Source organism: Aeromonas finlandensis (assembly GCF_000764645.1).
Classification (GTDB): domain Bacteria; phylum Pseudomonadota; class Gammaproteobacteria; order Enterobacterales; family Aeromonadaceae; genus Aeromonas; species Aeromonas finlandensis.
Map to the genome: position 1 here is coordinate 1 of NZ_JRGK01000043.1, position 47,238 is coordinate 47,238.

Annotated in this window: 41 protein-coding genes; 23 read left to right on the forward strand and 18 right to left on the reverse strand. The window is 61.5% G+C overall.

Features of this window, described 5'->3' with window-relative positions; translation table 11 throughout:
* Nucleotides 1-288: 288 nt before the first annotated feature.
* Both dbpA and LD28_RS0105615 read left to right on the forward strand, forming a co-directional pair.
* Complete coding sequence (gene dbpA / locus LD28_RS0105610; protein ID WP_033136025.1) at nt 289-1,668, forward strand: ATP-dependent RNA helicase DbpA; 1,380 nt, start codon at nt 289-291, stop codon at nt 1,666-1,668.
* A 90-nt stretch (nt 1,669-1,758) separates the two neighbouring features.
* Nucleotides 1,759-2,049 (forward strand): YkgJ family cysteine cluster protein, encoded by a 291-nt coding sequence (locus LD28_RS0105615; protein WP_005341481.1) that lies wholly within the window; start codon nt 1,759-1,761, stop codon nt 2,047-2,049.
* Between the two features lie 166 nt (nt 2,050-2,215).
* On the opposite strand, the gene LD28_RS0105620 is transcribed toward LD28_RS0105615, so the two are convergent.
* Nucleotides 2,216-2,623 (reverse strand): hypothetical protein, encoded by a 408-nt coding sequence (locus tag LD28_RS0105620; RefSeq protein ID WP_033136026.1) that lies wholly within the window; start codon nt 2,621-2,623, stop codon nt 2,216-2,218.
* Between the two features lie 274 nt (nt 2,624-2,897).
* On the opposite strand from LD28_RS0105620, the gene LD28_RS0105625 reads away from it, so the two are divergent.
* On the forward strand, nt 2,898-4,292 hold the full coding sequence (locus LD28_RS0105625; protein ID WP_033136027.1) for a PepSY-associated TM helix domain-containing protein: 1,395 nt from the start codon (nt 2,898-2,900) through the stop codon (nt 4,290-4,292).
* A gap of 83 nt (nt 4,293-4,375) precedes the next feature.
* Here LD28_RS0105625 and LD28_RS0105630 read toward each other — a convergent pair whose 3' ends face one another.
* Nucleotides 4,376-4,591: a DUF6500 family protein gene (locus LD28_RS0105630; RefSeq protein WP_033136028.1), complete on the reverse strand. Its 216-nt coding sequence runs from the start codon at nt 4,589-4,591 to the stop codon at nt 4,376-4,378.
* Nucleotides 4,592-4,697: 106 nt separating this feature from the next.
* Complete coding sequence (locus tag LD28_RS0105635) at nt 4,698-5,603, reverse strand: 1,4-dihydroxy-2-naphthoate polyprenyltransferase (RefSeq protein ID WP_033136061.1); 906 nt, start codon at nt 5,601-5,603, stop codon at nt 4,698-4,700.
* A 208-nt stretch (nt 5,604-5,811) separates the two neighbouring features.
* Between LD28_RS0105635 and LD28_RS0105640 the strand changes: the two genes are divergently transcribed.
* The 7 genes from LD28_RS0105640 (at nt 5,812) to LD28_RS0105670 (ending at nt 14,184) form a co-directional block, all read left to right on the forward strand.
* The gene (locus LD28_RS0105640; protein WP_033136029.1) at nt 5,812-7,134 is read left to right on the forward strand and encodes an isochorismate synthase; all 1,323 of its coding nucleotides are present in this window, start codon (nt 5,812-5,814) and stop codon (nt 7,132-7,134) included.
* Between the two features lie 32 nt (nt 7,135-7,166).
* On the forward strand, nt 7,167-8,927 hold the full coding sequence (gene menD, locus LD28_RS0105645) for a 2-succinyl-5-enolpyruvyl-6-hydroxy-3-cyclohexene-1-carboxylic-acid synthase (protein ID WP_033136030.1): 1,761 nt from the start codon (nt 7,167-7,169) through the stop codon (nt 8,925-8,927).
* The gene (gene menH / locus LD28_RS0105650) at nt 8,887-9,678 is read left to right on the forward strand and encodes a 2-succinyl-6-hydroxy-2,4-cyclohexadiene-1-carboxylate synthase (RefSeq protein WP_050514260.1); all 792 of its coding nucleotides are present in this window, start codon (nt 8,887-8,889) and stop codon (nt 9,676-9,678) included. The genes menD and menH overlap by 41 nt, the downstream gene beginning before the upstream one ends.
* An 87-nt stretch (nt 9,679-9,765) precedes the next feature.
* On the forward strand, nt 9,766-10,626 hold the full coding sequence (gene menB, locus LD28_RS0105655) for a 1,4-dihydroxy-2-naphthoyl-CoA synthase (RefSeq protein WP_033136032.1): 861 nt from the start codon (nt 9,766-9,768) through the stop codon (nt 10,624-10,626).
* Nucleotides 10,626-11,555: an o-succinylbenzoate synthase gene (gene menC / locus LD28_RS0105660; RefSeq protein ID WP_033136033.1), complete on the forward strand. Its 930-nt coding sequence runs from the start codon at nt 10,626-10,628 to the stop codon at nt 11,553-11,555. Before menB ends, menC begins: the two co-directional genes overlap by 1 nt.
* Nucleotides 11,548-12,975: an AMP-binding protein gene (locus tag LD28_RS0105665; protein WP_033136034.1), complete on the forward strand. Its 1,428-nt coding sequence runs from the start codon at nt 11,548-11,550 to the stop codon at nt 12,973-12,975. The genes menC and LD28_RS0105665 overlap by 8 nt, the downstream gene beginning before the upstream one ends.
* A gap of 300 nt (nt 12,976-13,275) precedes the next feature.
* Entirely contained in the window at nt 13,276-14,184 is a 909-nt protein-coding gene (locus tag LD28_RS0105670) for a SanA/YdcF family protein (protein ID WP_033136035.1), read from the forward strand.
* Between the two features lie 99 nt (nt 14,185-14,283).
* On the opposite strand, the gene LD28_RS0105675 is transcribed toward LD28_RS0105670, so the two are convergent.
* From LD28_RS0105675 to LD28_RS0105685, 3 genes are all read right to left on the reverse strand, one after another.
* Entirely contained in the window at nt 14,284-15,300 is a 1,017-nt protein-coding gene (locus LD28_RS0105675) for a chemotaxis protein CheV (protein ID WP_033136036.1), read from the reverse strand.
* Nucleotides 15,301-15,478: 178 nt separating this feature from the next.
* The gene (locus LD28_RS0105680) at nt 15,479-17,527 is read right to left on the reverse strand and encodes a tRNA(Met) cytidine acetyltransferase TmcA (RefSeq protein ID WP_033136037.1); all 2,049 of its coding nucleotides are present in this window, start codon (nt 17,525-17,527) and stop codon (nt 15,479-15,481) included.
* On the reverse strand, nt 17,524-17,835 hold the full coding sequence (locus LD28_RS0105685; protein ID WP_033136038.1) for an HlyU family transcriptional regulator: 312 nt from the start codon (nt 17,833-17,835) through the stop codon (nt 17,524-17,526). The genes LD28_RS0105680 and LD28_RS0105685 overlap by 4 nt, the downstream gene beginning before the upstream one ends.
* Before the next feature lie 136 nt (nt 17,836-17,971).
* On the opposite strand from LD28_RS0105685, the gene LD28_RS0105690 reads away from it, so the two are divergent.
* The 4 genes from LD28_RS0105690 to LD28_RS0105705 all read left to right on the forward strand — a co-directional run bounded on the left by LD28_RS0105690 (nt 17,972) and on the right by LD28_RS0105705 (nt 21,601).
* A complete protein-coding gene (locus LD28_RS0105690; protein ID WP_033136039.1) occupies nt 17,972-18,178 on the forward strand; it encodes a bacterioferritin-associated ferredoxin in 207 nt (68 codons plus the stop codon).
* Nucleotides 18,179-18,266: 88 nt separating this feature from the next.
* The gene (gene bfr / locus LD28_RS0105695; protein WP_033136040.1) at nt 18,267-18,746 is read left to right on the forward strand and encodes a bacterioferritin; all 480 of its coding nucleotides are present in this window, start codon (nt 18,267-18,269) and stop codon (nt 18,744-18,746) included.
* 202 nt (nt 18,747-18,948) lie between these two features.
* Nucleotides 18,949-21,054 carry a DUF885 domain-containing protein gene (locus LD28_RS0105700; protein ID WP_033136041.1) on the forward strand — a complete coding sequence of 702 codons (2,106 nt, stop codon included), beginning with the start codon at nt 18,949-18,951 and terminating at the stop codon, nt 21,052-21,054.
* 88 nt (nt 21,055-21,142) lie between these two features.
* Nucleotides 21,143-21,601: a methylglyoxal synthase gene (locus tag LD28_RS0105705; protein WP_005335971.1), complete on the forward strand. Its 459-nt coding sequence runs from the start codon at nt 21,143-21,145 to the stop codon at nt 21,599-21,601.
* 271 nt (nt 21,602-21,872) lie between these two features.
* Here LD28_RS0105705 and LD28_RS0105710 read toward each other — a convergent pair whose 3' ends face one another.
* Both LD28_RS0105710 and LD28_RS0105715 read right to left on the reverse strand, forming a co-directional pair.
* Nucleotides 21,873-23,024, reverse strand: coding sequence for an iron-containing alcohol dehydrogenase (locus tag LD28_RS0105710; RefSeq protein ID WP_033136042.1), 1,152 nt, complete (start codon nt 23,022-23,024; stop codon nt 21,873-21,875).
* Nucleotides 23,025-23,170: 146 nt separating this feature from the next.
* Nucleotides 23,171-23,623, reverse strand: coding sequence for a hypothetical protein (locus tag LD28_RS0105715; protein ID WP_033136043.1), 453 nt, complete (start codon nt 23,621-23,623; stop codon nt 23,171-23,173).
* Nucleotides 23,624-24,090: 467 nt separating this feature from the next.
* Here LD28_RS0105715 and LD28_RS0105720 point away from each other — a divergent pair, with 467 nt between their 5' ends.
* Nucleotides 24,091-25,563, forward strand: a complete 1,473-nt coding sequence (locus LD28_RS0105720; RefSeq protein WP_033136044.1) for a C69 family dipeptidase — start codon at nt 24,091-24,093, stop codon at nt 25,561-25,563.
* A gap of 87 nt (nt 25,564-25,650) precedes the next feature.
* On the opposite strand, the gene LD28_RS0105725 is transcribed toward LD28_RS0105720, so the two are convergent.
* The 3 genes from LD28_RS0105725 to LD28_RS0105735 are packed head-to-tail and all read right to left on the reverse strand — an operon-like array spanning nt 25,651 to nt 27,252.
* A complete protein-coding gene (locus LD28_RS0105725) occupies nt 25,651-26,397 on the reverse strand; it encodes an SDR family oxidoreductase (protein WP_033136062.1) in 747 nt (248 codons plus the stop codon).
* A gap of 56 nt (nt 26,398-26,453) precedes the next feature.
* Nucleotides 26,454-26,699: a DUF3624 domain-containing protein gene (locus LD28_RS0105730; RefSeq protein ID WP_033136045.1), complete on the reverse strand. Its 246-nt coding sequence runs from the start codon at nt 26,697-26,699 to the stop codon at nt 26,454-26,456.
* A gap of 31 nt (nt 26,700-26,730) precedes the next feature.
* On the reverse strand, nt 26,731-27,252 hold the full coding sequence (locus LD28_RS0105735; RefSeq protein ID WP_033136046.1) for a GNAT family N-acetyltransferase: 522 nt from the start codon (nt 27,250-27,252) through the stop codon (nt 26,731-26,733).
* A gap of 186 nt (nt 27,253-27,438) precedes the next feature.
* On the opposite strand from LD28_RS0105735, the gene LD28_RS0105740 reads away from it, so the two are divergent.
* The gene (locus LD28_RS0105740; RefSeq protein ID WP_033136047.1) at nt 27,439-28,878 is read left to right on the forward strand and encodes a RimK family protein; all 1,440 of its coding nucleotides are present in this window, start codon (nt 27,439-27,441) and stop codon (nt 28,876-28,878) included.
* An 83-nt stretch (nt 28,879-28,961) separates the two neighbouring features.
* Here LD28_RS0105740 and LD28_RS0105745 read toward each other — a convergent pair whose 3' ends face one another.
* Nucleotides 28,962-30,575 carry an alpha-amylase family glycosyl hydrolase gene (locus LD28_RS0105745; protein ID WP_033136048.1) on the reverse strand — a complete coding sequence of 538 codons (1,614 nt, stop codon included), beginning with the start codon at nt 30,573-30,575 and terminating at the stop codon, nt 28,962-28,964.
* A 109-nt stretch (nt 30,576-30,684) separates the two neighbouring features.
* Nucleotides 30,685-32,652, reverse strand: coding sequence for a TonB-dependent copper receptor (locus LD28_RS0105750; protein ID WP_033136049.1), 1,968 nt, complete (start codon nt 32,650-32,652; stop codon nt 30,685-30,687).
* On the opposite strand from LD28_RS0105750, the gene LD28_RS22860 reads away from it, so the two are divergent.
* Nucleotides 32,641-32,904: a hypothetical protein gene (locus LD28_RS22860; RefSeq protein ID WP_156120120.1), complete on the forward strand. Its 264-nt coding sequence runs from the start codon at nt 32,641-32,643 to the stop codon at nt 32,902-32,904. The two genes, LD28_RS0105750 and LD28_RS22860, sit on opposite strands and share 12 nt — an antisense overlap.
* On the opposite strand, the gene LD28_RS0105755 is transcribed toward LD28_RS22860, so the two are convergent.
* Entirely contained in the window at nt 32,897-33,154 is a 258-nt protein-coding gene (locus LD28_RS0105755; protein ID WP_033136050.1) for a DUF2442 domain-containing protein, read from the reverse strand. The two genes, LD28_RS22860 and LD28_RS0105755, sit on opposite strands and share 8 nt — an antisense overlap.
* Nucleotides 33,155-33,412: 258 nt before the next feature.
* Here LD28_RS0105755 and LD28_RS0105760 point away from each other — a divergent pair, with 258 nt between their 5' ends.
* Complete coding sequence (locus LD28_RS0105760) at nt 33,413-35,377, forward strand: LTA synthase family protein (RefSeq protein ID WP_033136051.1); 1,965 nt, start codon at nt 33,413-33,415, stop codon at nt 35,375-35,377.
* A 104-nt stretch (nt 35,378-35,481) separates the two neighbouring features.
* On the opposite strand, the gene LD28_RS0105765 is transcribed toward LD28_RS0105760, so the two are convergent.
* Entirely contained in the window at nt 35,482-35,952 is a 471-nt protein-coding gene (locus LD28_RS0105765) for an Lrp/AsnC family transcriptional regulator (RefSeq protein WP_033136052.1), read from the reverse strand.
* Nucleotides 35,953-36,096: 144 nt separating this feature from the next.
* On the opposite strand from LD28_RS0105765, the gene LD28_RS0105770 reads away from it, so the two are divergent.
* Nucleotides 36,097-36,615: a cyclin-dependent kinase inhibitor 3 family protein gene (locus tag LD28_RS0105770; protein WP_033136053.1), complete on the forward strand. Its 519-nt coding sequence runs from the start codon at nt 36,097-36,099 to the stop codon at nt 36,613-36,615.
* Here LD28_RS0105770 and metA read toward each other — a convergent pair whose 3' ends face one another.
* The gene (gene metA / locus LD28_RS0105775; RefSeq protein ID WP_033136054.1) at nt 36,616-37,563 is read right to left on the reverse strand and encodes a homoserine O-acetyltransferase MetA; all 948 of its coding nucleotides are present in this window, start codon (nt 37,561-37,563) and stop codon (nt 36,616-36,618) included.
* Nucleotides 37,564-37,707: 144 nt separating this feature from the next.
* On the opposite strand from metA, the gene LD28_RS0105780 reads away from it, so the two are divergent.
* The 4 genes from LD28_RS0105780 (at nt 37,708) to yidA (ending at nt 43,010) form a co-directional block, all read left to right on the forward strand.
* Nucleotides 37,708-38,946 carry an HD-GYP domain-containing protein gene (locus LD28_RS0105780; protein ID WP_033136055.1) on the forward strand — a complete coding sequence of 413 codons (1,239 nt, stop codon included), beginning with the start codon at nt 37,708-37,710 and terminating at the stop codon, nt 38,944-38,946.
* A gap of 53 nt (nt 38,947-38,999) precedes the next feature.
* Nucleotides 39,000-40,151, forward strand: coding sequence for a competence/damage-inducible protein A (locus tag LD28_RS0105785; RefSeq protein WP_033136056.1), 1,152 nt, complete (start codon nt 39,000-39,002; stop codon nt 40,149-40,151).
* Between the two features lie 267 nt (nt 40,152-40,418).
* The gene (locus tag LD28_RS0105790; protein WP_033136057.1) at nt 40,419-42,086 is read left to right on the forward strand and encodes a DUF342 domain-containing protein; all 1,668 of its coding nucleotides are present in this window, start codon (nt 40,419-40,421) and stop codon (nt 42,084-42,086) included.
* Nucleotides 42,087-42,200: 114 nt separating this feature from the next.
* Nucleotides 42,201-43,010 carry a sugar-phosphatase gene (gene yidA / locus LD28_RS0105795; protein ID WP_033136058.1) on the forward strand — a complete coding sequence of 270 codons (810 nt, stop codon included), beginning with the start codon at nt 42,201-42,203 and terminating at the stop codon, nt 43,008-43,010.
* A gap of 87 nt (nt 43,011-43,097) precedes the next feature.
* On the opposite strand, the gene LD28_RS0105800 is transcribed toward yidA, so the two are convergent.
* Nucleotides 43,098-46,181, reverse strand: a complete 3,084-nt coding sequence (locus LD28_RS0105800) for a transglycosylase domain-containing protein (RefSeq protein WP_033136059.1) — start codon at nt 46,179-46,181, stop codon at nt 43,098-43,100.
* A gap of 208 nt (nt 46,182-46,389) precedes the next feature.
* Nucleotides 46,390-46,707 carry a PTS system regulator TmaR gene (gene tmaR / locus LD28_RS0105805; protein ID WP_033136060.1) on the reverse strand — a complete coding sequence of 106 codons (318 nt, stop codon included), beginning with the start codon at nt 46,705-46,707 and terminating at the stop codon, nt 46,390-46,392.
* Between the last annotated feature and the right edge of the window lie 531 nt (nt 46,708-47,238).

Genomic DNA, 47,238 nt, shown 5'->3' on the forward strand with positions numbered 1-47,238 from the left:
CATCCCCTGTAGCGCAACGGCTGCTCATGGAATATTTTTCAGCCATTATATTGAAATACCGAAAATGGAAAACGTTTATCCGCGATAAATAATTAGATGAGTGTTTGAAAAATAGTCCTTATCGCATTTTCAGTTATTGCCCACGATCTGTTTGGCAACAAATGAACCTTCCTGGTGGCGCCTTGTGGTCAATAGTTCAAATTTCCGCCACATTCGGTGCCACATTCTGGTATGATGCGCGCCCTTAGCGCTAGCGCATCCCCGTTTTCTCCGAAATAGAGTCCTTTTGTGAACAACAGCGAATTTAGCAGCCTCAATCTCTCCCCCGCCCTGCAAGAGAACCTCACCAGCCTGGGTTACCTGCAGATGACCCCGATCCAGGCCCAGAGCCTGCCCCTGGTGCTCGATGGCAAAGACCTGATCGCCAAGGCAAAAACCGGCAGCGGCAAGACCGCAGCCTTCGGCCTTGGTCTGCTGGCCAAGCTCAACGTCAACCGCCTCGAAGTGCAGGCGCTGGTGCTCTGCCCGACCCGCGAGCTGGCGGATCAGGTGGCCCAGGAGATCCGTCGTCTGGCGCGCGCCCTGCCCAACGTCAAGCTGGTGACCCTGTGTGGTGGCACCCCGACCGCACCGCAGTCCGCCACCCTGGGCTTTGGTGCCCACATCGCCGTCGGCACCCCGGGTCGCATTCTCAAGCATCTGGAGCAAGGCACGCTGGAGCTATCCGGCCTCAAGACGCTGGTGCTGGATGAAGCGGACCGCATGCTGGACATGGGCTTTGGCGAAGATATCAACCGGGTCATCAGCTATGCCCCCCAGCAGCGCCAGACCCTGCTCTTCTCCGCTACCTATCCGGAAGGGATCGCCCAGATGAGCCGCGGCGTGCAGCGCAATCCGGTCGAGGTGAGCGTGGAGTCCCTGCACGAAGGGAGCGCCATCGAACAGAAGCTCTACGAAGTGCCTGCCGGTCAGCGCCTCGACGCCCTCACCTGGTTGCTGAGCCACTACCAGCCGAGCTCCTGCGTGGTGTTCTGCAACACCAAGCGCGCCTGTAACGACGTGGCCGACCATCTGGCCGCCAAGGGCTTCTCGGCGCTGGCACTGAACGGCGATCTGGAGCAGCGCGAGCGGGATCAGGTACTGGTGCGCTTTGCCAACGGCAGCGCCACCATTCTGGTGGCTACCGACGTGGCGGCCCGCGGCCTCGACATCAAGGAGCTGGGCGCCGTCATCAACTACGAGCTGACCTATGATCCGGAAGTGCACGTACACCGCATCGGCCGTACCGGTCGTGCCGGCCAGCAGGGTCTGGCCCTGAGCCTCTATCAGCCGAACGAGGCCCAGCGCGTCAACTTCATCGAAGAGTACCAGCAGGCCCCGATGCCGCTGGGGGATCTCGACAGCATCGGTCGCGACATCAAGCCGATCGCCCCGCAGATGGTGACCCTCTCCATCGATGCGGGTCGCAAGACCAAGGTGCGGGCCGGTGACATTCTGGGCGCCCTGACTGGCGAAGGCGGCATTGCCGGGGCTGATGTGGGCAAGATCCAGATCTCCGAGCAGTACTCCTACGTCGCGGTGAAGCGCAGCGTGGCGAGCGCCGCCCTCAAGCGGCTGCAGGAAGGCAAGATCAAGGGGCGCAGCTACCGCGCCCGTAAACTGGGCTAAGGTTCTTTGCAACCCGTTAGCCAGACCACAGGCGCCTGACAGGCGCCTGTTTCATATCTCTCGATGCCGCCATGCGGCAAGACAGGCACCATGACCCAAGCAATCCAAACCGATGTGAGCTGCCAGAACTGCGAAGCCTGCTGCTGCCGCCTCGAAGTGATGCTCTTTACCGATACCGGCGTACCGGACCGTTATGTACTGGAACGGGATGGCGAGATACCGGTAATGCGCCGACTGGACGATGGCTGGTGTGCGGCCCTCGACCGCAACACCATGATGTGCCGCATCTATGAGGTGCGACCACTGATCTGCCGTGAATTCGAAATGGGTGAACCCGACTGCGTTGACGAACGGGACAAGTGGTTTATCAAGCTGGATTGACCTGGATCCTCGATCACACTCACCACGATGATGTGCCCCATCCATGATGCGAGGTGCGAGCGCTGATCTGCCGTGCATTCGAAATGGGTGAGCCCGACTGCGTTGACGAGCGGGACAAGTGGTTTATCAAGCTGGAGTGAGCCAAGACCAAGCAGGATAAAGGTGGTCAAGCATCCGCGTGTTCGCAGGGAGCGGTGGTAAGCTGCTCCCCCAGCCACTGGATAGCGGCTGCCTCCTGCTCGAAGTAGCGTACCGCCCGAAAGGGCAGATCCTTGAAGATGTTATCCGCCAGATAGCGCTTGAAGCCCCCCACCAGGACCACCGCCAGACACTGACAGCCACTCTCGGCACACCAGCCAAACTGGCGACGAAAACGGGCCAGCACCTCGGGCCCGGCCGCTTCGAACTCGGTCGCGACCTCGACAATCCCCCAGGGGCGATCCATCAGCCCAGCCAGTTCGTGGCGAAAGCGCGCCTCATAGGCCATGGCGCCCGCCAGATTGAAGGGGCCACTCGGGCGGCAGATCAGCATCTGCCCTCTGCGCTCCATGTCGAATTGCCCATGTGGCTGCATGACTGCTCCCATTCCTTTACCACCGCCGCCTGCAAATTGTTACCATAAGGTAATAATTTATAAAGAAAAGTCCAGCAGCAAACTCGCTTTCCCCGAAGCGTTCTCATCCCATCCGGCAAACCATCATCGCCCTGTCAGGGCCTTATCTCACCGCCATCCCGCACTGAATCGGTCTCGAGATGTGTGATTGCAGTTAACGAAACGTTACTGCTATTATCCGCGCCGCCACAAACGTTCCACCAACCGAAAGGTTTGCCCCCAACAAGGATGCGCAATGAAAAACAGGGACTCGAGTCATTACCAACGGATCTGGCGCTGGCACTTCTACGCCGGTCTCTTTGTCGCCCCTTTCCTGATCCTGCTGTCACTGACCGGGATCGTCTATCTGTTCAAACCCCAGCTCGACAACCTGATGTACCCCGAGCTGATGAAGGTCGCCCCTGCCAGCCAGACCCTGAGTGCCGACCAGCAGCTGGCCAAGGCGATGATGACCATGCCCGATGCCAGCCTGCGTAAATACCTGCCGCCTGCCGCTCCCGATCAGAGCGCCCAGTTCATCGTCAATCGGGGCGAACAGGAGTTGACCCTGTTTATGGATCCCGCCAGCGGCGCCCTGCTCGGCACCATGGATAACAAGTGGAATCTGCAGGCGGTGGCCCGCGCCCTGCACGCCGACCTGCTGCTCGGCACCACGGGAGATCGGTTGATCGAACTGGCCGCAGGCTGGGGACTGGTACTGCTGCTAAGCGGCCTCTACCTCTGGTGGCCACGCAAGGGGCCCGGGGTGGGCGGCATCCTCTGGCCCAGAATAAGCCAGCGCGGACGCCTCTGGTGGCGGGATCTGCACGCCGTAGTCGGCTTCTGGGGAGCGGGCTTCCTGCTGCTGTTGCTGTTAAGCGGCATGACCTGGACCGGCTTCTGGGGCGATCAGTTTGCCGCGGTCTGGAACCGCTTCCCCGCCGCCATGTGGAACGAGGTGCCCAAATCGGCGCCGCTGGCCCGCAGCCTGAATCAGGCTCATGAGCAGACCGTTCCCTGGGCGATGGAGAACACCCCCATGCCCAGCTCGCAGCTGGTCGATGAGGGGCACGATCATGGCGCCATGAACCACGGCGAGCATGAGGGAGTGGTGATGGCGAGCCAGCGCATTGCGCTGCAACAGGTGGTCGAGACAGCCAGTGAACGGGGAGTCAAACCGAGTTACAGCATCACTCCGCCGGTCGGTGACACCGGCGTCTACACCATCGCCCTGTTTGCCGACGATCCGCGCAACGACGCCACCCTGCATATCGATCAATACAGCGGCAAGGTGCTGGCCGATGTGCGCTGGCAGGATTACGGCCCGGTCGCCAAGACAGTGGAGAGTGGCGTCATGCTGCACATGGGCAAGCTCTACGGCTGGCCCCACCAGCTCGCCATGCTGCTCATCTGCCTGATGGTGCTGGCCAGCGCCGTGAGCGGCCTGTGGATCTGGTGGTGCCGCCGTCCGCAGGGCCGTCTCGCCGCGCCGCCGCTGCCCGCCAAATTGCCCCCCATGCGCGGTGCCATCGCCCTGCTGATGCTGCTGGGGATCGCCTTCCCGCTGGTGGGCGCCTCCATGGTCGCCATCTGGCTACTGGATACCCTGCTATTCTCCCGCCGTCCTCTCAAGGTGGCGCGCGCCAGCTAGTCGATAGCATCATCCACCAACAGAGAGGGCTCCCGCTTGGGAGCCCTCTCTGTTTCTTCATTGCGTTTCATTGCAACCGACTTTCACTCCTGCTCGACCAGCAGAAGAATTTTCTTGGCCTTCTCAAAGTGATCGAGCTTGTGGGTCTGGATCCACCAGGTCGCTGCCTCCATCAGCAAATCGGGATCGTCATTGCGATTGGCAAAGAAGGCATAAAAGGAGAGTCCGACCGTCTCCCCCTTCTGGGCGATTTTTTGCTGGCATACCTGAATGATTTTCTGTTTGAGTGATGCACGCATGGTGGTGTCCCTGTCTGGCCTAGCCAGTGCCAACACGTCTCGTCGGCACATAAAAAGGGCTCCCACCTCGGGAGCCCGTTTCACATAACAACAAGCTGGCCGCTCATCAGGAGAGCGCCAACCCGATGGAGAGCAGCAGGCTGAACAGAAACGCGCTGATGGCGGTCTTCTTGAGGGCGCCGGTCAGCACCTCGCCATCGTAGCTTTCGCGCAGGGTCTTCGCCGCATCACTGAGGGGCTTCATGGCAGGCAGGAAGATCCACGGCCAAAAACTGGCAGGCTGGGTCAGGATAAAGGCGATGGTCGCCAGCAGCGCTGCCCCCAGCAGCACCCAGTGGTAGGCGATGGCGCGGTTGCGACCAAGGCGTACCGCCAGGGTGATCTTGCCGCTGGCGGCGTCGGTCTCGATGTCGCGCACATTATTGATATTGAGCACGGCGGTCGCCAATAAGCCACAAGCGGTGGCGGGCAGCAGCAGATCCCACTCCAGACTCTTGGTGAAGAGGTAGTAGGAGCCAAGCACCCCCAGCAGACCGAAGAACAGGAACACAGAGATATCGCCAAACCCGCGATAGCCGTAAGGGGTCTTGCCCACGGTATAGGTCACCGCCGCGACGATGGCCGCGCCACCCAGCACCACAAATGCCAAAATCTGCAGCCACTGGCCACCGAAGGCACAGCCCAGCAACAGCAGGCCACTGGCCACTGCCGCCAGCGCGGTCAGCGCCATCGCCACGCACATCTGCTTTTTGGTGATAAGGCCGGAGACCACCGCCCGCTGCGGGCCGATCCGCTCGCCGTTGTCGGCGCCGGAGACCGCATCGCCGTAATCGTTGGCCAGATTGGAGAGGATCTGCAGCAGGATGGCGGTCAGCAGAGAGAGCGCCATGATGGTGCCATCAAAGGCGCCACGACTGGCAGCCAGCCCCGAGCCCAGCAGGATGGAAGAGCAGGCTAACGGCAGTGTTCGCAAACGCGCCGCCAGCAACCAAACAGAGAAGGTATTTGTCATATTGTGATGGCCAAACAATCGGATATTGATCGTGTTAAGGGTTATCGAACCGGATTTGGGTATACTTGGCCCCGGAGAGTTAAGCTCCCCAGAGCGGTTTACATGGATGAATGGGCAGATAATATATAGGAAATCCTCGCCCTTTGGCATAAACCTACGGCATCCTGCTACGGGATCGCTCGTTACTACCCGGCTCAGAAAAGAATCCATGTTGGCTCAGACCCATATCAAGCAACAACTGGACGCCCTGCGTCACAGCAACGTCAGCGGCTTCGTGCGATTGCGCGTAGGGATCGAGGTACGCTCCTTTCTGGGCTGGCTCGCGGCGCAAACCCTCTATCCCCGCATCTACTGGCAGGCCCGTGGACAGGATCGTCCCGAGTATGTCGCGCTGGGCGCCATCCATGAACTGACCGAGCCGCACGCCATCAAGCGGGTGTGCGCCAACACGGCCAGCCAGCATCACGACGACAGCCCCCGCTACTATGGTGGACTGGCGTTCGATCCGGCCCAATCCGGCTGGCAAGGGTTTGGCCCCTGCCGTTTCGTGCTGCCCCGCATCGAGCTGGTGCGCCGTGGCGAGTGCGTCAGCCTCTGCCTCAACCTCTGGCTGGATGACCACAATCTCGAGGCCGAGCTGCAGGCGGCCGAAGCAGCCCTCGATGCCCTGCGCCCGGAAGCCCCGCTGCCCGCCCTGCAAAAACAGCCCTGGCAGCGACAGGATTGCCCCGGCCCCGCCCAGTGGCAGACGCTGGTGGAGCGCGTCACCGCCCCTGATTTTCAGGCCCACACCCCCAAGGTGGTGCTGTCGCGGGAGAGCGTGCTGACCAGTCCGCACCATGATGCAGATATCAATCCCTGGGCCATGCTCGACCAGTGGGCCCGCCACGCTCAGGACTGCTTCCACTTCGGTTTTCAATTCTCCCCCGAGCAGGCCTTTATCGCCTGCTCCCCCGAGCGGCTCTACCGCCGGGAAGATCGCCACCTCTTTACCGAGGCGCTGGCGGGCACCATCCGCCGCTCCGGCGATGAAGAGGTGGATGCCCAACTGGCCGCCGAGCTGCTGGCCGACAGCAAGAACCGGCTGGAGAACCGGCTGGTACATGCCGACATCCTCAGCCGACTGGCGCCGCTGGCCCACGATGCCACCCTGACCGAGCCGCGCATTCTCAAGCTGCGGCTGCTGCAACACCTCAAGTGCGATATCGAAGCCGAACTCAAGCCCGGCGTCTGCGACTGGCAGTTGCTCGATGCCCTTCATCCCACTCCGGCAGTGGGCGGCGCCCCGCGCGAGGCAGCGCTGGCCTTTATCCGCGAGTTCGAGCCCTATGATCGGGGCTGGTACGCCGGTGCCTGCGGCATGCTGAGCCGGGAGACCTCGGAGTTCTCGGTCGCCATTCGCAGCGCCCGCATTCAGCCGGGCAGCGTCACCCTGTTTGCCGGAGCCGGCATTGTCGCCGGTTCCGAGCCTGTCGCCGAGTGGGCCGAGCTCGACAACAAGATCGCCAATGTGCTCTCCCTGCTGGGATAGCCATGACCCCTTTTCAACCCGCGAGAGCCCCTATGCCCACCCGTAAAGAGCCTGCCAGCGAAGAGTTTGCCTGCCCCCCGTTTTCAAGCCAGCACGCCACCTTCAACCACGTCTGGTCTTCCCTCTTGCTGGAGGAGCTCTTTCGCCTCGGGGTACGCGACATCGCGCTGGCCCCCGGCTCCCGCTCCGCGCCGCTGACCATGGCGGCCGCAGCCCATCAGGGCTTTCGTCGTCACCTGCACTTTGACGAGCGCGGCCTCGGCTTCATGGCGCTGGGGCTGGCCAAGGGGAGCAACCGGCCAGTGGCGGTGATCATGACCTCGGGCACCGCAGTGGCCAACCTCTGGCCCGCCGTGGCGGAGGCCCAGCTCACCGGCGTGCCGCTGATTATTCTCTCCGCCGATCGCCCCCCGGAGCTTATCGACAACGGCGCCAATCAGGCGATCGACCAGCAGGGGATCTTCGGCCACTACCCCGTCCATCAGCAGAACCTGCCGAGCCCTACCCCGACCATTCCGGCGGCGTTTGTGCTGAGCTCGGTGGATCAGGCGCTAGCCAAGCAGGCGCTCACCCCCGGGGTGGTGCACTTCAACTGCATGTACCCGGAGCCCCTCTACCCGGGCGAGCACTATCAAGATTTCTCCGACTATCTGGCCCCCCTCGGCAACTGGCTCAGCTCCCACAGGCCATGGAGCCCGTGGCAGCAAAGCGAGCCGAGCTGCCCGCCGCAACCCGAGTGGAACGAGTGGCAGCACAAGCGCGGTGTGATTGTGGCCGGACGGATCACCGAGCCTAAGCAGGCACAGGCGGTCGCCGCGCTGGCGGAGCAACTTGGCTGGCCGCTGCTGGCGGATCTGCAGAGCCAGATCCGCTTCGATAGCCGCAACCTCATCCACATGGATCTGGCGCTCAACGACCCTGAATTCATCGCCGAGCTGGGCCGCGCCGAGGTGCTGCTGCAATTTGGCGCGCGGCTTGTCTCCAAGCGGCTTGGCCAGTTCATCAAACACCATCCGTGGCAGGATTACTGGCTGGTGGATCCGCAACCGGCACGGCTCGATCCCGACTACCGGCTGCGCAACCGGCTGCTCTGCTGTGCCAGCGCCTTTGCTGCAGCCCATCCGGTCACCACCACTCAGGCCCCCTGGCACACATTGGCCGAGCTGCAACACAACGCCAGCCAACAGATCTCCGCCGCCTGCGAGGGTTTCTCGGAGCTCGGGGTCTGCCATCGCCTCAACAGCCTGATCGAAGGGCAACTGTTTGTCGGCAACAGCATGCCAGCCCGACTGATGGATATGCTCGGTGACACGGGCAAGGGGCCGAGCCGGGTGATGACCAACCGTGGCGCCTCCGGCATCGATGGTCTGATCGCCACCGCTTACGGTTTTGCCCAATCGGTCGAGCAAGGCAGCGATGAGCCCACCACCCTGCTGCTTGGGGATCTCAGCGCCCTGCACGATCTCAATAGCCTCGCCCTGCTCAGCAAGGCGAGCCGACCGCTGGTGGTGATCCTGCTCAACAACGATGGCGGCAGCATCTTCCGTATGTTGCCGGTGCCCACCGAAGGGGAGCTGCTGGAGAGCTACTATCGACTGCCCCACGGCCTCAGCTTTGAACATGCCGCCGCCATGTTTGGCCTCGCCTATCGCGCACCGACCACCCTGACCGAGTTCGAGCACGATTACCGCACCGCTCTCAAACATGGCGTTACCTTGATCGAGATCCGGGTACCGAGCGAGCAGGTAGCCGATGATCTCAAGGCGCTGGGAGCCGCCATCCGTGAGCGGTAACAACATACCGTTGGTGCTGCTGCACGGCCTGCTGGGGGATAGCGGCGACTGGCAACCGGTGATCGACCGGCTGCCTGCCATCCACTGCATTGCCCTCGATCTGCCGGGTCACGGCCAGCATAGCGCTCTCACCGTCAGCGACTTTGAGCAGAGCCACCAGTGGCTGGTTGCCGAGCTGGCCAGCCGCAACATTGAACGCTATCTGCTGGCGGGTTACTCGCTGGGGGGGCGACTGGCCCTCTATCACGCCAGCCGTGAGCCCGCCGGGCTGCAGGGGCTGCTGCTGGAGAACTGCCACCCGGGGCTGCCCACCAGTGAACGGGCCGCCCGCATCCAGCACGATGAACGGTGGGCGCAGCGCTTCGAGCGCGAACAACTCGCCTCGGTGCTCGGCGACTGGTACCGGCAAGGGGTGTTTGCCGATCTCGACGACGCGGCCCGCGCCCGCCAGATCGCCCGCCGCCTTGGTAACGACGGTCAGGGCATCGCCACCATGCTGCGCGCCACTTCGCTAGGCAAGCAGCCGGATCTCGCCCCCTGGCTCATGGCGTGCCAGTTGCCGGTCACCTGGGTGAGTGGCAAGCGGGATCACAAATTCCATCAGCTGGCTTGCCAGCTGGTGAACCAACATCGCAAAATCAACCACTTGGTGCTGGATGGCGGCCATAACCTGCACGCCCATCAGCCTGATAACTTTGCCCGACTCCTCGCGGAGTGGGTCAACCAACAAGAAGAGACGAGTCATGATTGAAGCAATGACGGAAGCTGAACTGTACGCACCTGTTCAATATGCCGGGATTGCTCAATCTTCGCTCAACCAGAACAGAAGGAAAAAACCATGATTGAGGCAATGACGGAAGCGGAATTGTACGCTCCGATTGAGTGGCAGGATTGCTCCGCCGGTTACGAGGACATCCTCTATCACAAGTCCGACGATGGCATTGCCAAGATCACCATCAACCGCCCCCAGGTGCGCAACGCCTTCCGTCCCCGCACCGTCAAAGAGATGCTGCAGGCGCTGGCCGATGCCCGTTATGACGATCAGGTCGGCACCATCATCCTGACCGGTTTTGGCGAGAAAGCATTCTGCGCCGGTGGCGACCAGAAGATCCGTGGTGACTACGGTGGCTACCGCGATGACGAGGGGACTCACCACCTCAACGTGCTCGACTTCCAGCGCGACATCCGCACCTGCCCGAAACCTGTGGTTGCCATGGTGGCCGGTTACGCGGTCGGTGGTGGCCATGTGCTGCATATGATGTGTGACCTGACCATCGCCGCCGACAACGCCCAGTTTGGCCAGACCGGCCCGAAAGTGGGCTCCTTCGACGGCGGCTGGGGTGCCTCCTACATGGCCCGCATCGTCGGCCAGAAGAAAGCCCGCGAAATCTGGTTCCTCTGCCGCATGTACGATGCCCAGCAAGCCCTCGATATGGGTCTGGTCAACACCGTCGTGCCGCTGGCGGATCTGGAGCGCGAAACCGTGCGCTGGTGCCGCGAAATGCTGCAAAACAGCCCGATGGCGCTGCGCTGCCTGAAAGCGGCCCTCAACGCTGACTGTGATGGTCAGGCGGGCTTGCAGGAGCTGGCGGGCAATGCCACCATGCTGTTCTACATGACCGAAGAGGGTCAGGAAGGCCGCAACGCCTTCAACGAAAAGCGTCGCCCCGACTTCTCCAAATACAAGCGGAACCCCTGATGACACTAGCCCTGTATCGCTATCAACTGCCTTTTACCCAGCCACTGACCTTTCACGGCAAGGTGGAGGTGGCGCGAGAGGGGCTGTTGGTACGCATCAACGACGGCTGGGGGGAAATCGCCCCCCTGCCCGGTTTCTCGAAAGAGAGCCTGCAACAGGCAGAGGCGGAAGCCCTTGCCACGCTGGCGGCCCTGGCCGCCGGCGACACCCCGAACCCCGTGCTGCCGTCGGTGCAATTTGGCCTCGACTGCGCACGCCGGATATGGCCCGAGCAGCGCAACCCGCTGCCTGAGCCCTACCCCCTCATTCAAGGCTCCCCCCAGGAGCTGCTGCGCAACTGGAAAGAGTGGCTGCACCGCACCCCCGGCAAGGCCAAGCTGAAGGTAGCCCGCTACCCGATGCGTGACGAGCTGGCGCTGATCCGCCTGCTGTGCGATCGTCTCCCCTCCCTCAAGCTGGTGCTGGATGCCAACCAGGGCTGGACCCGCGAGGAGGCGTGGACCTTCTGCGGCCATCTCGACCCGAACCGCATCGAGTATCTGGAAGACCCTTGCGCCGACTTTGCCGACATCGCCTTTGTCGCCAACCGCACCGGCATGCCGGTGGCGCTGGACGAGCTGCTGGCGCAAGACAAGCCGTGGGAGCCGATCCCGCAACTGCGCGCTCTGGTGCTCAAACCCACCCTGCTCGGTTCGCTGGCCAACTGCGAAGCGCTGATCGCCCGCGCCCGCGAATTGCGGCTCAAGGTGATCATCTCCTCCTGTTTCGAATCGGATCTGGGCCTGAACCAGCTCTTTCATCTGGCAGGCGAGTGGGCACCGGAACAGGCGCCGGGGCTGGATACCGGCCGCTGGATGGCAGGCAATCTGCTGGGGGAAGATGGCAAACCGGACCTGAGTCGACTGGAGCAACTGTATTACCGTGATTGACCACTCCCGCGCACCCGAACAGACGCCTTGCCCGGTACGCCACCGGGCAATCACCGCCCCGAACCGCATTGCCATCCACGCAGCCGCCCCCCTCAGTTACCGCCAGCTCGATGCCCGCCTCAACAGCCTGTGCCAACAGCTGGAACAGGCCGGCGTGCGCCGTGGCGATCATCTGGCGGCGGTGGTGCGCGGGGCGCTGGAAGATGTGCTGCTGGCATGGGCCTGCGTGCGCAGCGGCGTGGTGTTCTGCCCGCTCAATCCCGCCTTTCCCGTTGAAAAACAGCGCGAGCTGGCGGTGCAACTCGACGCCAGCGCCTTCTGGTCTGCGGGCGAGATCCCGGCAGGCAACTGGCAGCCCTTAGAGCTCGACTTCGCATGCGAACTGCCAGCAAGCGAGGAAACCTGGCCGCTGGCATCGACCCAGCTCAACAACATGATCCTCACCTCCGGCTCCAGCGGCACGCCGAAAGCGGTGGTGCACCTGCTCTGCAACCACCTTGCCTCGGCGCGCGGCTCTGCCACCCTCATTCCGCTCGATGAAGAGTGCGGCTGGCTGCTCTCTCTGCCGCTGTTCCATGTCGGCGGCTACGCCATCCTGTTTCGGGTCTTTCTGGCGGGCGCCACGCTGGTGCTGGATCAGCGTGAACGGCCCCTCAAGGAGCGGCTGGAGTGCCAACCCATCACTCACCTCTCGTTGGTGCCGACCCAGCTCTGGCGCCTGTTGGCAGAGGGTTTTGACCCCGCCCGCACCCGCCTGCGCGAGCTGTTGCTCGGTGGCGCCGCCATCCCGCAACCGCTGGTGAGCCGCCTCTGCGCCATGGGGCTCGAACCCAAGGTGAGCTATGGCCTCTCCGAGATGGGCAGTCAGGTCTGCACCGCGGTACCCGGCGATGCTGGCGTGGTCGGCCTGCCGCTGCCGGGACGGGAGGTGTGCATCAGGGAGCAGGAGATCTGCGTGCGCGGCGCCACCCTGTTTGCCGGTTACTACCGGGCAGGAGAGCTGGATCTGCCCCTCGATGGCGAAGGGTGGTTTCATACCCGCGACAAGGGGCGGTTCACTGCTGCAGGGGAACTGCTGGTGGAGGGGCGGCTCGATAATCTCTTCATCTCTGGGGGCGAAAACATCCAACCCGAGACCATCGAGCAGCGACTGGTGGATCATCCCGCCATCGCCCAGGCGCTGGTGGTGCCGGTGCCGAGCGACGAGTGGGGGCAACGCCCCGCCGCCTTTATCGACTGGCACGGTGAGCCGGTTCCCTACCCCGAGTTGGCAGCCTGGATCCGCAGCGCCCTGCCCGGCTTTATGGTGCCCGACCACTGGCTCCCCTGGCCCGATCTCGGCGGCAATCTCAAGCCCTCCCGCCAACTGCTGGGCAAGCGTGCCCGACAGCAAACCGCCTTGTCACAACGCGCTGAATGAAATCAGACTCACCATTTCCCGCTCTGCTCTGAAAGCAGAAAAAGAAATTGGTGAGTCCTTATCGCAGCACCATCCCCTGCAGCAGGGGCTGAACCGCTGGAGCGGGTGCGCTTCCACGTCTTCACCGACCGGGGGCGATCCGGCAGCCCCTCTCCTTTGCGCGACTATCGGCAAGATCATCTGTTGCGACAACCTCTGCCCGAAAAAGGTGACAGCCCGCTATCAAGCCTGACGCCACTGGCCGAGTTGTAATAGAATGCCGGAAGCCATTCCCAACTTCAGACCCAGACCGCGCCACGCATGAAGAAGTTTGCCAAGATCCTCCTCGCCGGCCTCCTGTCACTGCTGGCACTGATTGCCTCGGTACTGGCCTATAGCGAGTGGATCGTCTCGGATGCCCGCCACTACACCTATGACAAGGTGAGCGCAGTGCCCTACAACCGGGTTGCGGTGGTGCTGGGCACCTCCAAATACCTCTCCGGTGGCGGCCCCAACCACTACTTCAAATACCGCATCAAGGCGGCGGCCGAGCTCTACAACAACGCCAAGGTGGATTACATCCTGGTGTCGGGCGACAACGCGACCCTGCAGTACAACGAACCGCGTCAGATGAGGCGTGCCCTGATCAAGGCGGGGATCCCCGCCTCCGCCATCTATATGGATTTCGCCGGATTCCGCACCCTCGATTCGGTAGTTCGCGCCAAAGAGGTGTTCGGCCAGGATCGCTTTACCATTGTCTCCCAGGGCTTTCACAACGAGCGGGCCATCTTTATCGCCCGCCACTTTGGCATCGAGGCGGTCGGCTTCAACGCCGCGGATCCCAGCGCCTATCAGGGGATCCGGACCCGGATCCGGGAAGTGTTTGCACGGGTAATGGGGCTGGTCGATCTCTACGTGCTGGACAAGGGGCCCAAGTTTCTGGGCGAGCCGGTCCATATCGGTCTGCCAATCCCCTGCCTGTCGCTCAGCACCATCGGCAGCCAGCAACCCTGTATCAAGCCGCCCAAACCTGCCGTGGAGCAGGCCAAGCCGACGGCGGTATCTGCCGCAGCAGCCACTGAGCCAGCCACTCCGGCTGTCTCAGCCGCGACTGGACAAGTCACTCCGGCTGTCTCAGCCGCGGCAGAAGCCGCCGCCGAGACGCCCACCGCCACCTTGCCCATATTACCGGTGGCCCCTTCAGCCGCCAGCGCCAGCAGCGCCTCCTGATCAACCCGCGTCACGGCTGACCCGACCATCCGGGTTAGCACTCCAAAAAAGAACGGCCACCCTGTCTGGGTGGCCGTTTTGCTGTCAGGTAATCCGAACTTAAATGTTGTTGGCTGGCGAGGGCGGAGCTATGCCCAGCAGCAGGTGATCCATCATCCCCACCATGCGGCCAATCTCAGGTTTGGTGATGGTATCGTTCGCCCCCAGTTGCAGCGCCTTCTGGCGGTTGTCATCACTCATCAGGGAGGAGAACATCACGATGGGCATCACCTTGTAAGAGGGAGTATCCCGCAGTCGCTTGAGCAGGTGCATACCATCCATGCGCGGCATCTCTACATCGGTGATCACCGCGTTGACGAAGCCGGTCACCGGCATCCTCTCCTCCTGAGCCAGACGATCGAACTCCGTCAACATTTCCAACCCTTCGCCACCATCCTTGGCCGTCACCACGTTGTAACCAGCGGTACGCAGGGTGGTTTCGATCATCTTGCGGATAAAGGCCGAGTCGTCCACCACCAGAATGGTCTTGCCCTGGCGCAGCGCCATCATGCGATCGTCGATGAGCACCTTGCGATCCTGGGTGACATCGTACTTCTCCATGCTGAGCTCGGGGTTGATGTCGGCGATGATCTTCTCAAAGTCGAGGATCATGATGAGATTGCCATCGCGCCGCACCACGGCCACCACGCAGTCGTTCTCCCCCGCCTCCAGAAACTGGCTGGGAGACTCCACATCGTTCCATGAGACCCGATGGATTCTGCTGACACTGTCGATGAGAAAGCCGTTGGCCATCTTGTTGAAGTCGGTGACGATCACCACCTTGTGACTGAGGTCAGGGTTGGTCTTGATGCCCAGCCAGCCCGCCAGATCCACCAGCGGGATCAGGCGCTCCCGCAGGGAAAAAACCCCCACCATATGGCGTTGGGCATTGGGATAATCGGTGGTCTCCGGCACCCGGATCACCTCGCGCACCTTGGCGACGTTGATCCCGTAGTAGGCGATCTTCTCGCGCCCGTCCGGCATCTGCTTCTTGAGGTGAAATTCAATGATCTCGAGCTCATTGGTGCCGCTCTCGGTCAGAATGGATTTACGCTCTTCCCCGTCTTTGGACATCATGGCGATTCTCATGCTTCTTGTTGCGCTGGCAGCACACAGCTGCGGTTTTCCCTCAGTATAGGAATGGATCTGCCCCTGCCGGGGCCTATCCCTCAACATTGCAACTATCGCAACCTAATCAACGGGTAAAACAGAGTAAACGGCCGTGAGCCTCACCAATCGGCATGCATTCTCAAGGTCATGGCAAACGCGCAAGCAATGCCCGCAGCGCCTTGATGACGGCGGGCTTGCCCGCCAGCTGCAACTTCGCGGCCAGCGCGCCCCAGTCTGCGTATTGCCAAATGGTAGCGATCAGCAGCTGGCGCTCGGCCGGGGTCAGCGCAGCCAGCACAGCCAGATGACGTGCCAGCCACTGCTGCAAGCTGGATTGGCACAATTCGAAGGGCTTGTGATGCAGGGCAAAACACTCAACCTCATCGCGCTCGAACTCGCCAAGCTCCGGCGCGGTGACGGTAGAACCTTGCAGGCATTGCCATACCAGCTCGGGCTCCAACGCGTTCAGCTCGCCCGCCAGCAGGGTCGGCAGTTGGCGTGCAAATCTCTGCTGCCACTGGGCAAGCTCGGGCGCATGCTCGGGTTTAAGGGCTTTTAACAGCAGGGCAGCGTGACAGCCGCTGGCGGCATCCCGCTGCAGGCCGATGCGCAGCACCACCAGCCCGGCCTTGCGCCAGAAGGGAAGCAGGTCGGCGCTGGCCGAAAAGGCAGAGCCGAGGTAATCGATCCCAATCTGGCGATAGTGCTCCTCAAGCTTGCCAAGCAGCAGCGAACCCAGCCCGTGGCGATGCAGCTCGGGATGGATGGCGATACGCATCACCCGGGCGTAACTGCGCGCCCCCGCCGTCTTGAAACCGGCGTGAGCCAGCAGCGACTGGGGCAGCAGATGGCCGCGCGGACGGCGGCGCCCGGCCCAGATCGCCTCGGCCAGTTCAGGTTCGATTTCCCCTTCCCGCGCAACCAAGGCCACACCCAGCAGGCTCGCATCCTGCTCCAGCAGATGGATGTCGAGATCCGGGCTCTCCAGCAGGGATCTGAGATCGCTCGGCGTGGTCTGGTAGTGGGCCAGCACCAGCAAGCCAAACAGCTGGTTGAGCAGCGATTCGTCGCTTGCCAGCGCCTCCTGACTGATCAGACGCCAGCTCGGGCTGGTCGGCGGCATGGGCGCCGCCACTTCGGCATCAAGCCCCAGCAGACGGAAGATCAGCGGCTCCAGCGGATCACGCTCACTCCAGCGGATCGGTTCGCCCAGGTGGATCTCCTGCCACTCCGGGGTCTGGCTATCGAGCACCCGCTTGAAGCGCAGGTGAAAGCCGAGTCCCGTCCCTTCGTAACCGTGCTCGGTGGTGGCAAACACGATGCGACTGTGGCGGGCCAGCATGGCCTCGAGCAGCGGGGTCGGAATGGCGGCCGCTTCATCCACCAGCAGCAGATCGGGATGAATCGCCTCATGCGCCAGCCGATCCGGCGAGCAGTAGCTCAGTCCGGTCAGCTGTTCCAGCGTGCAATCTAGCCCGCGAGCGGCGTGGGCAAACAGGGTGGCGACTGTCGCCTGCGAGGGGGCCGTCACCACTATGTTCAGCTCGGGCTGCTGGCGCAGCAGCTCGGCGGCAGCCAGCCCCAGCAGCGCACTCTTGCCACGGCCGCGGTCGGCGCTCAGCACCAGAGGGCGGCGGCGATGACCGTGTAACACCTTGTGGATGGCGGGCAGCGCCCGGGCTTGATCGCAGCTCAATGCGCGCTCGGACCCGATGGGTTGCCACGGCTGCGGGCAAACCGGCGGCTCCAGCGAGAGGGCGGGATCCCCCGCCAGCAGCCTTACCAGCCGGGCGATAAAGCCGTGACCGGCCCGACCGGCCTCCTCCGGCTGAGCAACCAGCCTCACCCGGTCGGGATCCGGCCATGCAGGCCACCGCTCTCTGGGCGGGGTCAGCAGCAACAGCAAGCCACCGGCGCGCAGGGTGCCCGCCAGCGCCCCGAAGGCGTCGGGGTGAAAGCCGCTGAAAGCATTGAAGACGAGCGTGTCGCACTCCTGACCAAGCCGCTGCAGCGCCTTGGCGGCAGGCTGCGGGGCATAGCACTCGGGCCCGGCGCCCAGCCAGAAGATGCGCTCGCCGAGCAGGGATTGGGCGCGGGCCATGCACTCGCCCTCCTCCCCTTCCAGCCAGATCAGGCGCCGCTCACCGGCATGGGCCAGCGCCTCGCGCAGCCGGGTGACCTCTTTCGGAATCATGAAGCCGCGCGGTCAGCCGGTTTGCGGGGTTCGAACATGCGATCCCCCATCTGATCGATAAAGGTGTGGGCCTTCTGCACCATGAAGCGCTCGGCATCGGCCGGATTGGCAAACAGATCGGAGCGGATGAAGCGGTGGGTTTGCAGCACGCCGTCCAGCTCTTTGGTGATGCGGCCCGCCAGCCGGTATTGGCCACCTTCCGCCATCGGCTCGGGATAGATGAGATAGCCGGCATATTCGGTCGGCGTAACTTCCGGCGCCTTGGCCGGCTCGCCCCCGAACAGGGCGCTGAACAGTTTCTTGAGCATGGTGATCTCCTCTGGTTGCCAGCATTGTCCCCAAGGGGTTGCACAGTGGCAAGCGGGGGATCTTATTACCAATGGTTATTTGCATCACGAACCATTCTCATTTAGATTTCACTCCATTCCACAAGAGGTGATCATCATGTACGTCTGTTTGTGCCGCGGCATCACAGATACCCAGATCCGCAAGGCGGTACAGTCAGGTAACAGAGAGTTCCGTCAGCTCAAGCAGTCGCTCGAGGTGGGTGCCCAGTGTGGCAAATGCGTGCGTATGACCATGGCGATCATCGCCGCCGAGCTCGACAAGATGGAGCAGGAACAACCCGTGCTCTACTACGAAGTGGCCTGAGCCCTCCCCGCCCGCACCTTTGGCTGTCATTTTTCTCGACTAAGCTCTAACGATTTCCGCCTCAGGCACGAAACAAGGAGCACTGTCGATGAAAGGAGATCCCAAGATCATTGCCCACCTCAACAAGGTGTTGGCCAATGAGCTGATTGCCATCAACCAATACTTCCTGCACGCCCGCATCTACGATGACTGGGGCCTCAAGGCGCTCGGGCACAAGGAGTATCACGAGTCCATCGATGAGATGAAACACGCCGACGAGCTGGTCAAGCGGGTGCTGTTTCTCGAAGGGCTGCCCAATTTGCAGGATCTTGGCAAGCTGCGCATCGGCGAGACCGTTGAAGAGATGCTGCGCTGCGATCTGTTGCTGGAGATGGATGCCATCCCCGACCTCAAAGTGGCTATCGCCTACGCCGAGTCGGTACAGGACTACATCAGCCGCGACCTGTTCCAGAAGATCCTGGAGGATGAGGAGGAGCACGTGGACTGGCTGGAGACCCAGCTCGACCTTATCGATCGCATCGGGTTGGAGAACTACCAGCAGGCGCAGTTGCACCACGGCTCATCCTGAATAGTTATGGCATGAAAAATCGATTCCAAAACCCGCTCAGGCGGGTTTTTCCGTCTCTGGCCGCATAGCTTTTCACCCTATTTATCTGCATGAAAAACAAGCTTCTTTTTGCTATTCAGGTCGCAAAAACAGACTCCGGAGCGTTGCACTATTGGAACCCCTTACAGGGGCACACAATAACAACATGTAAAAGGACTACATCATGCACCTCCTGCCCAACAAGCTGGCGCTAGCCTGCGCCATAGCCCTCTCTCTTGCCGCGTGCAATGAGAACAGCTCCCATGCACCTGCGGATCCCGCGGCCACCAAAGCATCCCTGATGCAGACCATGGATGAAGCGCTGCGCGAGAGCCAGTCGCTCGACCCTTACGGTTTTGCCATCGATGCCGCCAGCATCGCCAAACGCAAGGCGCTCGACAGCGCGTTGCTCAAGCGGCTGGATGCGCTGGACTCGAGCGTCCTGAGTGAACGGGACCATCTGTTCTACGACATGATCCGCTGGGATCTGCAGATCAACCTGGCGGGTTACGATCTGCCTCAGTCCCAGATCCCGATCAATCACTTCCGCAACCGGGTGGTCGATCTGGCCGATGACGTCGGCGCAGCCCCTGCCAGTGGCAAGGCAGCGCGCACCGTCAGCGGCAGCTTCGATTACTTCAATCAAAGCTCGGCTGAGCGGGTTGCACCGGGGGATGGCGCATGGCGACGGGATCTCGACCGCACAGCCACGGCGCCAGCACTGGCACACAAGGCGAGGGCCGCCACCGCACCACTGGCCTGGTATCAGGAACATCTCACCTGGCTCAAGGCCTATGACGCCTATCTCGCCGAGGTGAAGCACCAGTTCGAACTGGGCAGCGTTCAGGGAAACACCTTGCCCGATGAGCTAGTAGACCGACTGTTGAACCAGCTCAACAGCAAGCTGGATGGCGAGGCGATCGCCGGATCCTACCTTGGCTGGCAACAGTTGCCGGGAGAGGCCGACGAGGCGCTGCGCACCGAGTACAAAGGGGTGCTGGACAGCATCAACAGCCGTTATCTGGCGCTGCGGGACTATCTGGATTACCAACATGGCGGTGCCTATGCGGTGCGCCTTGGCAGTGGCGAGTGTGACGACGGTTTCTGCGGCATGACCAATGGTCGCGACTGGTATCGCTGGCTGCTGAAGAAGCACACCACCACCAATATGACACCGGAGCAGGTACATGAGCTGGGGTTGAACGAGGTGGACCGGATCTTCGGTGCCATGGTCAAGGTGTGTCACACCGTCGGCAAGTGCGACAGCGATGATGTGGCACAAAACAAGCAAAACGGACAGATCTATGCCTTCTTCCGTTACCTCAACGAACCGGCCTTCTTCTATCAGAACCCGCTGGCGCTCTGGTCATCCGGCCTGAACCCGGACAACGCCGCTGGCGCGACCCTGAGCGGGCCGCAACAGCAGGCGCTGACCGAACATGACAGAGCACTGCGGGAGTACAACGCCTTCAAGAGCAAGGCTGCGCCGGTGTTGCCAGACTTTTTCGATGCCGAACGCACCATTCCCAAGCTGGATTACGAGGTGGTGCCCGTCTCCTATGAGGATGCCCCCTACGGCGGGGTTGCCTGGTATCAGGACGGCAATCCGCAAACAGGGCGTAAAGGGCAGTTCTTCCTCAACACCTACTATCCCTACGGCCTGCAGAGCTGGAACATCAGTACCCTGCTGGCTCATGAGGCCGCTCCGGGTCACCACTTCCAGATCACCATTGCCCAGGAGCTGGCCGCCAAGGATCCCGACTTCCCGCAGTATGTGGCGAACGCCTCCTACACCGCCTATGCGGAGGGCTGGGCGCTCTACACCGAATATCTGGCGGATCACGACATGGGGATCTATCAGGGGCGTGGCCTCTATGATCCGGCGGTGGGAGACGTGAAGGTCGAGGGCTCGCCCGCCTTCAACAACCAGCTGCAGTACTTTGGCCGCCTCAACGAGGAGATGCTCAGGGCCATGCGACTGGTGGTGGATACCGGTATCCACTGGTATGGCTGGAGCCATGACCGGGCCGCCAGCTACATGAAAGAGAACTCGGCGCTGGGGGCCGGAGACATCAGCTCAGAGGTGCCACGCTATATGGCCTACACCGGCCAGGCGACCTCCTACAAGGCGGGTCAACTGGCCCTGATCCGGATGCGGGAATCTGCCGAACAGACCCTTGGCAGCCGCTTTGACCTCAAGGCGTTCCACCACCATGTACTGGAATACGGCATGTTGCCCATCTCGGTACTGGAGCAAAAGAACAAGCAGTGGATTGAACAGTCGAAGTGATCACAGTTACGGCGCCCGGCAAGGCAACGGGCGCCGCTTTCGATTAGGATACGGCTCTCTTCCAATAACAAGGCTACGGACGATTTCCATGGAACAGATTGCACGCGAGATGGCGCCCCACAAGCGGGTGGCGCTGGTGGCTCACGACAACATGAAGACCCCTCTGCTGAACTGGGTGATGCGCCGCAAGGAGGAGCTCAAGCTCCACCATCTCTATGCGACCGGCACCACCGGCACCATGCTAGGCAAGAAGGCGCAGCTGCCCATCACCTGCCTCTTCTCCGGCCCCATGGGGGGCGATCAGCAGCTCGGCGCCCTGATTGCCGAAGGGAAGATCGACGTGCTGATCTTCTTCTGGGATCCCCTCAATGCGGTGCCCCACGATCCCGATGTGAAGGCACTGCTGCGGCTGGCGGCGGTGTGGAACATCCCGGTCGCCACCAACGAAGCGACCGCCGACTTCATCATGGACAGCCCCCACATGCAGCAGGCGTTCAGTGTGCAGATCCCGGATTACGCCGGTTACCTCAAGGCACGCACCGAGTGATCCGCTGACTCATCATGCAAAAGGGCCGCAACAAGCGGCCCTCTTTGTTTCAGGCGGTGATCACTGGCTCCCACAGCGATCGGGCATCGGACTTTACCCATCATGGCCAAACGAGATGTCGTGCTGGCCGCCAGATTGTCTCACCTGCGCAACAAGTCAGCGTTAAAGCCAGGTTTTTTTGCAACAATGTCACTCTACGCGGGTGCCCGCCACTGTGGGGGCCAGATGAAGGAGACTCCCCGATCTCCTCACCCCCTAAACCAAAACCCGTTTACAGTGCCCGGGCGAGAATGCGCGCCACCCGATCCGGGTCGATATCCTGATGTTCCCCGAGCGCGGTACGCCCCACCCGCTTGAGGTTGGAGCAGACCGCCGGAATGCAGCTTTCGCTGAGGCCATAGTCGGCCAGTCGGGTGCCCAGCCCCATCTTCTGGAAGAACTGCTCGGTACGGATGATCGCCTCCTCGATGCGCAGGGCCTTGTCCTCGCGGGTCGAATGCCACACCCGCTCGGCAAACTGGGCCAGCTTGTCCTGCTTCTGGCTCGCCCGCTCACGGAGCAGCGAGGGGAGCACCACCGCCAGACTCTGGCCGTGATCCAGCCCGTAGAGCGCCGTCAGTTGATGGCCAATGGCGTGAGAGGCCCAATCCTGCGGCACCCCGCAACCGATAAGGCCGTTGAGCGCCAGACTGGCGGCCCACATCAGGTTGGCCCGCACCTGATAGTTGGCAGGCTCCGCCAGCGCCTTGGGGCCATTCTCCACCAGCACCTGCAGCAAGCCTTCCGCCAGCCGGTCCTGCACCTCGCCCCCCACCGGGAAGGTGAGGTACTGCTCGGTGATATGGATGAAGGCATCCACCACCCCGTTGCCGGTCTGACGGGCAGGCAGGCTGTAGGTGGTCGCCGGATCGAGCACCGCAAATTTCGGCTGCACCAGCGGGCTTCTGAAGGAGATCTTCACATCCCCCCGGCTCACCACCGAGGTGGGGTTGTTCTCGGATCCGGTGGCAGGCAGGGTCAGCACACAGCCCATCGGCAGCGCCTGGTGCACGCTCGCCTGTTTGCCGCAGATATCCCAGGGATCGCTCCCCTCGTAGCAGGCCGCCGCCGCGACAAACTTGGTGCCATCCACCACCGAACCACCACCGACCGCCAGCAGAAAGTCGATGCGCTCGCGCTTCACCAGCGCCACCGCCTCCATCAACAGCTCGTATCTGGGGTTGGCGCCGATGCCGGAAAACTCCTGCCACGTCACCCCTGCCAGCGCCCGGGTCAGCTGCTCATAAACGCCGTTCTGCTTGATGCTGCCGCCGCCATAAAGCACCAGCAGGCGACTGCCGGGCGGGATCAGATCGGGCAGGCTGGCGATCTGCCCCTCACCAAAACAGATGCGGGTCGGGTTGGCATATTGGAAGTTGTACACGGCAGGATCCTCGACTTGAACAGAGCGGGGACATTGTGCGCCTGCCAGCGGGTGAGGTCAAAACAGCGGGAAACGTAGAGCAAGCCTGCGGTCGGCACGGCGAAATCCGTGCCGACCCGGCAGGAGAGAGGCAACAGGCGGCAGGATCAGGCCGTTTTGGTCTTGTCACTCTTGTCTGATTTGCCGGTCAGACGATCCATCGCCTCTTTGAGCATCGCCTCTCGCTGCTCGTTGAGCGGCTTGCTCTGCTCCGCCCGCTCTTCCGCCGTCAGCTTCTTGTTGTCGGCGATGGTCTTGAGCTTGTCTTCTATTTCGTTGAACTTCTTGCGATCGAAGCCCAGCGCCTTGTCCACCAGTTGCTGCACCACGCCCCCCTTGTCGGAGCTCATATCCAGCGCTGGCGGCAACTTGTTGTTCTTGGCCAGATGTTCGTAGGTCAGCACCTGCTGGGCCTGACTGGTCATGCGCTGGGTGGAGAGGCTGACCATCTCCTCCCAGCCACCGCCCTGGCCGCCGCTACTGGCACTGTTGAGGGTGGCAAGGGCACGGCTGTTGGATGCGCTCTGGGCAAGCTGCTGGCTGTAGGGTTTGATATCCATGGGGGCTCCAATTCGGTGCGCATCTGTGACAATGGGCACTGGCTGATCCGGTCACATGGGGCGTCAGGCCCCACCATTATCAATTAAACCAGCAAGTTACAGGCCAACTTGTCAGACGGTGCGGGAGCCCGCGATCTGGCGGCTCTCACCGCACATCCAACGCAAACGGGCGTCAGAATCATGACTCATCTGCTGCCGCTTCATGCTGTTTTGGCACATTTCGCCGTCCGCTCGCCACGGCGGCAGAGAAAAGTCAGGAACAGCCGTTTGATCACAAAACAAACAGCCACTCAGGAATACACTTTTGACGCACATCACAGCCAGCCGTGTCATGGATGATCTGTTCGCAGAACCAATAACAGGCAGACCAATCTGCCGCGGTAACCTAGCTGCCAGTTTGGAGCTGCGGCCTCCAGCACCTCATCCCCTCGCCTGACTCTCACTCACCGCAACCCTCTGGTACGCCTATGAAAAAACACACTTTGAGCCTCCTCTCCGCCACCCTGCTCGCCCTGCTTGGCACCAGTGCCGACGCTTGCACCGGCCTTATTGTCGGCAAGGGGGCCAGCTCAGACGGCAGCGTGATGATCGCCAGAAACGAGGACTTTGGCGTCAACAACTGGAACAAGTACCTCGCCTTCCGGCCCGCGCAGCAGAACGAGGGCAAACTCTGGAAACTGGGCAACGGGTTGGAAGTGCCGATGCCCAAAGCGTTTTTCGCCTACTCCGCCATCCACGACTGGGATGCCACAGCCAGCGACCCGGCAGGCAAATTTTTTGAGGAGCGTGGCATCAACGAGTACAACGTCGCCATCTCGGCCACCACCAGCGCCGAGGTCAACGACAAGGCCCAAAAAGCCGATCCGCTGATCGAGAAGGGGGTGATTGAAGCCATTATCCCCACCCTGATCCTGCCACAGGCCAAGACCGCAAAAGAGGGCGTGGAACTGCTCGGCCGCTATGTGGAGCAATATGGCGCCGGTGAGGGGAACAGCCTCTATCTGGCCGATGTGAACGAGGCCTGGCTGATGGAGATCGGCTCCGGTCACCACTGGATCGCGGTGCGGGTGCCGGACGACAGCTACGCCATGGTGGCCAACGGCCTGCGCATCCACGGCGTCAACCTCGACAGCGCCGATGTGCTGCACTCCCCCAAGCTGCTGGAGTTCGTGCAGCAGCACAAATTGCTGGATAACGCCGACCCGAAAGATTTCAACTTCGCCAAGGCGTTTGGGGTGATTGCCGACCCCTACAACGTGGATCGGGAGTGGCTCGGCCAGAAAATGCTGACCGCCTCCCACCCGCAATCGACCCGGCAGGCGCAATATCCGCTCTTTATGAAGCCGGATACCCCCATCGCCGTGCCGGACGTGGCCAGGGTGCTGAGCGCCACCTATGAGGGCACGCCGCTGGCGGGCAAGGCGGAGCGGCCAATCCGCGTCGATCGCCAGCTCGAATCCCACGTCATCCAGCTGCGCAAGGAGATGCCCAAAGAGCTGCAGGGATTGATCTGGCAAAGCTACGGCGTGCTGGCCGAATCTGTGATGGTGCCGCTCTACAATACACTGGAGTCCTACCCCCTGCCCTATCGCACCGGCAGCGACAGCTACTCCGATGATTCCGCCTACTGGCAGTTCCGCAGCCTGACCGCGCTGGCCAACACCAACCCGGACAAGTATCTGCCGCTGCTGAGGGGCGTCTGGAGCAAGGAGAGCGCAAAGCTCTACAAGGAGGTCGCCATCCTCGATAACACCCTCAAGCAGACCTACGCCAGCGACAAGAGCACTGCGCTCGGGCTGGCCGCCGATTACTCCTACGGCCAGCTGGAGCAGACCTATCAGATGGCCAAAGATCTGCGCTACAAGCTGATGACGGATCTGACCAAAAGCAGTGAGAAGAAATACTCGGAGGAGGAGTTCAAGAAGATCATGAGCCTGTAACCGGCTCGGTTGATAGAACAGCATGAACAGAGGCACCCCGGGGTGCCTCTGTTCATTTCATCAAGCTGGCTTCATCAAAATCTGCAATCAGCGGCGGCTGATATTGAGCGGGCCGAAGGTCTGGGCCACCGGCATGATCTCGATGCTATTGATGTTGACGTGGGCGGGCTGCTGGCTGATCCAGAGCACGGTATTGGCGATATCGTCCGGCAGGATCGCCTCCACACCCTGATAGACGGAGGCCGCCTTGGCATCGTCACCGTGGAAGCGCACGTTGGAGAACTCGGTGCCACCGCACAGGCCCGGCTCCACGTTGGTGACGCGGATGGCGGTACCCGCCAGATCGGCGCGCAGGTTGAGGCTGAACTGCTTCACGAACGCCTTGGTGGCACCGTAGACGTTGCCGCCCGGATAGGGGTAGGTGCCCGCGATAGAGCCGATATTGATGACGTGACCGCGATTGCGCGCCACCATGCCCGGCAGCAGCAGGCGGGTGAGCAGGGTCAGACCGCTGATGTTGGTGGCGATCATCTGCTCCCAATCTTCCAGATCCGCCTTGTGGGCAGGCTCCAGCCCCAGCGCCAGACCGGCGTTGTTGACCAGCAGAACCACCTCGCTCCACTCGGCTGGCAGAGCAGCGATGGCGGCGCGGGTAGCCGCCTTGTCCTGCACATCGAACACCAGCGGCAGAAACTGCTCGCCCAGCTCGTCAGCCAGCGCGGCCAGCCGCTCGGCGCGGCGACCGGTGCCGATCACCTTGTAGCCCGCCTGCACCAGCTGGCGGCTGATGGCTTCACCAAAACCGGACGAGGCGCCCGTTACCATTGCAATCATCTGAACCTCCATATCTACACCGATATTGTTATTTATCTGTTTGAATCCAATCAGATTCATTCATCGCTCAATTCACGTCCGGTCGCCTTGCGCCAGACAAATACCACCAGATGGAGCAGCAACAGGCCCGAGCCACCCAGCGCAAACAGCAGGCCGGTGAGGGCGTTGACCGAGGTATCGGCGCCGCACCACCACCAGACCAGCCAGCCGATCAGCCCGATGACGAACGTCTGGCCAGCGCAGACCGGGCAGCGCCCCAGCTTGGCCTTGATGGCGGTGGCAAGACAGTTGTCGCAGCTCATCCAGCTCCTCGATTTTGCTCGTGCAACATGATCAGTTGGCCTGCGAAGGCGGCTTGCGCGCCTGAGTGCGGGCCAATCTGCGCCGCTCACACTCCTGGTCGCTCACCAGCGGCAGCACCAGCCGATGGGCGTGCTGATCGCGGCCATAGTAGTCCGCCAGCCGCTGCTGGGGACGAAATCCCAACCCCTGATAGAGCGCCAGCGCCTCTGCGTTGGCGTCCCCCACTTCGAGACGAATCGCCCCCCAGCCAGCGGCCTTGCCCTCGCGGATCACCTGCTCCAGCAGACGGCGGGCCCAGCCCAGACGGCGCACCGTCCAGCGAATGGCCAGCGCCTGAATGACCAGCCGATCCCAGCCTCTGTGCTCCAGCAGGCAGAGATAGCCCATCAGCTGATGCTTCTCATCCAGCAGCAACAGGGTGCGCCCCTTGGCGTGGGCCAGCAGATAGTGCCAGCGGCTGCGGCCAAAGGCGACTTCAGGGGGAAAACAGTAGCGTTCCAGATTAACGATGGCGCCCAGATCATCGGTTTGGGCCACACGGACGGTCAACACGGGGAGTCCTTGTTCGGTTATTTATCTTCAGCACCAAAAATGCGACTTGTATCACAAGTTACCAAAGCGTCATATTAGGCACTGTAACCTCTTGTTTCCCCTCACGCCATTGTCGTGCTTGTCGGTGCATCGAAGCCCACTGGGGATCCTGCCTGTTCAGGCAGTCTGATCTGTGGAGCTGAAAATATGAGTACCTATGTCATCGTCGAAGAGCTGGGCGACTGGCCTTGCCATGCCGATTATCTGCTGACCGCCCGCACCTATCTGCAACATGGCGTGCCGACCACCGGCGGCCGACCCCGCATCATCAACCTCTGCCGCAATCTGGAACACCTGAGCGCAGGCTACTACTGCTCGCTGCTGGCCCAGGCCCGCGGCCATCAATGCCTGCCGGGTCTGCAGGCCATCAGCCGACTGCAACCCCAGCAGCCACCGGCCAAGCTGTGGCGCAAGGCGCAAGGGTGGCTGGCCCAGCAGAGCGAGGACAGGATCCGGGTGCGCGCCATCTTTGGCCAGTGTGAACAGAGCGAGCTGGCGGGGCTGGCCCGCTACTACTACGGTCTGAGCCAACTGCCGCTGCAGGAGCTGACCCTCAAGCGCGGCCGCCACGGCTGGTCGGTGCGCCAGCAGCAGAGTCTGTCGCCGCTGGAGCTGAGCCCGAACGAAAAGGCCCTGATGCTGCATCACGCTCAGGCACTGGTGGGCAGCGGTGACGAGGAGCAGGCGGCGCCGCTTTACCAGCTCGCCATTCTGGTCGACCCCAACGACGGCCGCGCCAGCAGCGATGGGCTGGCACTGGAGCGCTTTATCCGGGCTGCCGCCGCCCAGGGGATCCGGGCCGAGATCCTGCCCCCCTCCGCCATCGAGCGACTGCCGGAGTTCGATACCCTCTGGCTGCGCGCCGAAACCGCGGTCGGCCACTACACCTTTGAGTTTGCCCGCCGCGCCGAGCAGCTCAAGATGCCGGTGATCGACAGCTCCCGCGCCATCCTCGCCTGCAGCAACAAGCTCTATCTCTACGAGCTGATGGTGCGCAGCGGCGTGCCCATGCCGCCCACCATGGTGGTGACCCGTCGCGGCCGCCACCATGTGGACGAGCTGGTGCAGCGGCTCGGCCTGCCGTTGATGGTGAAAGTGCCCGACGGGGCACAGGGGCGGGATCTCGCCATGGCCGGCGACGAGCAGCAGCTGGCCCGGCTGCTGGACGAGGGGCTGGGCCGCTCCGCCCTGCTGCTGGTGCAGAGCCGGATCCCCGCCGAGTTCGACTGGCGCATCGGCTTTCTCGACGGCTCGCCGCTGTTCGCCTGCCGCCGCTACCGGCCCGAACCCGGCAACCGCATTCGCCGCCGCAAGCACCCCCTCGACATGAGCCGCATCGAGGCGCTGCCGCTTAACGAGGTGCCGGAGCGGGTACTGCAGACCGCTCGCCGCGCAGTGCATCAGCTCGGCAATGGCCTCTACGGGCTCGATTTGCGCCAGCAGGGGCGTGACTGCGTGCTGCTGGAGATCGTCGACAACCCCTGGATCCGCGGCGATATCGAAGACAAGGAGGCGCAGGATATCTACGAGCGGCTGGCCCGCGCCTTCCGCCAGCGGCTGGAAAACCGGGGCCAGACCACCGCATAACCCGCCACGACCTTGTCGCCCCCAATAACAGAGAGGGCCCCGCGATGGGGCCCTCTCTCGTATCACAACGTGCTTCCGAAGACTTATTGCAGACGCAGGAAACGCCCGCTCAAGGGGGGAAGCTCCACCGTCACGCTGCTGCCGCCGATGGCCAGACTCTCGCCGCTTTGCAGATCCACCAGCGCACTGCCGCTGCGCAACTTGCCCGCTGGCAGGTTGTAGCTGATCGCAGTGGTGGAGAGGTTGAGCAGATAGACGACTTGCTCCCCCGCCGTCTGCTTGATGTCGCCATAGAGGCTCCCCTCGGCCACCAGCTTGACCCGCTCCCCCTGATAGAGGGCGGGGTGAGCGGCGCGCATCGCCAGCAGCTGGGCGAGCCACTCTTTCAGATCGCTCTGTTCGCTGCCCGGCACAAAGCCGGTGACAGCGGGCACCTTGCCGTCACTGCGAGCCACGTGATCGTCGCACAGCCCCTGCGCTGCGCAGTCGCCGCTGACCTTGGCGGCAAAGCCCGGCACCTCGTCGCCAAACTCCTCGCCGTAGTAGAGGGTGATGGGGCCGGAGCGGGCAGCGAGGAAGCTGAAGGCCGCCTTGTGGCGCTGCCAGTACTCCGCCGGATTGAAGTTGCCGCGCTCCAGCAGATCGCCAAAACGCACCAGATCGTGGTTGCCCAGCATCAGGTTGGGCATGGCGTGATTCGGGTAGTTCTCCACCTTGTTCCAGCTGGCGTCGAGCACGCTGGCCCCCTGCCCGCCCTTGCCGGACTCTTCTACCGCCAGCGCCTGCACGATGCCGTAGCGCAGCGGGAAGTCAAAGGCAGAGGAGAGCGCCGGGTTATCGCTCGATCCATACGCCTCGGCACGGATTTCATCGGCCCCCTTCCACACCTCGCCCACCATGTAGCCGAGGGTACCCCACTGCTGACCGGCCGCCTTGCGCGCCGCGCTGGCCAGATCCACTTCGCGGCGAATGGCGCGCCACTCATCCAGCCCCAGCTGATAGGCCTGATCGAGGCGCCAGCCGTCGATGCCGTACTGCTCGACCCAGTAGCGGACCACCTCCTTGAAGTAGGCGAGACTCTCCGGCTTGCTGTAATCCACCAGCTGACCGGGATAACCGGCACCACCGCCGGTGAGAGCGGGCAGGCGTCCCTCTGGCGAGGGCTTGCTCACCCCCATCTTGTTGACGTGGCCAAACACCCCGTCGAGGAATACATAGAGACCGCGCTGGTGCGCCCCATCCACCAGCTGTTTGAGCTTGGCATTGCTGCCAAAGTTGGGGTCCACGGTGAAAAAATCACAGGCGAAGTAGCCGGTGGCATCGAGCTTGTTGTCACCGCCCTGACCGGCGCAGGAGTCGAACACCGGGGTGAGCCAGATGGCGTTGACGTTGAGGCTCTTGATGTGGTCGAGGCTGTCGATGATCCCCTGCAGATCGCCGTTGTGGCGGGAGGGGCCATAGCCGACGCCGTAGTTGGCGCTGCCGTCACCATCGACAAAGGACTCCACCATCACCTGATAGATGCGCAGGTTGCAGGCGGGTTGATCATCGCCGTAGCAGGCACGACTGGCCGTGCTGACCGGCGGATTAACGACGGGGGGAGTGATCTCCCCGCCAGAACTACCGCTGCCGCCGCAAGCAGCAAGTAACAGGGCGGCCCAGAGCAGGCCGCCATAGCGCAACGTTCCCTGTTTCATTGTTATGTTCCCGCTGTGAGCACAAGTGTCTGAATGCACCTGCTTTTCGCCATGATAGCGAGCGCTCGCAGAGGGGTCTGTGACTGAAAACGTTACCCGCTCATCTTGCTCAGAGCACGCCGTCGGAGGCGAAGCGGTAGTTGACCGAGAGCCAGTACGAGCGACCCGGCTCGGGAATGCGGCCGCTCTGCTCATAGCCCAACCCGGCCTGACTGCTGTGTACCGACTTGGAGAGGTGCTCGTAGTAGAAGGTGTCGAACAGGTTGTCCACCCCGGCCGAGAGCTGCCACCCCTTGGCAAACTGCCAGGCGCCGCTCAGGTTCAGGGTGAAGAAGCCCGGGGTCTCCCCCTGATCCTGACCGGCCACCGTGCCGGAACCGACGTCCACCCGCTCCTGCGCCGCCACGGCGCGGCCCAGCAGGGTGAAGCTCAGCGCCTCATCCGGCTGCCAGCCCAACGCCAGCTTGCCATCAAGGGGCGGCATCTGGGCCAGCGGCTTGTTGTCGCTCCGGTTTTCCCCATAGACCACCGCCAGACCACCATCGAGGCGCCACTGCTCGGCAAACTGCCAGCGCCCCTCCAGCTCGCCGCCCCGGGTCTGGGCATCGATGTTGCGCACCTTGTTCGACTTGCTGTTGTAGAGCAGGTAGTCCTTGATGTCGGCGCTAAAGAGGGAGAGGGTCAGATCCAGCTCGCGGCTGCGCAGGGCCAGCCCGGCATCCCACTGGCGGCTGCGCTCCGGGTTGAGGGTGAACGGGGTGCTGTCCTTGCTGCGCTCCCAGTAGTCCGGCGCACGCTCTGCCTGCCCCCAGGCCAGATAGCTGGACCAGCGGGGCGACCACTGATACTCGTAGCGGCCAAACCCGCTGTTCAAGGTCAGGGTATCGCTGTAGAGGGTCTGTTCACCGGCGCCATAGCGGGTGGTCTCTACCCGATCCTGCCGGTAACCGCCCTTGTAGCTATGGGCCCCCTGCTGACGGCCCAGCTCGGCGAAACCGCCCTGCTGTTCGAAACGCAGGGTGCGCTGGCGATCCTGCGTCGCATAATCGACGCCGCCCCGGCTGCGGTGCTGATCCCGGTTGCTGTCGAACCCGGCTGTCAGCAACCAGTCGGCAGGCAGGGTGATGTCGTTGGCCCAGCGCCCGCCGGTGTTGCGGCGATCCGGGTTGGAGAGCATCTTCATGCCGCTGTTTTGCCGCAGGCTGAAGTTGTCCATGATGTGGTCGATGTAGTTGTCCCACAGGGTCAGCTCGCTGCGCTGCCAATAACGGGTGATCTCCTCCTGCTTGAGCTTCAACCCGAAGGACTCCCGATCAAACATGGGGCCATCCATGGTGCGATCCGCATAGGCGGCGCGGGCATTGCTGCGCTCGGCGGTGAGTTCCAGCCAGGTGTGCTCCCCCGGCGTCCAGCCCAGCTGGGCGGTGCCATTCTCGCGGCGATAGAAAGAGCGCACCTTGTTACCGTGACCATCGCGGTAATCGTCGCTGTCGGAGTGGGTAAACTGGCCGCGCAAATAGCCTTGCGGCGCCCCGGCGGTCATATCCACCATCTGGTCATCGCGGCCAAAGCTGCCGTAGAGGGCCGAGGCATCGGCCTTGAGGCCCGGTGCGGTGAACTCGGGCCTGTCCCGCTCGAACAGCACGGTTCCCGCCAGGGTGGCACCCTGCTCCAGGGATTGCGGCCCCTTGAGCACCCGGATCCGGTCAAAGGATTGGGGGAACACATAGGCCGTGGGCGGGTCCATGCGGCCACCACAGCCACCGGCCAGCATGCCGCCATCCATCTGCACGTTGAGACGGGACATCCCCATCCCCCGCAGCACGGGATCGCCACCCAGTCCCCCCTTGCGCACCATGCTCATGCCGGTGACATTCTTCAGATAACCGGCACCATCGGCCGCCGGCATGGGTGAGCCGGGCTTCTTGGGATCCAGCGTCACCTCCAGGGTGCTGGCGGGACGGGTTGCCACCACCACCATGGGATCCAGCTGTTGAACCTGCTCCTGACCGGCTGCGCCGTGACAGGCGAGACCGCCAACCAGCAGGGCAAGGGGTGTGCGCATATGACAAGCCATACATTTTCCTTATGTATTTGTTTGTTTTGTTTTTTTCATTCAACCAATCAAACCTTTCAGTTGGGGAAAGGTTTGCCATCAGGCCGCAAAAAAGGCCTGCGGCACGAAAGCGGCAAGCCTCTGTCAGGTAAATTGAAGGCAGGTTGGCAAAATGTTGCGCAGGTTTTACCCAAGTTGATTCAGAAAGGCAAACGGGCAAACATTCCAGCAACGGGAATCTGGCGTTTGCTCACAAAAATGGGGACTAGCTGAAGACCTCCCGCTCATCGATGGGGGATATCAGGTGATAGATCTCATGGGCTGACAACGTGCATCCAGCGGGCCACTCCAGCTGGTGGTGACGATTGATGAAGACACGGGCGCAGTGACGCTCGCTCTCCAGAGCGGCAAACAGTGGCTGGGCTCGCCAGGGGGTCAGATCCAGCGCACCTGTGGTACCATCCGATAACACCACGAACAGGCGCCATCCCTGCAAATACTCCACATCGATAAAGACCGGCATCCCTTCGGCTCCGATTGAGATAATTCGCGGCAATTATAAATGGCCATCTCGTCCCCATACGGGCGGCAGCTCACATTTTGCCCAGCAGGTTATGCTGTAGTCAGCAGACGATCAACCTCACACATTTAGATAAGCGATATGTTAATTGCCTCTTTTGGCAAGCTAGAGTGCAACCTTCTCCCCATCTGCCTGTCATAAGGTCACAACAACTATAAAACGTCTGTGGACAGACGTTTACAGTCTCAATCAGGAACAAACATGACAGTTCTAAAACAGCGGCTCGGCCCCTTTTGGCCCTTCGCAGTCTTCTGTGCGCTCGCGCTTTTCTCCCTCTCTTTCAGCCGGCTCGCCCTCGGCCTCTGGCAACTGGAACGGGTCGATGCCGTTGCCGGTTGGCAGGAGATGCTGCTGCAAGGGATCCGGGTCGATTTTGCCAGCCTCTGTTGGGTCTGGGGTGTCCCCGCCATGTTCACCCTGCTGCTGGCGGGCCCCCATGCCATCGGCCGGGGCTGGCTGCAACTGATGCGAGTGTGGCTGACACTGGGACTCTGGCTGATGCTGTTCCTCGAGATCTCCACCCCCTCTTTCATCACCGAGTACGGCGTGCGCCCCAATCGCCTCTATGTGGAGTACCTCATCTATCCGAAGGAGGTGCTCTCCATGCTGTGGGCAGGCCGCAAAGCCGAGCTGCTGCTGGCCGTGGTATTCAGTGGCGCCGTACTGGCCGGTGGCTGGTGGCTGAGCGGCCGTCTGGTGCGTGGCCTCAGCTTCCCGCGCTGGTATCTGCGTCCGGCCTTCGCCCTGCTCATTCTGGCCATCGGTTTTCTCGGCGCGCGCTCCAGTCTTGGCCACCGCGCCCTGAACCCGGCCATGGTCGCCTTTGCCGATGATCCGCTGGTCAATGCCCTGACCGTCAACTCCTCCTACTCCCTCTTCTTTGCCATCAAGCAGATGGGCGATGAAGAGGATGCCAGTCAGTTTTACGGCAAGATGGCAGACGATAAGGTGCTCGCCATCATGCGCAAGGAGAGCGGCCGTCCGGCCAGTGATTTCAACTCTGACCTGCTGCCCAGCCAGACCTTCAATCAGGCCAGCAGTCAGGGCAAACCGAAGAATCTGGTGATCCTGCTGCAGGAGAGCCTGGGCGCCCAGTTTGTCGGCTCCCTCGGCGGCCTGCCGCTCACCCCCAATATCGATGCCCTGTCCCAACAGGGGTGGGCCTTCGAGCAGCTCTACGCCACCGGCACCCGCTCGGTGCGCGGTATAGAGGCGGTATTGACCGGTTTCACGCCGACCCCGGCACAGGCAGTAGTCAAACTCGGCAAGAGCCAGACCAACTTTTTCACCATCGCCGATCTGCTCAAACAGCGAGGTTATGACACCAGCTTTATCTACGGCGGCGAGAGCCACTTTGACAACATGCGCAGCTTCTTCCTCGGCAACGGCTTCACCACCATCGTCGAGCAGAAGGATTTCGACAACCCGGTATTCAAGGGGTCCTGGGGCGCCTCCGACGAGGATCTGATGGCCAAGGCCGACGAGACCTTCAAGGCGCTCCACAAGGAGGGAAAACCCTTCTTCAGCCTGGTGTTCAGCTCCAGCAACCACGATCCATTCGAATTCCCGGACAACCGCATCGAACTCTACGAGCAACCCAAGCAGACCCGCAACAACGCGGCCAAGTATGCGGACTACGCCATCGGCGAGTTCTTCAAGAAGGCGAAACAGTCTGAATATTGGAAGGACACCCTGTTCCTGGTCATTGCCGATCACGACAGCCGGGTCGGTGGCGCCAGTCTGGTGCCCATCCCCCGCTTCCATATTCCGGGGGTCATCGTCGGTGACGGCATAGCGCCGAGAAAGGATCCGCGCATCGTCAGCCAGATCGACATGGCGCCGACCCTGCTCTCCCTGATGGGGATCAGTGCCGACTATCCCATGCTGGGCAAGGATCTGACCCGCATGCCCGCCGACTGGCCGGGGCGCGCCATCATGCAGTACGACAAGAACTTCGCCCTGATGCGCGGCAAGGATGTGGTGATCCTGCAGCCGGAGCGGGCTGCGGAGGGATATGTCTACGATGATGCCAGCGAGAAACTGACCCCGGCAGCGCAACCGGAAGCCATGAAGGAAGAGGCTCTTGGTCTGGTGCTCTGGGGCAGCATGGCCTATCAGAAGGGGCTCTATCAGACGGCAAAGGATGAGCGTACCGTCGCCAACTGAACTGCCCATTCCGGATGAAAGAAAGCACAGGATAGATAGTCGAATAGAAAAAACCGCCGATTGGCGGTTTTTTCTATCTGCTCACCCTCTCGACTCACTGGCCATTATGACTGGGTAAAGCAGGGCAGCGAGCGGCTGAATCTGTGCTCGAATACCAGCGAGGTTTCGAGGTGCACCACCTCCTCGCGGGAGGTGAAGTGGTCAAAGACGAAGTTGCGCAGATGCTCGGTGTCGGAGACACACAGATGCACCAGAAAATCATCCTTGCCGCCCATGTGGAACAGGCTGATCACTTCGGGCAGCGCCAGAATGGCATCGCGGAAGGCGTCGATGATCTGGCGGCTATGGCGGGCCAGCTGCAGGGAGACCATCGCCTGAATGTGGCCGCCGAGGGCCTGATAATCCACTTCGCAGTGCGCGCCCTTGAGCACGCCATCCTGCTGCAGCTTGCGCACCCGCTCCAGACAGGTAGAGGGGGCAACGCCCACCAGCGCGGCCAGATCCTTGTTGGTCATGCCCGCATCCCGAAACAGATGGGCCAGGATATCCAAATCCAGTTGATCCAGGTTTCTCATCATAACTCCTTGAACCGCTCAATTTTTTAGACTCTGCCCGTAAACCGGGCCAAACACAACGGCCATTGACATCAGCCCCTGCCACCCTATGCTTGGCGCCATTCGCCGGGCTCTGCCAACCGGCTACTAACGCGAGGACCCCTCATGCACCCGTTTCACCCCTTCTGGAGCCTCGAGGTTCCCCGTGTCGATGGCCAGTTGCTGCTGACCCCCTGCCCCGGCACCCAGCAGGTGCCGCTGACCCTGGCGCTGGATCAGCTGAGATTTGCCGGTGCCCACGGGGTCATTACCCTGATGACCCGCGCCGAACTGGTCAGGTTCGAGCTGGCACACCTTGGCCAGCAGGTTGAACGCGAAGGGATGCGCTGGTTTCACCTGCCCATTGAGGACGACAAGGCACCCGATGCGGCCTTTGAACAGGCCTGGCAGCTGGTGTTACCACAGCTGATCGACCTGCTGCGCGACGGCAAGCATCTGGTCATTCACTGCAAGGGCGGCAGTGGTCGCACCGGACTGATGGCCGCGACACTGCTGCTCTCCCTCGGCCAGCCTCTCGACGAGGCGATGGCTGCCATCAAGGCCCACAGACCCAAGGCGTTCACCCTGGCCGTGCACCGCCAGTGGCTCGACCAGCTGGCCGAGCGGCTGGATCGCAACGACTGACTACTTGCCCCCCTGGTCGTAGGTAAAGACCTTGCCGATATCCTCCACCCGATAGCTGGTGAGCTGATAGACGTAGTAGTTGAGCCAGTTGGCAAACAGCAGATGGCCGTGGCTGCGCCAGCTGGCCCGTGGCGTGCGGCCCGGATCGTTATTCGGGTAGTAGTTGACCGGAATGGCCGGGTCGAGCCCCGCCGCCAGATCCCGCTGATACTCGCCATCGAGGGTCAGGGCATCGTACTCAGGGTGACCGGTGACAAACACCTGACGACAATCCTTGGTCGCCGCCAGATAGACCCCCGCCTCTTCTGACTCGGCAAAAATCTGCAGGTCGGTATGGGCGCGGATCAGATCGCCATCAAACGCCGCGTAACGGGAGTGAGGCGCGACAAACTCGTCGTCAAAGCCGCGCAGCAGCGGCTCGTGCTCATCGAGACGATGGTGATGATAGACGCCGGAGAGCTTCTCGCCACGGGTCTGCTTCTCCATGCCATACAGGGCTTTCAACGCCGCCTGCACCGCCCAGCAGAGAAAGAGGGTGGAGGTGACATGCTGATGGGACCACTCGATGATCTCGACAATGCGCGGCCAGTAGACCACCTCCTCGAACTCCACCAGCCCGAGCGGCGCCCCGGTGATGATCATGCCGTCGTAGTTGTTGCCACGCACCTGCTCGAAGTCGTGATAGAAGTTCTCGAGGTGTGCCTGCGGCGTATTCTTTGACTCCCTGTCATCGATGCGCAGCAGATCCACATCCACCTGCAGCGGCGAGTTGGAGAGCATCCGCATCAGCTGGATCTCGGTCTCAATCTTCTTTGGCATCAGGTTGAGGATCAACACCCGCAGCGGGCGGATGTTCTGGGTGACGGCCCGGGATTCCGTCATCACGAAGATGTTCTCCTGCCCCAGCACTTCGGCGGCGGGTAACTGATCCGGGATCTTGATCGGCATGCTTACTCCCTGTACTGCATCGGTAAATATGTCTGGACATCCAGAAGCCTATAATAAAGCTCCCGCCCTGTCATCAGATACCTTTTGTATTCACCCCCGCCTTTGACTAGCATACGGCTCAGTGTGTCTCCTGCTTCCAACATAATGACCGGTATCAAGATTTCCGTAGATCGACTGCAAGTCGGCAACTATGTATCCCTGCCACTGGGGTGGCGCGAACACCCGTTCCTGTTTTCCAGCTTCAAGATCAAAAGTGAAGAGGAGATCGAGCTGATCCGCCGTCTCGGCTTGAAACTGGTCACCATCATTCCCGACAAGAGCGACGTCCCGCCCAAACCCCTCAATCAGGTGCAACCCCAACCGCAAGAGACAGCGGACGCCGCCCAGCGGCAGGCCGAGATGCAGCAGGAGAAGGATCACCGCATCGAACAGTTGCAGCTCTATCGCCGCAACCTGCAGCAGTGCGAGAAGCAGTTCCAGCAGTCGCTGGCTCAGGTACGCAGCGTGATGAGCAAGATCCAGTCCCGCCCCCTCAATGCCATCGGCGAGGCGCAGGAGCTGGTCAACGCCATGACCGACCAACTGCTTTCGGTGGACGAGATGGTGCTCCATCTGGTCTCCGACAGCGAGGATGGCAACAACCTCTACTTCCACTCCCTCAACGTGAGCGTGCTCAGCATGCTGCTGGCCAAGGAGTGCTGCATGACGGCCGATGAGATCCGTCAGGTCGGCATGGGGGCGCTGTTCCACGATATCGGCAAGCTGAAGATCCCGAGCCAGATCCTGCGCAAGACCGAGCCCCTCACCAAGCCCGAGCAGAACCTGATGGCCCAGCACCCGCGCTATGGCCTCGACCTGCTCAATCTGGCCAAGGATTTCCCGGCCGAGGCGAAGGGGATCGTGCTCCATCACCACGAATATCTCGATGGCAGCGGGCCGGAAGGGCTCAAAGGTGGCCAGCTCGACCCACTGACCCAGATGGTGTCGCTGATCAACGAATACGATAACCTCTGCCACATGCAGGCCAAGGTGCCCTACTCGGCCCTGAGCGGCCTTTACAAGCAGCGCAAGGCGCAGTTCAATCCGGAGTACCTCAGCATGCTGATCCGGTTGATGGGGATCTATCCCCCCGGCAGCGTAGTGCAACTCTCCAACGGTCAGGTCGGGCTGGTGATGTCGGTCAACGCTTCGCGCCTGCTCTACCCCTCGGTGCTGGTCTACGATCCGCGCATTCCCCGTCAGGAAGCTGCCATCATCGACCTGCAGCAGGCCGAACTGTCGATCGCCAAGGTGATCCACCCCAAACGGCTGCCGCCCGCCGTGTTCGAGTACCTCAATCCGCGTACCCGGATCAGCTACTACTTCGAGCACAACAAGTCCTGATTGTCCTGGCCCGAGGCCAACCGTTGTCACCCGTTTCACCCAAGGAGCCCACCATGCGTATCGAGATCATCAGTACCGGAGACGAAATAGTGACGGGTCTGGTGGTGGATACCAACGCGGCCTGGCTCAGCGCCCTGCTGCTGGAACAGGGGTGGCAGGTACGCCGTCGCCTGACGGTGGGGGACAACCTCGCCGACCTGAAAGCGGTGCTGCAAGAGAGCGCCAGCCGCGCCGAGGTGGTGCTGGTGTGCGGCGGGCTGGGCCCCACAGCCGACGATCTCACCGCTCAGGCCGCCGCCGAGGCCTTCGACCAGCCGCTCACCCTCTTCCCCGACTGGCTCGCCACCATCACGGCCCGCTACGCCAGCCGTGGCCGCCCCATGGCACAAAGCAATGCCAAGCAGGCCTGGTTGCCGCAGGGGTGCGAGATCCTCGACAACCCGGTGGGCACCGCCTGCGGCTTTGTGGTGCGAAGTGGCCAGAGCCAGCTCTTCTTCACCCCGGGCGTACCATTCGAGTTCAAGCAGATGGTGCGCGAGCAGATTCTGCCGCGCCTCAAACAGCTGGCCGGGGCACAGATCGATACCGAGCTGCGCCGCTTTTACACCTTCGGCGTCTCGGAATCGGCCCTCAGCGACCTGCTGGATGCCGCCCCCTGGCCCACCGGCATCGAGCTGGGTTATCGCTCCTCCATGCCCCTTATCGAGCTGAAACTGATCGGCCACGGCGCCAGCGCCGCTGACATGGAGAGCGCCGAGAGCAGATTGCTCAACACGATCCGCCCCTGGCTGGTCGGCAGCGGAGATACGGAACCGGCGCAGCAGATCCTCGCGCTGCTGCAAGGCAGGCCACTGGCTCTACTGGAGGGGGAGAGTGGCGGCGCGCTACTGGCGCTTTGCCACGGCTATCCTCAGCTGGGCGCCCTCTTCGACACGCAACTGGCCGATGAACTGGCACTGTTACCGACAGCCGATGCGGGCCTGCAACTGACCATAGGGCGAGAGGGGGCAGAGGGTGTGCCACTGCAGCTCTGCGTCGATGGCAAACACGTCGGTCAGACGATAAAGGTCAGCCAACCTGACCCGGAGAGCCGCCGCAAGATCCTCGCCTTTGCCGCCCTCGACATGCTGCGCCGCCATCAGCAAGGGTTACCGATACTCGGCGATTACCTGACCCTGACCAGAACCGCACAACGCCACTCATAGCAGCCAGCCTCCCTGTCGATGCCCTAATCCCATTGGCACTCTCTTTATCCAATGGTCCGGCAGCCCATGCCGGACCATTTCCGAACAGCGCTGTCATTTATTGAGCCACCATCACCCATTTGATCTCAATCCATTGACCATTCAGAAGAAATTTCCGGATACTGCCCACTCTCTGGGTCAGCGATTCGCTTTATCCATCATTGAGAGATTAAATGACAGTAGAGGGACGAAACGATCGCCCCTCCCTTCACCCGGCAAGGAGATACGGTGTTAAGCAAAGAGTGGCTGCTGCTATCAAGCGATATGGACCTGGTTTGCCTGCGGATTGCAGCGGGTCTCTCCAAGCCGGTCACTGAACAGGATATTCAGGCCCTGCTGCTCGCCTCCAACTGTCGCCGTTATCAGCCACTGCCAGAGGGGATCAAGCAGGCCATCAGCTTGCTCAATACCCTGCTCACCAACCCTGCCGCTCCCGTGCCAGCCAACCCGGTTCCCATCGCCAAACGGCAAGATGCCAGAGTCACCATAGTGGTGGAAAAAGATCGGATGAGCGCCAGCGCCCAGATCACCGCCGACTGGGGTGGCAAGTACCTCTCCATCGAACAGCTGAAGGAGGCTATCTCCCTCAGCGAAATCAAGCAGGGGGTTACCGAGCCCCTGCTCACCACTGCCATCCAGACAGCCAAGGAGGCCGCCCCCGGCAGCCAGCTCAAGCTGGTGATTGCCCGTGGCCAGCCCGCCGTCAATGGTCAGGACACCCGCTATGAACGACTGGTGGAAACACCGGCCGAGCGGATCCTCAAACCCAGGGAGCTGGATCATGACCGGGTCGACCTGCGGGATCTCGGCTCCATCGTCACCGTCAAGGCGGGCGCCCAGCTGATGCGCCGTCACCCTGCCACCCAGGGAGTGCCCGGCTTTACCGTAACCGGCCAGGATCTGCCCGCCAAGAATGGCAAGGACAGCCCGATGAGTGCAGGGGACGGCACCTTCTTCTCGCCAGACGATCCCGATCTGCTTATTGCCAGCCGGGCAGGCCTGCCCTGTCAGGAGAAGTCGGGTATGAAGGTGGACGAGGTACTCAGCGTCAAACGGGTGGATGCGCGCCATGGTCATATCACCTTTGAAGGGGGCTTGATCGTCAATGACGACGTCAATCCCGGCATGAAGATCCGGGTCAGCGGTGACATTGTCATCGGCGGCTTTATCGAGGGGGGCTGGATCGAGGCGGGGGGTACCATCACGGTACGGCACGGCATCATAGGGCGGCGCAATGAACAGGGGGAGTACCTCTGCCAACTCAATGCCCAGGGGGAGATCCACGCCAGCTACGCCCAGTATGCCCAGCTGGAGGCAGGAGGCGATATCCAGATCCAGAGCCAGCTCAGCCACTGTTACAGCCGCAGTGGACAGGATATCAAGGTGGGTGACGGCGGGATGCGAAAAGGTAACCTGCTGGGTGGCCTCAGCATTGCCAATCGCCTCATCATCTCGCCGGTGCTGGGGGCATCCGCCGGCAATCAGACCCGGCTGCAGATCCTCGGCGGTTACTTCACCCACAAGGAGCAGGAGCATCAGCTCAAACAGCAGCAACAGGCGTGTCAGGAGCAACTGGAGAAGATCAAAGAACTGGTGATGCGGCTGGTACAACTGCCCAGCGACAAGCGCAACCCCGATACCCTGCGCAAACTGAAGCCCATCCGCGAACGTCATCAACTCGAGCTGCGCCAGCTGGAGGATCAACTGGCCGCCAACCATGAAGAGTTGCAAAAACTGATGGCCGAGATGGACATCATCGCAACCCAGCACCTCTTCCCCGGGGTCGAGGTGGAGATGGCCCACCACCACAACCGGGTCGATATCGAACATGGCCCGATCCACTTCTGCATTCGCGAGGATCAACTGCTGATGAACCCTTATGAGGGGCACAAATAGGTCAATCGTCACAGAACCATCGCTGCACCGGCCGTGATCCGGCCGCCGATTTTCGCTACACTCGCCACTTCCTTGGCCCCACCGGGCGGGCCACCCAGACTCAGGTAGTGAGAGATGTACAAGCTGATCGCATTGGATATGGATGGCACCCTGCTCAACCCGCAGGGCCAGATTACTCCCCGCACCCACGCCGCCATCAGCGCCGCGCGCGCCAAAGGGGTAACCGTGGTGCTGGCCTCAGGCCGCCCACTGGAAGGGATGAGCCGCTATCTGGAAGAGCTCGGTCTCACCACAGAGAATGATTACGTCATCTGCTACAACGGCGCTCTGGTGCAACAGGTAGCCGATCAGCGCATTATCCGCAGCCAGCTGCTGACCGGCAGTGACGCCAGCGCCGTCGCCAGACTGGCTGACGAGCTGGAGGTGAACGTCCACGGCTTCTCGGTCACCCGTGGCCTGATCAGCCCGCGCATCAGCACCTACACCGAGCACGAATCTCGCCTTATCGGTATGCCGATCAATCTGATCGACTTCGCTACCCTGCCCGCCGACGAGCAGATCATGAAGGTGATGATGATTGATGAGCCGCCCCAGCTCTCCCGTGCCATCGAGCGGCTGCCCGCGGAGCTCTATGAGCGCTATACCGTGGTACAGAGCGCCCCCTTCTTCCTCGAGTTCATGCACAAGCAGAGCAACAAGGGTACCGGCGTCGCCGCGCTGGCCGAGCACCTTGGTCTGACCCCTGAGCAGGTGATCTGCGTCGGGGATGCCGGCAACGATCGCCACATGATCGAGTACGCAGGCCTCGGGGTTGCGATGGGCAATGCCACCGACGAAATCAAGGCGCTGGCCCAACACACTACGGCGCGCAACGATGAAGATGGCGTGGCCCAGGTGATCGAACAGTTCATTCTGAACGTCTGACATCGGGCGGTAAAATCCCGCCTTACGCCAAGAATGAAACGGGGAGGCTGTTGAGCCTCCCCGTTTGTTATCAACTACCCACCCTCATCACTGGTTCGCCAGGCACTGGGTATGGGAACCCGGCTGCAGATAAGGTATCAGCAGGGGAGCCATCCCCTTGAGCACCTGCACCGGCAGCGCAGAGGTAAAGCGGAACTTGTCAGACTGGCTGCCCGGCACATAAGCCGTCAGCGTACCAAAGTGGTCATCCCCCAGATAGAAGACAAAGGTCGCCGTGCGGTTACGGGCCAGCGAACTGGTCACGTTGCCATAGCGGCCCACCGTCTCGATCCGGTTATCCCCGGTTCCCGTCTTGCCACCCATTTGCAGCACAGTGCCATCCGGCAGGGCAAACGCCCCGGCGATACGTCTGGCGGTCCCCCCTTCCACCACCTTGGAGAGCGCATTGCGCAGCGCTGTCGCGACCTCGGCAGGGAGAACCCTTGTGCCTTCGGTGTGGGTCGGCTCGAACTCGGTCTCGAACGGCGTATCCTTGGCAAACTCAAGATGCTCGATGCGCAACGTCGGCACCCGAATACCGCCGTTCTGGATAATGCCCATCAACTCAGCCAGCGCAGCCGGACGGTCGCCTGAGCTACCCAGCGCGGTCGCCAGCGACGGCACCAGGTGATCGAATGGATAACCCAGTCGTGCCCAACGCTGATGAATGTCGAGGAAGGCCTCGACCTCCAGCATGGTGCGGATCCGGCTATCACGGGCACTGCGATGACGGGTCTTGAACAGCCAGCTGTAGACCTCCTGCCGCTCGTCACGGCTGGCCGCCACCGCATCGGCAAAGGTCGCCTTGTCGAACTCCTTGAGGTAGGCCAGCAGCCACAGCTCCAACGGGTGCACCCGAGCGATGTAGCCCTGATCCGGCAGTGAATACTTGCCCGGGCCATAACTGACATAGAGCTGGTTGATCCGGGTACTGCTCAATTTTTCCCGTGGCAACCGCTCGGCCAGGAAGGCGGCAAAGGTCGCCTCGCTGGCATCGGGCATCAGATAGCGGTGTACTGCAGCCAGACGCACCGCGCTTGGCTTCAGGCCATCGAGGAAGGTATCCAGCTGCTCCTCCGGGGTCTTGCCGCGATATTTACGCCAGAAGCGCAGCAGATAGGTCTGCCCCTCTTTATCGGCAAATTTCGCCAGATACTCCTGACGACGAGGGTCCTTGTCATCCTTGAGCAACTGGGCGCGATTCCCCTCCTTGTAGAGGCTGTAGCGCACGATATCGCGCATCAGCCGCACAAACGGCAGGTTGATGGATTCACGCAGCGCATCACGGATGGGGGGAATACGCCCGTTATCCTCACGGCGGAAGTTGTTGAAGGTGTGCATACCGCCACCGGTAAAGAACCCCTCATTGGGACTGGCGGAGTATTGGCGATCCAGTGCAGCCTCCAGCATCACCGGCAAGCTCTTGTCCTGAGCCGTCATCAGATAGGAGATGGCCCAGCGACTGAGGTTATCCTGAGAAGCCGACGCGAGTTTGCGCAGGCTCTCGGGCGACATGCCCGCGTAGCTGTCATGCAGCTCCGAGACGATCTCCAGATAGGTGGTCAGCACCCGCAACTTGGCGGTAGAGCCGAGCTCCAGCTTGGAGCCTTCGTTGATATCAAAGGGCTGATCGGTGTTGTCGGTCTGCACCCGGACCTTGAACCCTTCCGGCGACTTCTCGAACAGGGTGAAGCTGTAGCGCACATCGCCAGTCTTCTCCGGCGAGAGCAGGCGCTCACCAAACAGCCCTACCTGAGCAGCAAAGGTCGGGTCGGCCAGCTGTTGCAGATAACGGGAGATTTCGTTCTGCAGCGGCATGTTGAGGCTGGTATCGGCCGTCAGATCCATCCGGTCGAGGTCATAGAGCTGCACCCCGAGCTGACGGCTCAGACGGGTACGGGCAACCTGTAACCCCTTGTTGTTGTTCACTCGGGTAATCGCTGGCGATTGCAGGAAATCACGGAAGGAGATCTTGGCCTTGAGCGCAGCTTCCATCAGCGGCGGGGAGATCATACCCTCCTGCACAAACAGGCGCAGGTAGCTGTCAGTGAGATCCGCGAGGGACTCACGGCCCTGAGCCAGATAGTAAGAAGGGCGGCGGTGCGCAATCATCAGCGAGACCACCTGACGCAGGGCAAGCCCCTGCTCGGCCAGCGGCGCATTCTGGTTGCGGGCGGGATCCAGCAGACGGTTCACGTCATCGACGTTGGCACCAAACCAGACCCAGAGGCCATCCCCCAGACCATGTACCTCACCGTATCCCGGCGCAGCCGAGAGCGGCACCGAGTTGAGGTAGGCCCAAGCGACCAGCTTGCGCGCTTCGAGGGTTTCCGGTCCGAGACGATAAGCCCGCACACTGGCAGAAGCCATCTGACGGATCTTCTCGGTCGGTGACAGGGTCAGGCCATCCGGTGAGTGGCGGTACTTCTCCACCTGGGTCGCCAGGGTACTGCCACCGGCAGATTGATCCTGCATATCCAGCGCTTTGCCTACTTGAGAGAGTGCAGCTTTGGCAAAACGGGGCCAGTCGACCGCCGGGTTGGCCAACGGCTCCTCATTGCTCAGCAAGTCGCGGTTTTCGATAAACAGCAGCGACTGGATGACCAACGGCGGAATAGAGGCAAAATCCGGGTAGTGATGAGTCGGATACTTGAATTGATAGAAAGGCTCGGCGCGGCAGTCGTGGAGCGTCAGTCCGGCCTGCACCTTCTCGGTATAGGGCACAAAGAAGCCTCGACTGGCATAGTCGTAGAGTGCATCGGAGAAATGCACCTGCTGGCTGACCTCATAGCCCCGCTGCAGCAGACGATCCTGCATCATCGGCAGTTGCACATAGCCGAGTCGCTTGTCGAACGGACCATCCTCGGGAAAGGCAATCTGCTTGCTCTGACCTTGCTCGACCTGATAGGTGAGCTTGGCGGCATAGCGCGAAATCTCCTGAGATTGCAGCCTGGACGTTTTCATCTCATAGCCAACCAGAGCGATCACCGCCCCCAGGCACAATAAAAAGAGAAAACAGAACAGCCAACGCCACCAGGGACGACGCTTGCGCTTTGGGTTCCCGTCCGTGGTCTGGACAGATGAATCTTGAGATGCCACTTGTGTCAAATCCGTCTGTTCTGATGCGCCCATATCAGCCCCACCATGGTTGCGCAATTTATTGTGTTTCACTCAAGCTTAGTCTTTTCAAGTCAATGGCTTGAAACTATTGACCGCTTTGTATTGATGGTAACAGGGCAATTCTAAAAAGGGGAGCCGATTGTTGCAGGAGTGGCAGAGATCCGAGCTGATAACAAAACACCGGCCAGTGGCCGGTGTCTCTTAACCGAAAGCTGAAAGCTTATTTGTGAGAGCTCATGCCCTTCAGTTTGGTGCTCAGCTCTTTGCGCTCTTTAGAGAGCTCGGCGTTCTTGATGATGTGATCATCCACGCGCTCTTCATAGTCGGTACGCATGTTGGCGATGATCGCCTGCACATCATCAATGCTCATGCCCGGCTTGATGTAATCGCTCAGGTTATCGAGCAGCAGTACGCGCTTCTGGTTGTCACGGATCTTCTTCTCGTTATCCGCAATTTCACGCTTGAGTTTGTTCTGGCGACGGGACATACGCACATATTCCAGTACATCGCTGAAGGTGGACTTGTTTACTTGTTCCATATCGATACCACTGACTTAAGGTTGATAAAAACTGGCCAAGTTACACCTGGAACCCGGCAAACACGGCGCGGGACAGGCAAACTCAAGATGCCCTTACTCTACCGAGTTATAAGCGAGATACAACCCTAATCACGCGCAATGGGCAGAGTTTGGTCAAAACTACACCAATCAAAATGGTGGTTAATCGACCAAAAAAGCCGAGATATAAATACCCACGGACGGGATCGCAAGCTTTCTGACCACATACCGTCAAGGCTAAATTCTCCCCTCTTCCCTCGGTGCTGTCGTCATGAAACGGTAACCCACAAGTACATGCGCGGATCTGCACCGCTGCCACACACAAGCTCGTATTCTTGGCGTATCTTGTCGCAAGTTCTCGCCATTGTTTTAGATGAAGGACGGCGTTTTCCACCACAGAGAGCCAATGTGTGATTTTCAAACAGAAAATAGAGGAGGAAAAGTAGAGAGAACGGTAGAGAAGAGGGAGTGAACGGTCAATATTCAGGTGAATGGCTGATTTTCAGGCAATAA

Excerpts from the sequence above, each read along its gene's own strand:
- LD28_RS0105615 (WP_005341481.1), top strand. The coding sequence starts at position 1,759 with ATGACCCAAGCAATCCAAACCGATGTGAGCTGCCAGAACTGCGAAGCC.
- LD28_RS0105620 (WP_033136026.1), bottom strand. The coding sequence starts at position 2,623 with ATGCAGCCACATGGGCAATTCGACATGGAGCGCAGAGGGCAGATGCTG.
- LD28_RS0105625 (WP_033136027.1), top strand. The coding sequence starts at position 2,898 with ATGAAAAACAGGGACTCGAGTCATTACCAACGGATCTGGCGCTGGCAC.
- LD28_RS0105630 (WP_033136028.1), bottom strand. The coding sequence starts at position 4,591 with ATGCGTGCATCACTCAAACAGAAAATCATTCAGGTATGCCAGCAAAAA.
- LD28_RS0105635 (WP_033136061.1), bottom strand. The coding sequence starts at position 5,603 with ATGACAAATACCTTCTCTGTTTGGTTGCTGGCGGCGCGTTTGCGAACA.
- LD28_RS0105640 (WP_033136029.1), top strand. The coding sequence starts at position 5,812 with ATGTTGGCTCAGACCCATATCAAGCAACAACTGGACGCCCTGCGTCAC.
- menD (WP_033136030.1), top strand. The coding sequence starts at position 7,167 with ATGCCCACCCGTAAAGAGCCTGCCAGCGAAGAGTTTGCCTGCCCCCCG.
- menH (WP_050514260.1), top strand. The coding sequence starts at position 8,887 with ATGATCTCAAGGCGCTGGGAGCCGCCATCCGTGAGCGGTAACAACATA.
- menB (WP_033136032.1), top strand. The coding sequence starts at position 9,766 with ATGATTGAGGCAATGACGGAAGCGGAATTGTACGCTCCGATTGAGTGG.
- menC (WP_033136033.1), top strand. The coding sequence starts at position 10,626 with ATGACACTAGCCCTGTATCGCTATCAACTGCCTTTTACCCAGCCACTG.
- LD28_RS0105670 (WP_033136035.1), top strand. The coding sequence starts at position 13,276 with ATGAAGAAGTTTGCCAAGATCCTCCTCGCCGGCCTCCTGTCACTGCTG.
- LD28_RS0105675 (WP_033136036.1), bottom strand. The coding sequence starts at position 15,300 with ATGATGTCCAAAGACGGGGAAGAGCGTAAATCCATTCTGACCGAGAGC.
- LD28_RS0105680 (WP_033136037.1), bottom strand. The coding sequence starts at position 17,527 with ATGATTCCGAAAGAGGTCACCCGGCTGCGCGAGGCGCTGGCCCATGCC.
- LD28_RS0105685 (WP_033136038.1), bottom strand. The coding sequence starts at position 17,835 with ATGCTCAAGAAACTGTTCAGCGCCCTGTTCGGGGGCGAGCCGGCCAAG.
- LD28_RS0105690 (WP_033136039.1), top strand. The coding sequence starts at position 17,972 with ATGTACGTCTGTTTGTGCCGCGGCATCACAGATACCCAGATCCGCAAG.
- bfr (WP_033136040.1), top strand. The coding sequence starts at position 18,267 with ATGAAAGGAGATCCCAAGATCATTGCCCACCTCAACAAGGTGTTGGCC.
- LD28_RS0105700 (WP_033136041.1), top strand. The coding sequence starts at position 18,949 with ATGCACCTCCTGCCCAACAAGCTGGCGCTAGCCTGCGCCATAGCCCTC.
- LD28_RS0105705 (WP_005335971.1), top strand. The coding sequence starts at position 21,143 with ATGGAACAGATTGCACGCGAGATGGCGCCCCACAAGCGGGTGGCGCTG.
- LD28_RS0105715 (WP_033136043.1), bottom strand. The coding sequence starts at position 23,623 with ATGGATATCAAACCCTACAGCCAGCAGCTTGCCCAGAGCGCATCCAAC.
- LD28_RS0105720 (WP_033136044.1), top strand. The coding sequence starts at position 24,091 with ATGAAAAAACACACTTTGAGCCTCCTCTCCGCCACCCTGCTCGCCCTG.
- LD28_RS0105725 (WP_033136062.1), bottom strand. The coding sequence starts at position 26,397 with ATGATTGCAATGGTAACGGGCGCCTCGTCCGGTTTTGGTGAAGCCATC.
- LD28_RS0105730 (WP_033136045.1), bottom strand. The coding sequence starts at position 26,699 with ATGAGCTGCGACAACTGTCTTGCCACCGCCATCAAGGCCAAGCTGGGG.
- LD28_RS0105740 (WP_033136047.1), top strand. The coding sequence starts at position 27,439 with ATGAGTACCTATGTCATCGTCGAAGAGCTGGGCGACTGGCCTTGCCAT.
- LD28_RS0105745 (WP_033136048.1), bottom strand. The coding sequence starts at position 30,575 with ATGAAACAGGGAACGTTGCGCTATGGCGGCCTGCTCTGGGCCGCCCTG.
- LD28_RS22860 (WP_156120120.1), top strand. The coding sequence starts at position 32,641 with ATGACAAGCCATACATTTTCCTTATGTATTTGTTTGTTTTGTTTTTTT.
- LD28_RS0105750 (WP_033136049.1), bottom strand. The coding sequence starts at position 32,652 with ATGGCTTGTCATATGCGCACACCCCTTGCCCTGCTGGTTGGCGGTCTC.
- LD28_RS0105755 (WP_033136050.1), bottom strand. The coding sequence starts at position 33,154 with ATGCCGGTCTTTATCGATGTGGAGTATTTGCAGGGATGGCGCCTGTTC.
- LD28_RS0105760 (WP_033136051.1), top strand. The coding sequence starts at position 33,413 with ATGACAGTTCTAAAACAGCGGCTCGGCCCCTTTTGGCCCTTCGCAGTC.
- LD28_RS0105765 (WP_033136052.1), bottom strand. The coding sequence starts at position 35,952 with ATGAGAAACCTGGATCAACTGGATTTGGATATCCTGGCCCATCTGTTT.
- LD28_RS0105770 (WP_033136053.1), top strand. The coding sequence starts at position 36,097 with ATGCACCCGTTTCACCCCTTCTGGAGCCTCGAGGTTCCCCGTGTCGAT.
- metA (WP_033136054.1), bottom strand. The coding sequence starts at position 37,563 with ATGCCGATCAAGATCCCGGATCAGTTACCCGCCGCCGAAGTGCTGGGG.
- LD28_RS0105780 (WP_033136055.1), top strand. The coding sequence starts at position 37,708 with ATGACCGGTATCAAGATTTCCGTAGATCGACTGCAAGTCGGCAACTAT.
- LD28_RS0105785 (WP_033136056.1), top strand. The coding sequence starts at position 39,000 with ATGCGTATCGAGATCATCAGTACCGGAGACGAAATAGTGACGGGTCTG.
- yidA (WP_033136058.1), top strand. The coding sequence starts at position 42,201 with ATGTACAAGCTGATCGCATTGGATATGGATGGCACCCTGCTCAACCCG.
- LD28_RS0105800 (WP_033136059.1), bottom strand. The coding sequence starts at position 46,181 with ATGGGCGCATCAGAACAGACGGATTTGACACAAGTGGCATCTCAAGAT.
- tmaR (WP_033136060.1), bottom strand. The coding sequence starts at position 46,707 with ATGGAACAAGTAAACAAGTCCACCTTCAGCGATGTACTGGAATATGTG.